Origin of the sequence: Mesorhizobium sp. CC13, from assembly GCF_039907765.1 — a bacterium.
Lineage (GTDB): Bacteria > Pseudomonadota > Alphaproteobacteria > Rhizobiales > Rhizobiaceae > Aminobacter.
Genome location: NZ_JARDJI010000001.1, coordinates 564,426 through 620,178, shown reverse-complemented (window position 1 = coordinate 620,178; position 55,753 = coordinate 564,426). Strand labels below are relative to the sequence as shown.

Below are 55,753 nucleotides of genomic sequence, written 5' to 3'. Positions count from 1 at the left end.
ACGAAGCCATGGGCGTGCCGATGCCCGAGGCGGTGGCCGCCCTCGGTCCAATGCGGATCGTCGTCGGCAAGGTCGTGATGGTCGTGGTCGACGACGTCCGGATCGGACGACGGCCACAGGACCACCGCCGCGGCCGTGGCCACGGCCGCGATCGCCGCCATGGCGACGAAGGTGGCCGACAGGCCGACGGTTACGCCGAGCCAGCCCGCCAGCGGGTAGGTGATCAGCCAGCAGGCGTGCGACAGCGCAAACTGCGCGGCAAACACGGCCGGCCTGTCCTCTGGACGCGACGAGCGCCTCAGCAGCCGGCCCGCCGGCGTCTGGGCGATCGAATAGCCGAGGCCGAGGACGAACCACAGCGGCATCAGCGACGCGAGGCCCTCTACCTGCGTGCCGGCAACAAGGCCGAGCGCCAGCAGGGCTATGCCCGCCAGCATGATCGAGCGATCGTTGATCCGGTCGAGGATCCTCGGCAGCATCAGTGCCGCCAGCATCGACCCGCCGCCATAGGCAGCGAGCGCGATCGCCGTCGACCGCTGCGTCAGGCCGTACTCGCCCTGGACGATGACGACGGTGTTGACGATCACCATCGCGCCGGCGGCGGCGACCGCCATGCTGACCGCCAGCAGGCCGCGCAGCCGAGGGGTGGCGAGATAGATGCGCAGGCCGCGCGTGGTCCGCTCGTAGATGCCGCGCGGGGCGGAAGGCTGCGGGCCGGGCAGCGTCACCGAGACGACCAATGCGGCGGAGGCCAGGAAGCCGACGACGGTACCGGCGAACAGGTCCTGGAAGCCGACCACCGTCAGCAGCGCCGCCGCCAGGATGGGACTGACCAGGCTCTCGAGGTCATAGGCCAGCCGGCTGAGCGACAACGCCCGCGTATAGTCCCGCTCGTCGGGCAGGACGTCGGGAATGGTCGCCTGGAAGGCCGGCGTGAAGCCGGCCGACGCCGACTGCAGCACGAAGATCAGCACATAGACCTGCCACACCTCGGTGACGAAGGGCAGAAGCAACACCACCGCCGCGCGCACCAGGTCGAGGCAGACCAGCATCGAGCGCCTCGGCAGCCGCTCGGCAAAGGCGGCGGCCACCGGTGCCACGCCGACGAAGGCGATCATCTTGATCGCCAGCGCGGTGCCGAGCACCACGCCCGCGTCGGGTCCCGCCAGTTCATAGGCGAGCAGCCCGAGCGCGACCGTGGCAAGGCCGGTGCCGATCAGGGCGATCACCTGGGCCGCGAACAGATGGCGGTAGGTTCGGTTGGAGAGTATCTGAAGCATCGGTCCGGCTCCGGCAGTGTTCGGCGGCCCCGGGGCCAGGACGTGGTTCGGCGCAGGCGCGCGCCCCTCAAGGCCTGCGACGGTGCCGCGCTAGAGGTATTTGGTGATTTCCTTGAACTCGTCGATCGACTGGCGCTGCTCGCGCGGCAGCGGTCCGACGGCCTCCTCCAGGCAATGGTCGAGATGGTCTTGGATCAGCGTGCGCTTGGCCTGGCCGACGGCCTTTTCGACCGCGTGCAGTTGCTGGGCGACATCGAGGCAGGGCCGGCCCGCCTCGATCATGGCGATGATGCCGCGAAGATGGCCCTCGGCCCGCTTCAGTCGCTTGAGCGTGTCGGGGTGGGAAGCGTGGACATGCGCATGTTCCGTCATATGCAATTGCTATCCCCCCGGAGGGGATATTGCAAGTGCGATTGCGACTTGGGCGCGTCGGTGGAGCGGCCTTGCTACGCTACGAGACGTGGCGGCAGTCGCATTCGCCTAAACGTCAGACGACCAGCGTGCCCGCCCCTACCTGTAGCCCGTCGCGTCGGCCGGCTTGCCTGCCGCCTCCACCTCGTCGAGATAGCGCCAGGCGTCGGGCCGCGAGCCGTCGAGGTCGGTGAAGCCGTAGACCTGGGCGAGCCCGCCGCTCGACAGCGACTGGCCGTTCCAGCGCGCCACGTCGGGATCGGCGGCAAGTGCGGCCACCGCCCGGCCGACGAAGCGCGGCGTCTCCGAAATGACGAAGTGCGGCACCTTTGTCGTCGCATCGCGCCAGTTGTCCTCGCCGACGCCGAAGGCCTCCAGCATCATCTCCGAGCGCAGCCAGCCGGGCGTGATCGCCACCGCGGTCGCGCCGTGCGGCGCTAGGTCCTTGGCGTGCGCCCAGGCCATGCGCAGCACCGAGGTCTTGGCGAGGTCGTAGAAGGGCGACAGCCTGTAGTTCCTGGCATTGTAGTCGGCGGTGCCGTCGGTCACTTCGACCAGCAGCCCGCCCTGCCGCTCGATCATCAGCGGCAGGGCGAAATGCGCGGTGATCAGATGCGTGTCGATGCCAAGCCGCAGCAGGCGCAGGCCGTTGTCGAGGTTGTGGTCCCACACCGGCTTGTTCCACTCGAACAGCTTTTCGCCGCCCCAGATGTCGTTGACCAGCACGTCGAGCCTGCCCTCGTCCCTGCGCAGGCGCTCGACCAGCGCGCGCACCTCCTCCGCCACCAGATGGTCTGCGGGTACGGCAACGCCCTTGCCGCCGGCGGCGGTCACCAGTTCCGCCGTCTCCTCGATGGTTTCCGGCCGGTCGTACTCGGAGCCGCGGTCGCGCGTCGTGCGGCCGCTGACATAGACCGTCGCCCCGGCCGCGCCCAGTTCGACGGCGATGCCGCGTCCTGCGCCGCGTGTCGCGCCGGCCACCAGCGCCACCTTTCCCTGAAGCGTCATCGAACTCTCCCGTACGACTTTTTCGGCACAAGGGGGCGGCGCTGCGTCCGCCTCGGGCATTCGCCGCGCCAGATGCACGTTCCTCACAGACCAGTCGGAGCCAGCGCACGCCAGACTGGCTTTTCCCATCGAAGCGATATATAAATGAATATTCGTTTATAAACAAAAGGTCAATATGGCCCGCCCCAGAACCCTCTCCGACCTCGACATCCTCGACGCCGCCAACCGGCTTCTCCACCGGCACGGCCCCGAAGCGCTCACCTTCGAAAGCCTCGGCCGCGCCTGCGGCCTGTCGCCCGCGACGCTGGTGCAGCGCTTCAAGTCGAAGGCCGGCCTCAAGCGGGCCGCCCTGCTCCGCGCCTGGGACGGCCTCGACGAGATGACCGCAGCGCTTGCTGCCTCAGCCCCGCAAACGCCCGACGGCGCCATCGAGCTGCTTGTCGGCCTGTCGCACTATGGCGGCATCGAAACCTATGCCGAGGGGCTGCTGCTGTTGCGCGAGGATCTGCGCGATCCGGTACTGAGGGCGCGCGGCGCATCCTGGAAGACAGCGCTGTGCACGGCGCTCGACGAACGCCTGTCGGGCATCGCGGGCGCACCGGCGGGCCTGGGCCTGCTGATGGCCTCGTTTTGGCAGGGATCGCTGCTGTGGTGGGCGTTCGAGCCCGAGGGCCAGGTCGAGGACTTCGTCGAGGCCGGCCTCAGGCAGTTCGTGGCCGCCTTGGTCACCCGCCCGGCCGAAAGATGACGGCGGCCGCGCAGGCCCCGGCTACGCCCGTTCTTCCCACACCCTGGCGAGCTCGACGATGGTCCTGACCGCCTTTTCCATGTCCTGCCGGCTCACCCACTCGAGCGGCGAGTGGAAGGCGTGGCCGCCGGCGAAGATGTTGGGGCAAGGCAGGCCCATGAACGACAGCCGCGAGCCGTCGGTGCCGCCGCGGATGCTGCCGCGCACCGGCTCCATGCCGGCGCGGCGGATCGCCTCGACCGCGTGTTCGACGATCTCGGGGTGGCGGTCGAGCACCACCTTCATGTTGCGGTACTGCTCTTTCACCACAAAGCCGTAGCTCGAGCCGGGATACCCCTTCAGCACGTCCTTGACGATCGCCTCCAGCATCGCCTCCTTCTCGGCCAGGCCCTCGTCGCGGAAGTCGCGCACGATCAGGCTGATCGTCGCCTTCTCCATCGAGCCGGTCACGCCCGTGGGGTGCACGAAGCCCTGCCGCCCATCGGTCGTCTCGGGCGCTTGGTCCTTCGGCAGCCGGTCGACGATCGCGCCGGCGATCTTGACGGCGTTCTCCATCCGGCCCTTGGCGAAGCCGGGATGCATGGCCACGCCCTGGATGGTGATCTCGACGCCGTCGGCCGAGAACGTCTCGTCCTCGATGGTGCCGGCGGTCTCGCCGTCCATGGTGTAGGCGAATTTCGCGCCGAGCTTGGCGAAGTCGACCTTGTCGACACCGCGGCCGATCTCCTCGTCCGGCGTGAACAGTATCTTGATGGTGCCGTGCCGGATGTCGGGATTGGCGACAAGCACCTGCGCCGCCGCCATGATCTCGGCCACGCCGGCCTTGTCGTCGGCGCCGAGCAGCGTCGTGCCGTCTGTGGTGACGATGTCGTTGCCGATCTGGTTGTTCAGCTCCGGATGCTCGCTGACCTTGATGACGCGCGAAGGGTCGCCCGCAAGCACGATGTCGCCGCCCTCATATTTGCGGATGATCTGCGGCCTCACGCCGGTGCCGGTGAAATCGGGCGCGGTGTCCATGTGCGAGCAGAAGCAGATGACGGGCACTTGCTTGTCGCTGTTGGCGGGGATCGTCGCATAGACGTAGCCGTGCGCGTCGAGATGCGCGTCGGTCAGGCCCATCGCCAGCAGTTCCTCGACCAGCACGCGGCCAAGGTTCTTCTGCTTCTCCGTCGAAGGCTGCGCCGCGGACCTGGGGTCCGACTGGGTGTCGATGACGACATAGCGGAGGAAACGGTCGAGCACGGTGTCGGTCATGGCAAGGTCCAATGCGTCTGTCGGTCCGCCTGCTATAGCCGCGACGCCCGCCGCCGTGAATGCCTTTCGCCGCCGCCGCCGTTGGACCAGGGAGGGGCACACGAGCCTGAAATGGATCGAGGGCCCGGTTGGAAGTTCTTGGGCAGAGGCACACATTCGGTTTCATCGCGCGAAGGTGCCGCGCCCTATTCGGAAGCTGGAACTTGCCGTTCGCAATGCCTGACCCATAACATTCATGTGGAAACCGATCTTCGCAACATCCTCGATGAAACGCTGGTCTTCACCCGCGCGTGGCTCGTCAATGCCGCCACGCCATGGCTTCTGTATCAAATCGCCATCGTGGCAATTCTCTACATCGGAGCGAAGCTCGCTGCGCGACGCCTCGAACCGCTCCTGGAGAACCGGGCGCGGCGGATAAAGGGACATCCCGACCTGTTGCGGGTCATAGTCGCGCTGTTGCGGCGCATCGACTGGATTTTGTTCACGCTCTTCTTGCTTGTAGCGCTCACGATCATGCGGAGCCTCACCTGGCCGAGCCGTACGCATCTGATCTCAATCGCGCTGTCGTTGTCCCTCGTCTGGCTGTTCGCGTCCGTGCTGTCGCGCATCGTCCGCAACCGCCTGGTTGCGCGCTCCCTTGGCTGGTTTGCATGGTTCTTTGCCGCCCTCGTCATCTTGGGCATCAACGATGAAGTCGCGGCTTTCCTGGACAGTCTCGCCTTGCCTCTGGGCGAGAGCCGCCTTTCGGCTCTCACGGTGCTGAAAGCGGCGCTGTTGCTTGCCGCGACCGTTTGGTGTGCGGTCATCGTCGGCAAATATCTCGATGAGCGTGTTCAGAAGTCCGAAGAACTGACACCTTCGATCCGCGTGCTCATCGGCAAGGTCGCAAAAATCGGCCTGGTGTTGGTGGCCGGTGCCATTGCCTTGTCTTCCGTAGGTGTCGACCTGACGGCGCTGACGGTGTTTTCCGGCGCCGTTGGCGTCGGTCTGGGCTTTGGCCTGCAAAGGGTCGTTTCGAATTTCGTCTCCGGGGTGATCATCCTTCTGGACAAGTCAATCAAGCCAGGCGACACGATTTCGCTTGAAGGTACATTCGGATGGACACGCGAGCTGCGGGCGCGATTTGTCTCCGTGGTGACGCGAGACGGCCGCGAGTACCTGATCCCGAACGAGGACTTCATCACCCAGAGGGTCATCAATTGGTCGTTCAGTGACAACCTTGTCCGGCTCGACGTGAATTTCGGCGTCACCTACGACGCGGACCCGCATACGGTCAGCCAACTGGCGATTGAGGCCGCCATGAACGTCCCGCGAGTCGAAGCGGACCGGCGACCGGTATGCTGGCTGACGGATTTCGGCGAATCCTCGCTCAATTTCGTCTTGCGTTTCTGGATCCACGACCCTCAACAGGGCCTGGCCAACGTTCGCGGCAAGGTCCTGCTCGCCTTGTGGGAGACTTTCGCCAAAAACGGAATTGCCATCCCATATCCGCACCGCGAGATCATTCTCAAGCGGGACGGAGGCGACGCTACCAAGCCATCGGCGCAATAGTAGCAACAAAAAGCGGCAACCTGGCTCATCAAACGTCGCGCGAGCGCGGCGTCGGCGCCAATCCATCGCCCGGCGCGAAGCATCACACGAAGCCGCCGCCCCCGCCGGGCTCGCGACTAGTCGGAGCGTTGACCTGCAACATTGCCCCTAGATGGATATTGGTCACCTCTACTGTGGAGCCCTGCTTATTGTGGCCAGCGGAAAACCGGCAATTATCTCTCTGATTGCGCGACTGACCTGCAGTGTATGGCAATGACCCGCTGCCCCGACATTCATCCATGACTAACACATTGACTCATTCAAATGCGTGAACTCAACTTCGGTTTAGATTCGAGGGGGAGTGCGGCGCCGAGACTGGTCGTCGCTTGGAGCTCCGAGAATAATGAGAGCCCCGAATGTACGGACCAACGATACTCGCCCGAACGTTATCTTCGACAACTCGCCGCGATCGCTACGGCAATCATTGGCAATATCATTCGCGCAGTGATCATCATTCGAAAGTCGCCTGCTGGGGCGTAGTGTTCGATCTACTTGCGACGACGCCATTGCTGCGTCGGCACGTCGATGCCGGTGTCGTCTGCTTCGGTATCAATCATGAGATGCGAGACTTCGTTCATGATCGTAAGAAAAATCTCGATCTCGTCCTCTGCACGCCGAGTGGGATCGCAACCGATGAGACGCTGTCGAGTATCACGCGGGGGTACGAAATCGAGTTGACGCAAACGGAACAGGCGGTGCTGAATGATCTTCCGAGGCTCGTTCGGGCGCCAGTGGGTTCCGTGATCATGGCTCTGGAAGCCAAGGCGTGCATGACCGCCCACCAACGTGCGTTGCCGCGCCTCTACGACGAATTGAACTCCTCGCATCTCACCGTGCATGGGGCAAGTGAGCAAGCGATTGCGGTTGGGTTCACGATGGTAAACGTCAGCAGCCGTTACCTTAGTCCCGACCTGAACAAGAAGAACCGGGCGACAGACCCGGAATGGAGCCAGCACAAGCAGCCGCGAGACGCCCAGATCGCCGTCGACAAGATAAAGCAATTGCCCCGCCGTTCGAAGGTTGGGGACGTCGGCTATGATGCTCTCTCCATCGTGGTCGTAGACATGCCCAACGATGGCGCGCCTGTCCGATTGATCAACGACCCGCCAGCACCACAGAGTGGTGAGATCTATCACTATGACACGATGATCGCCCGGTTATCGGGTATCTATGCGACGCGCTTCAAGGATCTTGCATAGTCTGGCGCGGATACGGTCCCGTTCACATTCCCAGATTACGACTACGCGATACCCGTCGCGTCTTAGTTTTACGATTGCTTGAGCGTCTCGACGCCGATTGTCACGAAATTTCGTAGTCCAAAAGCTCGTATTCGACTTGGGTAGAGTCGCCTTCGTGCAACTGGTGTGATGATGCCAGAAGCAACCATTGACGAATATGGCCCAGCGGCGTGCGCGATTGGCGAAGTCGGGGCTACCCGGAAGCTGCTTTACATTCTTACGATATCGAAGGCCCATCTCACGCAACTCGGCAGCGACCAGCATCTCGATCTTAGTGCCCTTCTGCCGCACACCCGCCATGCGCACCGACGTAGCGGCGTCTGGATGCGAAGCCTTCATTCCGCAGCGATGGCGGCTACCACGTCGTTCACGCGTTCCAGCATCTCCATGCGCTCGAGATGATCTCGGAGACGATCCTGGAAGCCGTTTGCGAATCGGAGCGTAGCCCGCTCAGTCCGGGAGATGAACCCACGTGTTGCACGCGCCGACAATGGCTTACCGCGATGCCTGAGGAAGCCCATCAAAGCCGGTCTTGCCTCCCACCGCGGATAGGCGTTGATGGACACTCCATACCGCCGATCTCCATCGAAGCGCGCAGCCTTTGGCCAACGGCCGTTCGCCGGCAACTCTCCGTCTCGACCTGCATCATAAATTCCCGGTTCGGCAAGCCGCTCACCCAACCATCGAGCGACGGGGACCGTAACCGCGTTGCCGATTAGTGACCAGCGAAGCGACGCTCGCCCAACAGTTTCGGCCGGAGACGTCCAATCTTGCGGAAAACCCTGAAATCTCTCCGCGTCGCGGATATCGGGAGTGATGACGTCGCTCGTGGGCAGAAGGATCGCTGGCGGGGATGCAATGCCAATGGTCGAGCCGTTCTTGAGTGTCGGAATGGCGTCCGGTGCCCAGCCCAATCCGCGCACACCCTCGGTCCAATAGAATCCGTGAGCGCGAGCATCTAAGTCGGTCAACGCGAGTCGAGGCTCCGTCTCGTCGACTAGAATGGTCGAAGCAGGATCAACATCCGTCGTAGTTGCGACAAAGAGGACGCGTTCACGCCGCTGAGGCAGGAATGCAAGGCTATTTACGACACGATATGCCCAACGGTAACCGCGCTCTTCGAAAGCCTCGATTAGGATGCGCATGGCGCGTCCTTTCTCCAACTGCAGCATGAAGGAGACATTTTCAAGCACGACCCAAGGAACGCGACGCCGGTCGAGCAGTCGAAAGATTTCACTAACGAGCCCCGATCGTGCACCGTCGATACCAGCCGTGAGCCCAGCTTGGCTGAGATCCTGACACGGGAAGCCACCGACGAGAAGGTCAACGTCGTCAGGTATCGCCTTTAGATCCCGAACGTCGCGCTCACAGGGAACTTCGGGCATTCTCGATGCGAGGACTGCGCGCGCGGGCTCCCAAATTTCGCAAAGGAGGGCCGTCTCATGCCCCGCCGCGGCAAGCCCACGTTCCAATCCTCCGATGCCCGCGAACAATCCCGCAACCTTCACGCCGCCCTCTCAAATTCTCTCACACCGCCCATCACAAGGTCAAAGGCACAACGCCAACTGTTCCCTTTATGTTCTAATTTGTCAATCCGTTTCCAGATGGCACTTGGCCCCTCCTCAGGCACGTACGTCAATGGCGAGAAGCCAATTATCAACGGACAAAGGGGGGACTTTGGAAATTTTGCGAGGCGGGCTTGATCGCCTTGTTCGGCTCGACCACAGCCCGCCCCCAATGGCCTCAAACCTCCACACTCGGCTTGCTGCCAATGCCGAGCTAGCGATTCTTGAAGGACGTGTTACCCATCATCCTCAATCGTCCGCCTGAAAATGGTTAATGCGGGAACTCCAGTCCCATCTCGCGGTAGCGCTCGGGGTCGTCGCCCCAGTTCTCGCGCACCTTGACGAACAGGAACAGGTGCACCTTCTGCTCCAGGATGCCACCGATTTCCATGCGCGCCGCCTGGCCGATGGCGCGGATGGTCTCGCCCTTGTGGCCGAGCACGATCTTCTTCTGGCTGTCGCGCTCGACATAGATGACCTGCTCGATGCGCACCGAACCGTCGGGCTTCTCCTCCCACTTCTCCGTCTCGACATGCGACGAATAGGGCAGTTCCTGGTGCAGGCGCAGGTAGAGCTTCTCGCGGGTGATCTCGGCGGCGAGCTGGCGCATCGGCAGGTCGGAGATCTGGTCCTCGGGATAATACCAGGGCCCTTCCGGCAGGCGCTTCGCCAGGAAGTCGAGCAGGTCCTTGCAGCCCGAGCCGGTCAGCGCCGAGACCATGAAGGTGCGTTCGAATTCGACGCGTTCGTTGGCGCTCGAGGTCAGCTTCAGCAGCACCTCGGGATTGACCCGGTCGACCTTGTTGAGGATCAGCACCTTGGGCTGGCGCACGTCCTTGAGGCGCTCGAGGATGGCGTCGGCATCGCCCTTGATGCCGCGCTCGGCGTCGATCAGCACCAGGATCAGGTCGGCGTCCTTGGCCCCGCCCCAGGCGGTCGTCACCATGGCGGTGTCGAGGCGGCGGCGCGGCCTGAAGATGCCGGGGGTGTCGACGAAGACGATCTGGGCGTTGTCGTGGGTGGCGATGCCGCGCACGATGGCGCGCGTGGTCTGCACCTTGTGGGTGACGATCGACACCTTGGCGCCGACCAGCTGGTTGACCAGCGTCGACTTGCCGGCGTTCGGCGCGCCGATCAGGGCGACGAAGCCCGAGCGCGTGGCTGCCGCTTCGGATGCGGCGGTTTCGGGGGCATCGGTCACGACGCGGTCTCCTCGTTCTTCCACACGCCCTCGCGCAACAGCACGGCGGCGGCGGCATTCTGCTCGGCCTCGCGCTTGGAGCGCCCGGTGCCGGTGGCCGGCGGATAATCCCCCACCCGCACGCTGACGGTGAAGACGGGGTCGTGGTCGGGGCCGGTTCGGCCCTCGATCTGGTAGGCGGGCACCGCGCTTGCGGCCTGGTGGGCCCATTCCTGCAGCTCGGTCTTGGGGTCGCGGCGGGCGGCGTCCACGGCCACGGCGCGCGGTTTCCAGTATTTGTGGATGAAACGCTTGGCGGCGTCGAGCCCGCCGTCGAGATAGATCACCGCGATCAGCGATTCCAGCGCGTCGGCGCGCAGGTTGACGCGCTTGCGCTCGGCGAGGTTGCGCACCTCCGAGCCGGCGCGGATCAGGTCGGCAAGGCCGATCTGGTCGGCGATCTGGGCCAGCGCCTCGGCATTGACCAGGGCGTTGAGCCGCACCGAAAGCTCGCCCTCGGGCGCCTCGGGGAAGTCGGCCAGCAGCATGTCGGCCACCGCCAGCCCCAGCACCCGGTCGCCCAGGAACTCGAAGCGCTCGTAGTCGACGCCGGCGTGGGCGCTGCGGGCGCTGCCATGCGTCAGCGCCCGCAGCAGGCGCTGGGGGTCGCTGAAGGCGTGGCCGGTGCGGAGCTGCAGCGCATCGGCGAGATCGGTGGCGGTGAGCCGCTTGGCAGACATTTCCTATCTGACGAAGTTGAGCAGGCGCGAGCCGCGCATCTCGGTCGGCCACTTCCAGATCTCGAGCGGGCTGGCGCCGCTGGCGATGGAGAAGAAGATGATGTTGGCGCGGCCGACGAGGTTCTCTGCCGGCACGAAGCCGACGGTGAAGCGGCTGTCGGTCGAGTTGTCGCGGTTGTCGCCCATCATGAAGAAATGGCCCTCGGGCACGACGAATTCGCGCGTGTCGTCGCCGATCGAGTTGGGCGTCAGGTCGAGCGTGTCGTAGGAAACGCCGTTGGGCAGCGTCTCGCGGTAGACGTCGACCGGGCGGTCGACCTCGGTGATGTCGGGATTGTCGATCTGGCCGACCTTCTCGCGCGGCACGGCGGTGCCGTTGATGTAGAGCACGCCTTCCTTCATCTGGATGCGGTCGCCGGGCAGGCCGATGACGCGCTTGATGTAGTCGAGCGAGGGGTTCGGCGGGAACTTGAAGACGACGACGTCGCCGCGTTCGGGGTCGGACCCGAAGACGCGGCCCGAGAACAGGTTGGGCGACAGCGGCAGCGAGAAGCGCGAATAGCCGTAGGCCCATTTGGTGACGAACAGATAGTCGCCCTCGAGCAGCGTCGGCCGCATCGAGCCCGACGGGATCGAGAACGGCTGGAACAGGAAGGTGCGGATCACCAGCGCCAGGAGCAGCGCCTGGACGATGACGCTCACGGTCTCGCCCAGCCCGCCGGACTTCTTCTGTTTTTCAGCCACGCTCATGTCGTCCTCGATTGTAGGTCGCGATGGGTATAAGGGCTCGCAGGCCCGGGGGCAATGTCTCTGCCGCCGCCAAGAGCCTAGGAAGATGGCGGTTGTTCGGCGGGCTGCAGCTCGATCACCACAAAGGCCTGCGCCAGCGGAAAATCGTCGGTGATGGTCAGGTGCACCACCACCCGCTTGCCTTGCGGCGTCATCGCCGCCAGCCGCCGCGCCGCGCCGCCGCTCAGCTCCATGGTCGGCCGCCCGCCCGGCTGGTTGACCACGCCCATGTCGCGCCAGAACACGCCTTCGGCGATGCCGCAGCCGAGCGCCTTGGCGCAGGCCTCCTTGGCGGCGAAGCGCTTGGCATAGGAGGCGATGCGCCCGCGCCGGCCTTCCGCCCGCGCCTGCTCGGCCTCGGTGAAGACGCGGCTGATGAAGCGTTCGCCATGGCGCTCGATCGACTTCTCGATCCGCCTGATGTCGACCAGGTCGCTGCCGATGCCGATGATCATGGGTGCCCTCCACCCTGCCCCTTGTGGGGCGGGTCGACGCGCAGCGCCGGGGTGGGGGCCAAAAGGGGTCGGGAGAGGCACGGCGTGGATGCCCCCCTCTCCCCGTTCTTCACGGGGAGAGGGTAAGGGTGAGGGGCAATCTGGCGGCGCCGCCCCTCATCTGCCTGCCGGCATCTTCTCCCCGTGAAGGACGGGGAGAAGGCAGCCGTCCGCGGCGCCGCACACCACTGTGCGACGCCTGCGATCGGCGCAGGCGGCGATGTCAGCCGATCTCCCCCCTTGAGGGGGAGATGGCCTGCAGGGCAGAGGGGGGCGAGCGGGCTCACACCTAGATATTCCGGCTGCCCGGCTTGATCGCCGGGATCGCGGCGAGTTCAGGCGGCAGCTGGTCGGCCGGATAGGCCGGCACCTCGTATTCGGCGAGCGCCACCAGCGGCACGCCGACGTCGGCCTTGCCGGCCGAGCGGTCGATGATGCAGGCAGCTGCCACCACCTCGGCGCCGAGCCCGCGCAGGCATTCGATGGTCTCGCGGATCGACAGGCCCGTGGTGACGATGTCCTCGACGATGACGACGCGCGCGCCCTTCTCGATCTCGAAGCGGCGCAGGCGGAACACCCCCTGCTCGCGCTCGACCCAGATCGCCGGCACCTTGAGATGCCGCGACGTCTCGTAGGCCGGGATCAGCCCGCCGATCGCGGGCCCCACGACGTAGTCGATGTCGCCGCCCACCTCGTCGCGGATCTTTTCGGCCAGCGCCTTGCACAGCGCTTCGGTCTTGTCGGCATGCATGAACACGCGTGCCTTCTGCAGGAAGACGGGGCTGCGCAGGCCCGAGGTCAGGATGAAATGGCCTTCGAGCACGGCACCCGCCGAGCGGAAGATGTCCAGGACTTCGCTTGTCTGCATTTTTTCCTTCCTGTCGTCGTCCAGCGCGCGGCGGCCGTCAGCCGTTGACGCGGCGCGCGTCGCTGACGCTGTTGTTTTCCTTGAGCTGGGAGATCAGCCGGTTGAGGTGCTTGAGATCCCACACTTCGAGATCGAGCAGCATTTCGGTGAAGTCGGGCGCCGTGCGCACCATCGATAGCGAGTGGATGTTGGCGTCGTTGGCCGCCACCACCTGGGCGATGTCGGCGAGCGAGCCCGGCGCGTTGATCGCCGTCACCGAGATGCGGGCGGGGAAGCGCTCCTTCGAGCCCTCGTCGAGGTCCCAGCGCACGTCGATCCAGCGCTCCGGCTGGTCGTCGAAGGCCATCAGCGACGGCGACTGGATCGGATAGATGGTGATGCCCGAGCCCGGCTGCATGATGCCGACGATGCGGTCGCCCGGTACCGCGCCCTCGGGCGCGAACTTGACCGGCAGGTCGCCGCTGACGCCGCGGATCGGCACAGCGGGCCCCCAGCGCTTCGTCTCCTGGCGCTGGCTCGGCGCGCCGCGCCCGGGGATCTGGAACAGCATGCCGGCGGCGTTGCGGATCTTCGACCAGCCCTCCTCGCGCTGCTTGGGCGTCGTCGGCGTGGCGCGCTCCTCCTTGTAGTCGGGGAAGACGGCGCGCACCACGTCGTTCGACGACAGCTCGCCGCGGCCGACCGCCGCCAGCACGTCCTCGATGTCCTTGCGCGCCAGCCGGTGCAGCACCGGCTTGAGGCCGTCCTTGGAGAACTTCTTGCCGGCGCGCTCGAAGGTGCGCTCGAGGATGCGCGTGCCCAGCCCCGAATATTGCTTGCGGATGGCGTTCTTGGTCGCCCGCCGGATCGCGGCGCGCGCCTTGCCGGTCACCACGATCGATTCCCACGCCGCCGGCGGCACCTGCGCCTTGGAGCGGATGATCTCGACCTCGTCACCGTTCTTGAGCTCGGTCATCAGCGGCATCACCCGGCCGTTGACCTTGGCGCCCACGCAGGTGTCGCCGACGTCGGTGTGCACCGCATAGGCGAAGTCGATCGGGGTGGCGCCGCGCGGCAGCGCGATCAGCATGCCCTTGGGCGTGAAGCAGAACACCTGGTCCTGGAACAGCTCGAGCTTGGTGTTCTCGAGGAAGTCCTCGGGGCTGTCGCCCTCGGCCAGTTGCTCGATGGTGCGCCTCAGCCAGGCATAGGCGTTGGTGTCCTTCGAGATCTGGTGGCCGGCACCGTTGAGCTTGGCGACGCTATCCTTGTAGATCGAGTGCGCCGCCACGCCGTATTCGGCGATCTTGTTCATCTCGCGGGTGCGGATCTGCAGCTCGATGCGCTGGCGCGAGGGGCCGACGATGGTGGTGTGGATCGAGCGGTAGTCGTTCTGCTTGGGCGTCGAGATGTAGTCCTTGAAGCGCCCCGGCACCATCGACCACGAGGTATGGATGGCGCCGAGCGCCCGGTAGCAGTCCTCGACGCCGTCGACGACGACGCGAAAGCCGAAGATGTCCGACAGCTGCTCGAAGGACAGCGCCTTGGTCTCCATCTTGCGGAACACCGACCACGGCTTCTTCTGCCGGCTCGTCACACTGGCCTTGATGGCATATTTCTCGAACAGCTCAGACAGCGACTTCTCGATGTCGGCGAGCACGCCCCTGTTGCGCTCGGACAGGTCCTTCAGCCGCTCCGTCACCGTCCGGTAGGCTTCCGGATTGATGTAGCGGAAGGCGAGCTCCTCCAGCTCCTCGCGCATGCCCTGCATGCCCATGCGGCCGGCCAGCGGCGCATAGATGTCCATCGTTTCCTCGGCAATGCGCAGGCGCTTGCTCTCGGGCACGTGGTGCAGGGTGCGCATGTTGTGCAGCCGGTCGGCGAGCTTGACCAGGAGCACGCGCACGTCCTCGGAGATCGCCAGCAGCAGCTTGCGCAGGTTCTCCGCCTGCTCGGCCTTCTTGGACACGAGGTCGAGCTTCTTGAGCTTGGTCAGACCCTCGACCAGCTTGCCGATGTCGGGGCCGAACAGCTCGTCGATCTCGGCGCGCGTGGCGGTGGTGTCCTCGATCGTGTCGTGCAGCAGGGCAACCGCGATCGTCGCCTCGTCGAGATGCATCTCGGTGAGGATCGCCGCGACTTCGAGCGGATGCGAGAAATAGGGATCGCCCGAGGCGCGGCGCTGATGGCCATGCTTCTGCATGGCATAGACATAGGCCTTGTTGAGCAGCGCTTCGTTGACGTCAGGCTTGTAGCGCTGCACGCGCTCGACAAGCTCATACTGACGCATCATGGGCGGCTTCCCGGAACTTGAAATGAATCATGCGCCGCAATGACTTGCGGCGCATGCCATAGATAACCACGAAAATGCCGGGACGAAAGGGCCGGCAGATGCCGGATCGGCTCCGGACGCGGCCTTTTTGGCGAATTCGCCCCGCCGCGGCACCGCGGCGGGCTCGAATTCGCAAGAGATCTCAGTAGTCGTCGCTCTTTTCCGGAGCAACCAGGCTCTCGATGCCGGCGAGCAGGTCTTCTTCCGACATGCGGTCGAAGTTGATGTTCTCCTCGGGCTCGTCGCTGTCGATGGCCGAGGCCGTGGTCTGGTCGGCAGCTTCCGGCGCCTCGGGCTCCGGCTCATCGACCTCGACATGCTTCTGCAGCGAGTGGATCAGGTCTTCCTTGAGATCGTCCGGCGACAGCGTCTCGTCGGCGATTTCGCGCAGCGCCACGACCGGGTTCTTGTCGTTGTCGCGCGGAAGCGTGATCTGCGCGCCCTGCGAGATCTGGCGGGCGCGGTGGCCGGCCAGCAACACCAGCTCGAAGCGGTTGCCGACCTTGTCGATGCAGTCTTCAACGGTTACGCGGGCCATGAAGTGCCCCTTTCATGCATGGATGTGACGGAAAGCTTGACGGCTGCCTTATCGCGAAAGCCCGGATAATTCAAGCATGAAGCCGGCGCGCGTGCATGTCGCTTCCGGGCCGGTCGCGTCCAGCCACAATTTTTTTACCCGCAGGCAACCCTACCCCTCTTGGAATGACGGCGGACGGGCGATATTTCCCGGATTGGGGTAAGACCATTGTTTGGGGAGAACGGACGCTCCCAGGAGCGAATTTGGCATCGGCCTATTTCAACAAGGAATTTTCCTATGTTTGATCCTCGCGAGAAGATCGCACTGTTTATCGACGGAGCAAATCTCTACGCCACCTCCCGCTCCCTCGGCTTCGACATCGACTACCGAAAACTGCTCGCAAGCTTCCAGAAGCACGGCTACCTGCTGCGCGCCTACTACTACACCGCCCTCGTCGAGGATCAGGAATATTCCTCGATCCGTCCGCTCATCGACTGGCTCGACTACAACGGCTTCAAGGTCGTCACCAAGCCCGCCAAGGAGTTCACCGACGCCACCGGCCGGCGCAAGATCAAGGGCAACATGGACATCGAGCTGACGGTCGATGCCCTCGAACTCGCCGACGTCGTCGACCACTACGTCATCTTCTCGGGCGACGGCGATTTCCGCACCCTCGTCGAGGCGCTGCAGCGCCGCGGCCGGAAGGTCAGCGTGGTCTCCACCATGGCCTCGCAGCCGCCGATGATCTCGGACGACCTGCGCCGGCAGGCCGACCATTTCATCGACCTGATGACGCTCAAGGCCGAAATCGGCCGCGAGCCGTCGGAGCGCCCGGCCCGCAAGCCCGATCCGGTCGAGCCCACGCCGGACGACGCCTGACCGATGCTGTCACCCGCTTCAGCCAAGCCGGTCGATCCCGACCGGGATTGCCCGTTCTGCCCGCGCCTGCACGGCTTCATCGCCGGCTGGCGCGAGCGCGAGCCGCACTGGTACAATGCGCCCGTCCGCTCCTTCCTGCCCCCGGAGGGAGAGGACAGCGTCAGGTTCCTCATCGTCGGCCTGGCGCCCGGCCTGCGCGGGGCCAACCGGACGGGACGGCCGTTCACCGGCGACTATGCCGGCGACCTGCTCTACGCCACGCTCAAGCGCTTCGGCATGGCGCGCGGCGAGTTCCTCGCCCGTCCCGACGACAGCCTGGAACTCATCGGCACGGCGATCACCAATGCGGTGCGCTGCGTGCCGCCGGAAAACAAGCCGGTCGGCGCCGAGATCAACACCTGCCGCAGCTTCCTGGTGCCGACGATCCAACGCTTTCCCAACCTGAAGGCCATCCTGACGCTCGGCTCGATCGGCCATCAGTCGACGGTCAGGGCACTCGGCGCGCGTGTCGCGGCCGTCCCGTTCAAGCACGGCGCCCGCACCGACGTCGGCGGCATCGCGGTGTTTTCGAGCTATCACTGCTCGCGCTACAACACCAACACGGGCGTGCTGACGGAAGAGATGTTCGTCAATGTTTTCCGTGATGTAGCGGAATTCCTGCAGAAATAGGCGTTGGCGGCCCGGCCGGGCTTCCCGCAAAAAAGCCCGATCGCGCACGCGGCGACGACCGGGCGAGGCGCAGTGGAATATGGAACGGCTGGCTATCGCGCCAGCCGCATGATCGCGAACGGACCATCATCGTGGCCGCAGGCCGGGCTCACGCATGAAAACCGCGCGCCGGCGACGACGATGCCCCGCTCGGGCAACGGACTGGGTGAGCCGCGAGTTCAGCCGGCCCAGCCCTTGCCCGGAATGAAGCCCCTGCCACCCCTCGTCGACGAAACCGTACCGCTCCTGTTGGCCCCATTGGCCAGCTGCATGGCAGCATCCTTCGGCTTTTCACTGCTGGCCACCGGCTTCGCGGCAGTCTGGACCGTCACCGGGATAGCGGCAAATGCCGCAGGCATCAGCATCGGCGACGCCGCCGCCGCCATCACGATCGTCTTCATCGATTGGTTCCTTTCACCGGCCATTGGCCATTTGCGGCACAGCAAGGCACCACGCCGGTGCCGAACCTCGATTGCGCCACGAGCGTGGTCTGCATGGTGGAATGGACGCACGCCGACGCGGGCATACGGCAAATGCCGTATTCGACGCCCCTTCCGGCAATTCGGCTGCGCTTGGTTAATCGCTGATTTCGGCAGCGCGTGCCAATTCGCGCCAGGATCGACATTGCTTACCGGGAATCCGAGAAGACGAAGCATGGTCCGGATCATAGGGCTTTGCGTCGAGACCCCACCCGAGGCGCTGACAATCCCTCGGAGGCTTCTGCCTCCCGATGCCCAGGTTCCATGCCGCGACCGCTGGTCTTGCGTGGAGATATTTTCCACGGCCGGGAGATTCTTCTCTCTCCGGCGGGCCATCCCTTCTGGGGGCATTCGGCCCTTTCGGCGACCACGCCTGGCCGGCCAATCGCATGTGAAGCGACCCCCACCCCTGACCCCTCCCCACAAGGGGGAGGGAGATTCTGCGGCACCGCCGTCACGCGCCAACCGTTGGCGATCTCGGCCGCAGGGCGGCAAGGAATTCCCCTCCCCCTTGTGGGGAGGGGTTAGGGGTGGGGGTATGAGGCCGGTCAAACCCTCAAATCCCTTGCGGCATGAAAGCCTCGGGTGAGACGCCGGAGCTGCCAATCTCCCCCCTTGCGGGGGAGATGTCCGGCAGGACAGAGGGGGGGTGGGACGGAATGAGACGTAGAAGGCTTGCCTCCCGCGCGCTCCCTCCCTTTGTCAGGAACTCTGTCAGCAATGTGCGTTGAGAAATTCTCCCGTTTTTCCACCCCCCCAAAACCTCGCGTATTCTTGTGCCATCGCCCTTGTCGGGACCTGGTGCGCACCGGGTGTCAGGAAGGGCGGCGGTGACCTCCCGCCACGGCTGCGGTAGCCGTGGCTCCGAGGGCCCGTCGACAGGCCGGCGTCGTCCGGCGCGCGCCGCAAATGGCGGGTGCCGGAGGATGCGGAGAAGCCGCGGGTTCAGGCCACGAAAAGACCGTGGGACGGACCTGTGACCGGCCGACCGAGGGACAGACACCGGGCGGGGCGCGCGGTTCGCGCCACGTATCAAACTATCGGACGGCTCGGCCGCGCGCCCCGCCTCCCGAACCACCTCCCGCAAAGGGAGTGTTCTTTGACAATGGCCAGGCGCGAAAGCGAGCGTGGCAATGGATAGGTATGCGGGACAGAGGGGGGGGGAAGGAATGAGGCGTGGCAGAGGATCAGGGTGGAGCCTCCAGAGGCAGCGCGCGACGCCATCCTCGGGAGGTGCCGAGCGCAGCGGGGCGGAGGAGGTGTCGGAGAGGTGAGAAGAGCCCCCTACCCGCGCTCCTTGAGCAAGCGCCCCTTCTCGCGGTTCCAGTCGCGCTTCTTCTCGGTCTCGCGCTTGTCGTGCAGCTTCTTGCCGCGGGCGACGGCGAGCAGGAGCTTCGCCCGGCCGCGGTCGTTGAAGTAGATCTTGAGCGGCACCAGCGTCATGCCCTCGCGGTCGATCGCCTGGCCGAGCTTGGCCATCTCGCGCTTGCTGAGCAGCAGTTTGCGGCGACGGCGCGGCTCGTGGTTGAAGCGATTGGCCTGCAGGTACTCGGGCAGGTAGGAATTGATCAGCCAGAACTCCCCGCCTTCCAGCGACGCATAGGATTCCTGGATGTTGGCGTGGCCGTCGCGCAGCGACTTGACCTCGGTGCCGGTCAGCACCAGCCCGGTCTCGAGCGTGTCGAGCACCTCATAGTTGAAGCGCGCCTTGCGGTTTTCCGCGGCGATCTTGTTGTTGGGGTCGGATTTCTTGCCCTGGCTCATGTCTCTCACTCGCTCAGGCGAGCCAAATGTTGGTGTTTTCGTGGCCGGCGCGGCAGGATTGCCGCCGCGCGGACAGCGCGAAAGACGCCTTCAGATGACCGCTCGGGCGGGCTCTTTCAAGGGCTTCGCGCAGCTCAGTTGATGAGGCCGGCTAGCTTCATCGCCGCGTCGATCTTCTCGGCGGTCGACTGCTCGATGGTGACCAGCGGCGAGCGCAGCACGTTCTCGATCCGGCCGAGACGCGACAGCGCATATTTCGCGCCCGAAGCTCCCGGCTCGATGAAGATCGCCTTGTGCAGCGGCATCAGGCGGTCCTGCAATTCGAGCGCCTTGGCGTTGTCGCCCGACAGGCTGGCGTTCTGGAACTGGGCGCACAGCCTGGGCGCGACGTTCGAGGTCACCGAAATGGCACCGACGCCGCCATGGGCGTTGAAGCCGAGCGCCGAGGCATCCTCGCCCGACAGCTGGATGAAATCCTTGCCGCAGGTGATGCGCTGCTCGGAGACGCGCTCGACCTTGCCGGTCGCGTCCTTGACGCCGGCGATGTTCTTGAAGTCGTGGGCAAGCCTGCCCATCGTCTCCGGCGTCATGTCGATGATCGAGCGCGGCGGGATGTTGTAGATGATGACCGGCAAGGTCGTCGCCTGGGCAACGGCCGCGAAATGCGTATAGAGCCCGCGCTGCGTCGGCTTGTTGTAATAGGGGGTGACGACCAGCACGGCGTCCGCACCGACGCTTTCGGCGAACTTCACCAGGCCGACGGCCTCTTCGGTGTTGTTCGAACCGGCACCGGCAATCACCGGCACGCGGCCGCGCGCCACCTCGACGCACATCTTCACCACATGGCGGTGCTCGTCATGGGTCAGCGTCGGCGACTCGCCGGTCGTGCCGACCGGAACGAGGCCCGTGGTGCCCTCGGCGATCTGCCATTCGACGAGTTCGCGAAAGGCTTTCTCGTCGAGACGGCCATTCTTTTCGAATGGTGTCACGAGCGCGGTAAGTGAGCCTCTCAGCATGTCGTCCAACTCCAGGGAACGCTACGGTTTCGCGGTCTTTTTGATGTCGCCGGCTTTCTAGCCGAAAGCAGGGCCGCGCACCATAGTCTCGACACCAATTTGCGGCAAGTGGGGCGCATCGGGCATACGGGGCAATTCGAGTGAATGCGCTAACCTTTCGTTTACCGCCTCTTCACCAGCGGCTGTTAGAGTTTCTACTACCCGCTTCCAAGGGCAAAGTGTAAGGACAAGGAATGGCGAAGCTCATTCCGGCCGGCAGGCCGTATCGTGCTGTATTCCTGGGCGCATTTCTTGCGATGTCGACGGCCATTGCGTCGGGATCGAGCCTCGATCAGCAGACGACTTCGGCACTTCCTTTCGCCAGCGTCGGCAAGCCCGACGCGATGCGCGCCGCATTTGGCAACATCGACGGGTTGAAGGGCGGCCTCGACGCGCTGTCGAGCGGCAATCTGGCGCAGGCACGCGCGATACGCGACGGCCTGCCGGAGACGGCCCTCGACCGGCATATCCTGATGTGGGCCATCGCCATCAACGGCGGCGACCAGGTGCCGAGCGGCGAGATCGCCGCGGCGGCACAGGCGCTGCCGGCCTGGCCGGGGCTGGCCAACCTGCGCCGCAACAGCGAGCGCGCCATGGCGCGCGAGAACCCGTCAGCCGACATCGTCGTGTCGGCCTTCGGCGGCAGCGAGCCGCAGACCATCGAAGGGGCGATCCTGCTTGCCCGCGCGCAGGTGCAGCTCGGCGACGGCAAGGCGGCACTCGCCACGCTTCGCCCCTACTGGCGCGCCGAGAAGCTCGACGCGGACAAGGAAGCGACGATCATCAAGGAATTCGGCTCGCTGATCCCGACCGCCGACCATCGCCTCAGGATGGAGCGCATGCTCTACGCCGACCGGGTCGAGTCGGCGCAGCGCGTGGCCGTGCTCGCCGGCGCCAAGCCGCTGGCCGACGCCTGGGGCGCGGTGATCAAGGGAGACAAGAAGGCCGCGGCGCTGCTGGACGCGGTCCCCGCCAAGCAGCGGGCCGCCGGCTACATCTACGCCAAGGCCCGCTATCTGCGTAAGGAGCAGAAATTCACCGAAGCCGCGGCCGTCATGCTGAAGGCGCCGAAGGACCGCGCCGCGCTCATCGACCCGGACGCCTGGTGGATGGAGCGCAGGACGCTGTCGCGCGAACTCCTCGACAAGGGCGACGTCAAGACGGCCTATCGCATCGTCGCCACACGCGGCGCCGAAAGCCCCGTCAATGCCGCGGATGCCGAATTCCAGGCCGGCTGGTATGCGCTGCGCGGCCTCAACGATGCGGCAACGGCGGCACAGCATTTCGCCCGGATCGCCGAGATCGGCAGCAGCCCGATTTCGCTGTCGCGCGCCTATTACTGGCTCGGCCGTGCCGCCGAAGCCGGCGGCCCCGGCAACGCCAAGGACTATTTCGCCCGCGCGGCGGTCTATGGCACGACCTTCTACGGCCAGCTCGCCGCCGAAAGGATCGGCCAGAAGTCGCTTAACGTCGTCTATCCAAAACCGACCGACCAGGACCGGCAAGGGTTCGAGCAGCGCGAGGCGGTGAGCGCCATCCGGCGCCTGGAAAGTGCTGGTTATGCCCGCTATGCCGAGCTGCTCTATCGCGACCTCGCCTCGCAGCTGAACAGCCCGGGCGAGCTGGCATTGCTCGCGGCGATGGCCGAGAAGCAGGAAAACCACTATCTGGCGCTCCGCATCGGCAAGATCGCCGCGCAGCGCGGCATCGACGTGGGCGCGCTGTCGCATCCGATCGGCGTCATTCCCGACACGGCCAACATATCCGGCTCCGGCAAGGCGCTGGCCTATGCGATCGCGCGCCAGGAAAGCGAGTTCAAGGTGTCGGCGGTGTCCGGCGCCGGCGCGCGCGGCCTGCTGCAGCTTCTGCCCGGCACCGCCAAGGACGTGGCCAAGAAGGCCGGCCTGACCTATTCGAAGGACCGCCTGACGACCGACGCCGGCTACAATGCGACGCTGGGTGCCGCCTTCCTCGGCGAGCAGCTCAGCCGCTTCAACGGCTCCTACGTGCTCACCTTCGCCGGCTACAACGCCGGCCCCCGGCGCGCCGCCCAATGGGTCGAGCGCTATGGCGACCCGCGCGGCAAGGACGTAGACACCGTCGTCGACTGGATCGAGCGCATCCCGTTCACGGAAACCCGCACCTATGTCCAGCGCGTGATGGAAAACTATCAGGTCTACAAGATGCGGCTGTCGGGCCGCTACGACATCGAGGGCGACCTGGTCAACGGTCGTTGAGCCGGCCCCGCTGCCGTTTGACCTTGCCTTGAGGCCGCGGTAGCAAGTCCTGGGGCATAGCGCGCGATGCGGGGACGCGAATGGTCAGAGGCCAGGGCTTTTCGGACTTCTTCTATTCGGCGCAGGATGGGCTCAGGCTGCATGCGCGCCTCTACGGCGAGGAAGACAGCGGCAGGCTTCCCGTCGTCTGCCTGCCGGGCCTGACGCGCAACGCCCGCGACTTCCACGATCTCGCGATCAGGCTTTCGTCGAGCCGCGACAAGCCCCGGCGCGTCATCTCTTTCGACTACCGCGGCCGCGGCCAGTCGGACTACGACCGCAACTGGCAGAATTACAGCGTGGCGACCGAGGCCACCGACGTGGTCGACGGGCTGATTGCGCTCGGCATCACCGGCGCGGCCTTCATCGGCACCTCCCGCGGCGGGCTCATCGTCCATATTCTCGCGGCCATGCGCCCTGCCCTGCTCAAGGCTATCGTGCTCAACGACATCGGACCGGTGATCGAGCCGACGGGGCTCGCCCACATCCGCTCATATCTCGAAACCTCTCCCCGTCCGGCAGACTTCGACCAGGCCGTCACCATCCAGCGCGGCATCCACGGCCCTGCCTTTCCGGCCCTGTCGAAGGCCGACTGGCAGCGATTCGTCCGCGCCATCTACCGCGACGACAACGGCAAGCCCGTGCCCGACTTCGACCCGAAGCTTTTGAAGACGGTATCGGCCATGGATCTCGACCGGCCGCTGCCGGATCTCTGGCCGCAATTCGAGGCGATGGCCGCCGTTGCGGTCCTGGCGCTCCGCGGCGCCAATTCGCGGCTCCTGTCGGCGGCAACGCTCGAACAAATGTCCAAACGCCACCCGCGCTGCGAGACGGTCACCGTCCAGGGCCAGGGGCACGCACCGCTGCTCGAGACCGGCGACCTGCCGGAGAGAATCGCGGCGTTCATGGACGCGGCGGAGAGCGGCGGCCGATAGAAGCTGCGAATAGCGATCCAAGTCGGCGAGCCAGACCGGCACTCTTGGCTCTTGGTTGCGTCTCCGCTGGCCTCCACTGCTGTTTGACCCTCAAATGCAAAAAACCCGGCGGTGACCCGCCGGGTTTTCCTCAGATCAGCTGTAGAGCCGATTAGAACGAAGCGTCGAGACGGAGGAAGCCGCCCCAAGCACTGCCATGATCGCCGTCTTCGTAATTGACAGCCAGCTTGGCATTGAGGTTCTCAACGACCTTGTAGTCGACGACCGCACCGGCAGCCCAAGCGTCGTCGTCAGTGAAATTGAGCTCGTCAGCGAAGTACTGAGCGCCGGCACCAATGGCCAGCTTCTCGTTCACTTGGTACTTGGCATAGCCGCCCAGCGACCACGTGAACCCGTCATAGCTTTCGCTGATCGGCGTGTTGACACTGTAGAAGTTCTCACCCGACTCATAGGTGGCAATCGCCGACAACGTCAGAGCGTCAGTTGCCTTGAAGTTGGCAATAGCCTTGAGGGCAAATTCTTCCGCGGTCGCATCATAGGCAGCGAAGAGGTCAACACCGCCCCAGCCCTGCGCGATCGACACCTTGCCAGTGATGTTGGGGACGTAATCTTCGTTGTAGTCCGCTTCTTCGAGACCGGCCGACACAGCGATTCCGTTGCCGGCATCGAAGGTGTAGCGAATCTGATGAACACGAGCGCCACCACCCGAGTCGAATTCACCCGACAGGTCGCCGTCATACAGCGTGTCGGTGAAACCCACCAGCAGGCCACCCAATTCAAAATAGGCGTGGCGGAGCGTGGTCGCCGTAGCGGACCCGGCAACGTTCTTGAACTCGACTTCGATGAAGCGCCTGAAGGTGCCGTATTCGGTCTCCGAACGGGCATCAAAGTTCAGGCGAGCGAGGGCAGTCTTGGCCCAACCGTCAGAGAGATCGTCGTCGGGGAAGTCGTCGCTGCTCACCCAGTCGATCTGATAGCGAACGAGGCCGCCGATCTTGAGGCAGGTCTCGGTGCCGGGGATGTAGTAGAAGCCCGCGCCGTAGACGTCGCAGATACGGACATATTCCATGGGTTCCGGCTCGGCGACGACGACAGCGTCGGCCGCACGGGCGCCGGAGACTGCGAGCAGAGCCGCAGCGGAGCCGAGAAGAAGGCTCTTGATGTTCATTTTCTGACCTCCAGTCAGAATCGCGACCGGAAGCCGAAAATTTGCGCAAAAATCACCATCGGGCCGCCGAGACATCCTGTGCGCGGCGCCACAAGCGATTGAAATATCTAGAGATTGTTGGGCTTCAGAAACGAGGCAGCCTGTCGGCTGGCGGAGAGGATGGGATTCGAACCCACGAGAAGCTTTTGACCTCTACTCCCTTAGCAGGGGAGCGCCTTCGACCACTCGGCCACCTCTCCGTTGCGCCGCTGGATAAAGAAAAGGCGCGGCACAATCAATAAGCCTTTGCGTTTGCCGACACAAAAAGCGGCGACAGGCGGCTGCGGCCATCGAATCGGCAGCCGAATCCGCGCCTGGGGTGACAGGATTTGCTTCACGATTCGTCGCCGACCGAGCTCCCACTCCGCCGATTCCGTGCCGGAACCCGGCCCGCAAAGGGCGCCATTTCTTAATGAGTTCTTTATAGGGGGTATCAAATCGTGTCATTTGTGCAACAACGCCTCCGGATAGAACGCCACAAGCGTCTCCCTCGACACGTTGGCTGTTGAACCGCGCCGGCTCATCGGTAATGTCGGCCTCGAAGAAGCAGCGCGGTGCGCAACTTTTTCAAACGGGGATGGGGCAGGGAACGCTGTCCTTCAGCAAAAAATACCCAGACCCTCTTTTGAAACTTTTGACTGGAGGTCAGAAAATGAACATCAAGAGCCTTCTTCTCGGCTCCGCTGCGGCTCTGCTCGCAGTCTCCGGCGCCCGTGCGGCCGACGCTGTCGTCGTCGCCGAGCCGGAGCCCATGGAATATGTCCGCATCTGCGACGTCTACGGCGCGGGCTTCTACTACATCCCCGGCACCGAGACCTGCCTCAAGATCGGCGGCCTCGTCCGCTACCAGATCGACTGGGCCGACAACGACGACGGCTGGCGCAAGACCGCCCTCGCCCGCCTGAAGTTCGATGCCCGTTCGGAGACCGAATACGGCACCTTCAAGCGCTACATCGAAGTCGAGTTCAAGAACGGTGGCGGCACCGACACTTTCGTCGACGAAGACGGCGTTCTGGTCTATGACGGCTACAGCAACTCGTCGACGGCGACGAAGCTGCGCTACGCCTACTTCGAGCTCGGCGGCCTGATGGTCGGCCGCAACGACACCCTGTTCGACGGCGACCTGTCGGGCGAGTTCGACCTCGGCGGCGGCGACTTCATCAACCAGATCCGCTACACCTTCGACGCCGGCAACGGCATCGCTGTGTCGGTCGGCCTGGAAGAAGAGCGCAACAACTACGACTACGTCCCGCTCGTCACCGGCAAGGTGTCGATCGCTCAGGGCTGGGGTTCGGTTGACCTGTTCGCCGGCTACGACGACTTCTACAGCGAGTTCGCTCTGAAGGGCATCGCCAAGATCAAGGCTACCGACGCCCTGACCGCCGAGCTGATCGCGACCTACGAGTCGGGCCCGACCTTCTTCAGCCTTGCTGACTTCTACGACGGCTACAACTGGTCGGCCGGCGGCTACCTGAAGTACCAGGTCAACGAGAAGCTGGCGATCGGCGCCGGCGGCCAGTACTTCGCTGACCGTCACACCTGGGTTGACGAAACCTCCTACGCCGAGACCGACGCCGACGATTGGGCGATCGGCGCGGTTGTCGACTACACGATCGTCGAGAACCTGAACGCCAAGCTGGCTGTCAACTACAACGACGGCGACAGCTACGACGACGGCGTGTTCAGCGGCTTCCTCCGCCTCGACGCCTCGTTCTAATCGACTGACGTCGTAAGCAATCGGCAGCCCGGGTTTCTCGCGAGACCCGGGCTGTCTTTTTCTACCGGCGGGACACGCCGGGAACCTGACCGAAGGGAGGAGTATACGACGCTGTAAGGCACGGATCGCGACAAGGCGAACATATTCGTGATGTTCCCGCAGGTTTGTCGTCGTCCGCCGTCATCTTGTAGGCCGCCACCCGCTGGAGTACCAATTCCCTCCGGTCACCGGATGTGCCGCCGACACCCATATGAAGAAATCAACTTCACGGAACGATATTATGAGCGGCCACCATTCAGCCGCCCTGATGACCAATTGCAAAGTTACCTACGATTTCGGCACAATCAAAGAAGTAAAGTCATTCAGGGTTTTAGAACTTTTTTCTCAGTATAAAGATATTTTATGGGATGACGGAAAACACAAGTACAACGTCAGCTCCTTCATCGGCGAGATCGACGAGATTCTTCTTGGCGAGCGCTTCAGCGCATTTTCCCAAGAGACACTCGACGGCCTGATAGGTTCCCTGCGCCAACGCGGAAACAGCAACGCGACCATCAACCGGAAGATGGCCGCTTTGAGCAAACTGCTGCGCAAGGCCTACAAGATGGGTGACATCCACAGCCTGCCGGAGTTCCGTCGCCAGAAGGAACGGGCAGGACGAATCCGCTTTCTCGAGATCGAGGAAGAGGACCGGCTCTTCGCGGCCATCAAGGCCAGGAGCGAGGACTGCCACCGGCTTGCCGTGTTCCTGGTCGATACCGGATGCCGCCTCGGCGAGGCGATCGGGCTGATCTGGAACGACATCCAGGACACCCGCGTCAGCTTCTGGATCACCAAGTCGGGCCGCAGCCGCACGATTCCGCTGACCGCACGGGCGAAGGAAGCCACCAGATGGCCGGCCGAGCGCGGTCCGCGCCCCAAGGGGCCGTTCGCGATGCTGACCCAGCCGCAGTTCCGTGCCGTCTGGAACGAGGCCAAGGACGAGGTCGGCCTCGGCAGCGATGCCCAGGTGGTGCCGCATATCCTGCGCCACACCTGCGCCTCGCGGCTGGTGCAGGGCGGCATCGACATCCGCCGCGTGCAGATGTGGCTCGGCCACCAGACGCTGCAGATGACGATGCGCTATGCCCACCTCGCCACCAACGACCTCGACCGCTGCGTGGTGGTGCTGGAGCGCCACTGAACCTGGCGCTGGCCGCGGGGCCAACCGCCGACGGATGCGTGCAACGAGGGCGGCAGCGCAACAAAGCGCTGCACGCCGGACATTTGTGTCGTATAGGCAGGTGAATTCACCCGCCGCCCGCGCGGCCCTTCGACAGACCACGGGTTACCCCATGTCCATGCGCCCGCCGCTCACGCCCGTCATCCAGGCCCTGCCCGTCACCGTTCCGTTCGTCGGACCGGAAGCGCAGGAGCGCGAGCGCGGCAAAGCCTTCCGGGCGCGCATGGGCGCCAACGAAAGCAGCTTCGGCCCCTCCCCCCGCGTCGTCGCGCGCATGGCCGAGGCGGCGGCGGAGATGTGGAAATACTGCGACCCGGACAACCATGAGCTCAAGGTCGCGCTGGCGCGGCATCTGGGCTTAGACGTTTCGAACATCGTCGTCGGCGAAGGCATCGACGGGCTGCTGAACCTCGTCGTGCGCATGTATGCCAGGGAGGGGACGCCGGTCGTCACCTCGCTCGGGGCCTATCCGACCTTCAACTTCCATGTCGCCAGCGTCGGGGCACGGCTGGTGCCGGTGCCGTTCCGCGACGACAAGGAGGACCTGGAGGGCCTGCTCGCCGCGGTGAAGCGCGAGGATGCGCCGATCGTCTACCTGTCCAACCCCGACAATCCGATGGGCAGCTGGTGGGAGACGCCCGATCTGCTTGGCTTCATCGACGCATTGCCAGAAACGACGATGCTCGTCCTCGACGAGGCCTATGGCGAGACGGCGCCGGCCTCGGCCCTGCCGCCGGTCGACGTTTCGCGGGCCAACCTGGTGCGGATGCGGACCTTCTCCAAGGCCTACGGCCTGGCCGGCATACGCTGCGGCTACGCCTTTGGCGACGCCGAGGTGATCGCGAATTTCGAGAAGGTCCGCAACCACTACGGCGTCAGCCGCATGGCCCAGATCGCCGGCGCCGAGGCGCTGGCCGACCAGGCCTACCTGGCCGAGGTGGTGGCCAAGGTCGCCGCCGGGCGCGACCGTATCGCGGCAATCGCGCGCAACAACGGCCTCGAGCCCCTGCCGTCTGCGACCAACTTCGTCACCATCGACTGCGGCCGGGACGCCACCTTCGCGCTTGCGGTGATGCGCTACCTGCTCGGCCGCGACGTGTTCATCCGCAAGCCGATGGCGCCGGTGCTCGACCGCTGCATCCGCGTCAGCGTGGGCCTGGACCACGAGATCGACATCTTCGCCGAAGAGCTGCCGAAGGCGCTCGCAGCTGCCCGAAACAGCTGACCGGACGCAATCCCTGCAACCTCGAATGGCAGGCGCGTATGCGCCCTCGCCCGGGTGCGCGAAGATATATGCGCATATCCTAATTTATCTACCGCGGCGCCGCATCATCAACACAGTTCCTGCCTAGGGCCGGATCTGGGCGGACGGGAACATGGGGGTTCAACAGCAATCGGAACCGACGGGGAGACCCTATGCCTCTGCACAGCGCCAACGAGCAGTATCTGCTCGAGCTCATCAACGCGGAACGCGCCAAGGTAGGCGCCCAGCCTCTGGCATTCGACAACGACCTCAGCGAAGCGGCCGAAAACCACGACAAGTGGATGCTCGCGACCGACATCTTTTCCCATACCGGTTCCGGCGGTTCGTCGCCGACCAGCCGCATGAAGTCGGCCGGCTACGTGCTGACCGGCACATGGGCGACCGGTGAAAACATCGCCTGGGCCACCACCCGCGCCCCCACCGGCTACACCGACGAGGTGAAGCTGCTGCACACCAACCTGATGAACTCGTCTGGCCACAGGGCGAACATCCTCAACCCAACCTTCCGCGAGGTCGGACTGGGCTTCGAGGTCGGCGACTACAAGGGCCGCACCAGCGCCTTCGTGACGGAAGACTTCGCCAAGTCCGGCACCGACCTGTTCCTCACAGGAGTTGCCTTCGACGACAAGGACGGCGACCGCTTCTACGATCCGGGCGAAGGCATGGGCACGATCAGCGTGACCGCGAGGAATTCGCTTGGCCAGACCTTCAAGACCACGACCTCGGCGGCCGGCGGCTATGACCTGGTGCTGAAGCCCGGCACCTACACGGTGACCTTCTCGGGCACCAACATCGCCACCTCGACCAAGACCGTGTCGATCGGCACCAAGAACGTGAAGGTCGACCTGATCGACCCGGTGATGAAGTCGGGCACGCTGGGCGTGAGCGCCTCCGCCGAGAACCCGACGGGCGACGTGGCGACGACGCAGCCGGCGGTTCCGACGACGACTGCCGAAGCCAGCGACGACGGCGCAGGCACCGGAAGCGGCAAGCCCGCCAGCGACTGGCTGGCGGACTTCTTCAAGAACATGGAGAAGGACCCCGGAGCGGACCACTCGGCTCACGCTGCGGCCAAGGCCGGCGGGGCGACGGACGGCCCGGGCAAGCACTCGGTGAGCCTTAACGGCGACCAGTTCGCGTTCGGAGCGAACGTCGCGGCGCATGCCAACGCCGAATGGGCAACCGACGCCGCCGCCGGCAGCCATGCCCAGCAGGCCCTGGACCACGCGATCTCGGTGCTGCAGGCGCATCTGCCTGCCGACACGGTCGCCGATGCCGGTGACGCGGCCCAGGCGGCAGTCGCCAAGATCCTGGCGCAGATGGCGGCCCATTCCGACCACCACCAGGGCGACCTCGTCGCCTGACGCCAACACTTGAGACGCCGGCGGAACCTTTGGCCCGCCGGCCACGCCTTTGATCCGGCAGCGAGGGGAAAAGCCCTGACCCAACCGATCCCGACAGATCCCGTCCGCTCAAGGACCTCGGAACTCGGCGCAGCTCTCGCCTCGTTCCGCAGCACATTCATGGCGGTTGCCGGCTTCAGCGGTCTGATCAACGTGCTGATGCTGTCCGGTTCGCTGTTCATGCTGCAGGTCTATGACCGCGTGCTGCCGAGCCGCAGCGTGCCGACGCTGGTGGCGCTCATCGTCATGGTGGCCGTGCTCTACGTCTTCCAGGGCGTCCTGGAGACGGTGCGCGCCCGGGTGCTGACGCGGATCGGCGCCGGCATCGACGAGATCGTCTCCAGCCGGGTCTTCGACTGCATCGTGCGCCTGCCGTTGCGCATCCGCGACCGCGGCGAAGGCCTGCAGGCGCTGCGCGACCTCGACCAGGTGAGCGGTTTTCTCTCGGGCGGCGGACCGGCTGCTCTCTTCGATCTGCCTTGGATCCCGCTTTATGTAATTATCTGCTTCCTGTTCCATCCCTGGATCGGGGTTGCGGCGCTTGTCGGCGCTTTCCTGCTGGTTGCACTGACGGTCGTTGCCGACCGGCTGGTGCGCGCGCCCACCAGGGCGATGTCGGAATTCAGCACGCGGCGCAGCGCGATAGCCCAGGCAAGCGCCCGCAATGCCGAGGTGCTGACGGCCATGGGCATGGGCGAAAACCTCGCCCGGCGCTGGACAGCGGCAAACAACGACTTCCGCGCGGCACAGGAGCGCGCGAGCGACATCACCGGCGGCTTCGGCGCGGTGTCGCGCGTGCTGCGCATGATGCTGCAGTCGATGGTGCTGGCACTGGGCGCCTACCTGGTCATCTACCAGCAGGCGACGCCCGGCATCATCATCGCCAGTTCCATCCTGACCTCGCGGGCCTTGGCCCCGATCGAAGCGGCGATCGCCCATTGGAAAGGCTTCCTCGCGGCGCGCCAGAGCTGGCAACGCCTCGACGGCATGTTCGCCGCCATGCCCGAGGCCGGGGGCGGCATGGAGCTTCCCGCTCCGAAGTCCGAACTGGCCGTGGAAGGCATTGGCGTCGCCTCGCCCGGCGACAGGCGCATCCTGATCCAGAATGTCGAGTTCTCGCTCACGGCGGGCTCCGGCATGGGGGTGATCGGGCCGAGCGGCTCGGGAAAATCGTCGCTGGCGCGCGCGCTGGTGGGCGTGTGGCCGCTCATGCGCGGCCAGATCCGGCTTGACGGCGCAGCGCTCGAACAGTGGCCGGCAGGCTCGCTCGGACGCCATGTCGGCTACCTGCCGCAGGACGTCGAACTGTTTTCCGGCACGGTGGGCCAGAACATCTCGCGCTTCGAAGAGAATGCCACGCCCGACGCGATCATCGCGGCGGCCCAGGCGGCCGGCGTGCACGAAATGATCCTCAGGCTGCCCGAGGGCTACCGGACCGAGATCGGCGACGCGGGTGCTGCCCTTTCCGCCGGGCAGCGCCAGCGCGTCGCATTGGCGCGGGCGCTCTATCGCGATCCGTTCCTGGTGGTGCTGGACGAGCCGAACTCCAATCTCGACGCCTCGGGCGAGCAGGCCCTGACGCAGGCGATCGGACGGATCAGGGCGCGCGGCGCCATCGTCATCGTTGTCGCGCACCGACCGAGCGCGCTGGCCGCCCTCGACCATCTCTTGGTGCTCGGCGGCGGCCGGCAGCAGGCCTTCGGGCTGAAGAGCGACATTGCCCGGCAGGCGATGCAGCCGCTGCAGGCCGTAACGACCGAACGGACGGGCTCGTGACGACACTTCTGACCAACCAGACGGCGATGGACGGCTTCAAGCGTGCCCGCGAGGTTGCGCTTCAGGCCCAGGCCAAGGTCGTGGCGCTGCTCGACCGCGGTGCCAAGCCGATGGCCGGCGCGAGCCAGCAGCAACAGAAGCTGCGCCATGCCATCAGGCGCAACGTGCGGCTGGGCGCGATCGCCTCGCTGGCGCTCGTCGGCGGGCTCGGCCTGTGGGCGGCGACGAGCTCGCTGTCCGGCGCGGTGGTCGCCGCCGGACACCTTACGGTCGATTCCAACGTCAAGGCCGTCCAGCACCCGCAGGGCGGCGTGGTCGGCGCGCTCAACGTGCACAATGGCAGCGTCGTGGCGGCCGGGGACGTGCTGGTGAGGCTCGACGACACCGTGGCCAAGGCCAATCTGGCCATCGTCGACAACGGGCTCGACGAACTCGCCGCGCAGCGAGCCCGGCTGATGGCCGAGCGGGACGGTTCCGACAGCGTCGCCTACCCGGACGACCTGATGGCCCGCGCGTCCGACCCGGAGGTGACGCGGCTGATCGAAGGCGAGAACCGGCTGTTTGCCCTGCGGCGGCAGGCGCGCGACGGCCAGGTCTCGCAGCTCGGGGAGCGGATCGCCCAGTATCGCCAGGAGATCGCCGGGATCGAGGCGCAGCAGAAGAGCAAGCAGCAGGAGATCGCCCTCATCAAGGTCGAACTCGAAGGCGTCGAGGCGCTGTGGAAGAAGAAGCTGGTGCCCATTTCCCGGCTGGCGGACCGGCAGCGGGCGCAGGCTCAGCTCGACGGCGAAGACGGCGCGCTGACCGCAGCCGCCGCACAGGCACGGGGGCGCATCAGCGAAACCGAGCTCGCCATCATCCAGATCGACCAGGACATGCGCAGCCAGGTGGCGGGCGAATTGCGCGAGATCGACGCCAAGGCAGGCGAGTTGCGCGAACGCCAGGTCGCGGCCCGGCAGTCGCTGAACCAGATCGACATCCGCGCGCCGCAGGCCGGACGGGTGCACCAGCTGGCGGTCCACGCGGTAGGCGGGGTCGTCACGCCCGGCGAGGCGATCATGCAGATCGTGCCAACGGCGGATGCGCTGGTGGTGGAGGCGCGCGTGGCGCCGCAGGACATCGACCAGGTACGCGTCGGCCAACCGGCGACGCTGAGGCTGTCGGCCTTCAACCAGCAGACTACGCCGGAGGTCGAAGGCGAAGTCGACCGGATATCGCCGGACCTGATCGAGGACGCCAAGGCAGGCGTCTCCTATTATGCGGTGCGCGTCGCCCTGTCGGCGAAGAGCCTGGAACAGGCCGGGTCGCCGGAACTCAAGCCGGGCATGCCGGCGGAGGTGTTCCTCAGGACGGCCGACCGGACCGTGCTTTCCTACCTGCTCAAGCCGCTGACCGACCAGGCGAGCCGCGCCTTCAGGGGCGACTGACCGGGGCCCGGCTCGTCCACAGCCCGCCGATACTCGCCACTTGAATTAATTGAACGTTTGTTTTATTAATTGCCGGCATTCTGGAGGGATGGCTGGTGGCGCGCACTGCGGGATCCGACGGCGAAAGAACGGAAGCGGCGATCCGCGACGCAGCAGTCGAGCTTATCGCCCGCTACGGCTTCGAGGCCGTGACCATGCGCCAGCTCGCCGCAGAGGTGGGCGTGCAGGCGGCCGCCCTCTACCGCTATTTCCCGACCAAGGAAGACCTGCTCCGCACATTGATGAAGGAGCACATGGAAGCGCTGCTCGCGGCATGGGAAGCGGCGCGCCCCGCCAATGACGACCCGGTCGCCCGGCTGACCGCCTTCGTCTCCAACCACATCCGCTTCCACGTCGAGCGGCGGCACGCGACCCATGTTTCCAACATGGAGCTGCGCAGCCTTTCGCGCGATAATCTGACCGCGATCCTGAAGCTGCGCGCGGCCTACGAGAAGGAACTGAGGTCCATCCTGCGCGACGGGGCGGAGGCCGGCGTGCTCGAGGTCGACGACACCGGCCTGACCGCCATGGCGATCATCCAGATGATCACCGGCGTGATCGTCTGGTTCCGCCCGGACGAGCGGCTGTCCGTCGACGAAGTGACCGCCACCTATCTGGCAATGACGATGCGCCTGACCGGCGCCAGGACCAAGACGGAGGAAAGGCATGTACGACAAGGCGCTGAACTTCGGGCTCGGTGAGGACATAGACAGCCTGCGCGAGGTGATCCGGCGCTTCGCCCAGGAGCGCATCGCGCCGCTGGCCGCCGAGATCGACCGCTCGAACGAATTCCCCGCCGAGCTCTGGCAGGAACTGGGCGCGCTCGGCCTGCTCGGCATGACGGCCGACCCCGAATATGGCGGCTCCGGCCTGGGCTATGTCGCCCATGTCGTGGCGATGGAGGAAATCTCGCGCGCCTCGGCGTCGGTCGGGCTCTCCTACGGCGCGCATTCAAACCTCTGCGTCAACCAGATCAAGCGCTGGGGCACGCCGGAGCAGAAGGCGAAGTACCTGCCCAGGCTATGCAGCGGCGAGCACGTCGGCGCGCTCGCCATGTCGGAGAGCGGCTCGGGTTCGGACGTGGTGTCGCTGCGGCTCAAGGCCGAAAAGCGCAACGACGCCTATGTGCTCAACGGTTCGAAGATGTGGATCACCAACGGACCGGACGCCGACACGCTGGTGGTCTATGCCAAGACCGATCCGGAGCGGAAGTCGCGCGGCATCACCGCGATGATCGTCGAGAAGACCATGAAGGGCTTCTCGGTCGCCCAGAAGCTCGACAAGCTCGGCATGCGCGGCTCCAACACGGGCGAGCTGGTGTTCGACAATGTCGAGGTGCCGTTCGAGAACGTGCTGCACGAGGAGGGCCGCGGCGTCGAGGTGCTGATGTCGGGCCTCGACTATGAGCGCGTGGTGCTGGCCGGCGGGCCGCTCGGCATCATGGCCGCCTGCATGGACGTTACCGTTCCCTACGTGCACGACCGCAAGCAGTTCGGCCAGCCGATCGGCGAGTTCCAGCTGGTGCAGGGCAAGCTCGCCGACATGTACACGACGATGAATGCCTGCCGCGCCTATGTCTATGCGGTGGCTGCCGCCTGCGATCGGGGCGAGACGACGCGCAAGGACGCCGCCGGCTGCATCCTCTACGCCGCCGAGAAGGCGACACAGACCGCGCTCGACGCCATCCAGCTGCTCGGCGGCAACGGCTACATCAACGACTATCCCACCGGCCGGTTGCTGCGCGACGCCAAGCTCTACGAAATCGGCGCCGGCACGAGCGAGATCCGCCGCTGGCTGATCGGAAGAGAGATAATGGGGGAATAGCCCCGCGCGACAACGCCGCGCAGGGCCAGTTTTCAATGCTCGACCAGGCTTACCCCCCTCGCCTTCGCCCAGCGACCAAGGACCTGCAGCTCGTCCTGCCTGGCCGTCCGGTTGCCGAAGCCGCGCACCTGAACCGCCCGGTTTCGCGGGTTGAGCTCGATCGTCAGCATGCGATCGGCCCTGCCGCCGCCCGTCAGTTGACGCTTGGGAATGTTGGGCGCGGCGCGGTGTGGCAAGACTGCATCAGCGACTTGCCAGCCTCCCGGTTTGCCGCAAAATGGCCAGCATGGCATAGTCTCTTTTCCTGCCACAGATCGAGGTTCATGCCATGACTGCGCCAGAGACGCCCAAGGGGTTCGCCGAAGAACCGCAGAAGGGCTTGGACACGCCGGTCGCGCCCTCTGTGCCCTATGTCAGACTGAAGATCGGCGAAGGTGGCCGTATCGTCATCCCAGCTGAGATGCGCGCTGCCATGCTCGTCAAGCCTGGCGACACGGTAACAGCACGCGTCGTTGACGGAGAGTTCCGCATCGTCTCGCCCGGGGTCGCGCTGAAACGCGTTCAGGCCGAGGCGCTGAGATTCCGACAGAACAACCCGACGACAAGCGTTGTGGACGAATTCATTGCAGAACGCCGCGCCGAAGCAGCCCGGGAGGCGGCCGAAGCCGACGACTGGCGCGAAAGGCATGGCCTGCCCTCGCGTGACGACAAATGAGCGCCTTCGTCGTTGATACTTCGGCGGTTCTCGCCGTGCTCCTCGGAGAGCCCGGACAGAGCGAAGCGCTGCGCCTCATGGAGGGCGCACTTATCAGCAGTGTCAGCGTCGCCGAAATTGTCGCCAAATGCGTCGAACTTCGTTTCTCCGAAACTGTCGCGATCGACTACATCGAGGCCAGCAATTTGACTGTCGTCGATTTCAACCATGAACTCGCGATAGCCTCAGGCTTGCTGCAACGGCGCGCTCCCAAGGGCGTGCTTTCGCTGGGCGACCGCGCCTGCCTGGCGCTCGCCCTGCGCGAAAATGCAACCGCCGTGACCGCAGATCGCATCTGGTCCACGCTGGACCTTGGCTGCCCCATCGAACTCATCCGCTAGGAAGCTCATGCCGACGATCCAATCCCAGCTATCCCCCTCCTCCGAAAGCTTCAAGGCCAATGCGGCGCGGCTGCGCGGGCTGGTGGCCGACATCAGGGAGAAGGCGCAGCATGTCGAGCGCGGCGGCTCGGACGACGCGCGCAAGCGGCATACGTCGCGCGGCAAGCTTTTGCCGCGTGAGCGGCTGGCGCAGCTGCTGGACGCCGGCTCGCCGTTCCTCGAGGTCGGCCAGTTCGCCGCCTTCGGGCTTTATGGCGGCGACATCGCCTCGGCGGGCGTGATCGCCGGCATCGGCCGGGTCGAGGGCACCGAGGTGATGATCGTGGTCAACGATGCCACAGTCAAAGGCGGCACCTATTATCCACTGACTGTGAAGAAGCATCTGCGCGCGCAGGAGATCGCGCTGCAGAACAACCTGCCCTGCATCTACCTTGTCGATTCCGGGGGCGCCAACCTGCCCAACCAGGACGAGGTCTTTCCCGACCGCGACCATTTCGGCCGCATCTTCTTCAACCAGGCCAACATGTCGGCGGCGGGCATTCCGCAGATCGCCTGCGTCATGGGCTCGTGCACGGCGGGCGGCGCCTATGTGCCGGCGATGTCGGACGAGACGGTGATGGTGCGCAACCAGGCGACCATCTTCCTCGCCGGCCCGCCGCTGGTGAAGGCGGCCACAGGCGAGGACGTGAGCGCCGAGGAGCTGGGCGGCGCCGACCTGCACACGCGCATCTCGGGCGTCGCCGACCACTATGCGGTGGACGACGAGCATGCGTTGGCGATCGTCCGGCGCATCGTCAAGAACCTCAATCGCAAGAAGGACGTCGGGCTCGTCCTGAAGAATTCGATTCCGCCTGTTCACGCGCCGGAAGAGGTCTATGGCGTGATCCCCGCCGACATCCGCCAGCCCTATGACGTGCGCGAGGTGATCGCGCGCACGGTCGACGGCTCCGAGTTCGACGAGTTCAAGCAGAACTACGGCACGACGCTGGTGACGGGCTTCGCCCATATCCACGGCATGCCGGTGGGCATCATCGCCAACAACGGCGTGCTGTTTTCGGAAAGCGCGCTGAAGGGCGCGCATTTCATCGAGCTGTGCTGCCAGAGGAAGATCCCGCTGGTGTTCCTGCAGAACATCACCGGCTTCATGGTGGGCGCGAAATACGAAGCCGGCGGCATCGCCAAGGACGGGGCCAAGCTGGTGACGGCGGTGGCAACCGCCCAGGTGCCGAAGGTGACCATCATCATCGGCGGCTCGTTCGGCGCCGGCAACTACGGCATGTGCGGCCGCGCCTATTCGCCCCGCTTCCTGTGGATGTGGCCGAACGCGCGCATCTCGGTGATGGGCGGCGAGCAGGCGGCGACGGTGCTCGCCATGGTCAAGCGCGAGGGCATCGAGCGCAAGGGCGGCACTTGGTCGAAGGAAGAGGAGGCCGAGTTCCGCGCGCCGATCCTGGAAAAATACGAGCGCGAGGGTCATCCGCTCTATTCGTCGGCCAGGCTGTGGGACGACGGCATCATCGACCCGGCGAAGACGCGCGAGGTGCTGGCGCTCAGCCTGTCGGCGGCGCTCAACGCGCCGGTCGGCGACACCAGGTTCGGCGTGTTCAGGATGTGATGGCGCCCGATGCAGGGTTCGCACATGGATGGGTTGACGAGGTTGGCGGGGGCCGTACCCCCACCCCTTACCCCTCCCCACAAGGGGGAGGGGGACGATCTGGCCGCCGCTGCGACCAAAACGGCCGAAGACTGGAGCTGGGCCGTAGTGGAACAAGATTCCCCTCCCCCCTGTGGGGAGGGGTCAGGGGTGGGGCAATTTCACATGCCTTCGCCCGCGCACGCGGTCGAGCGTGGCACCGATTGGCGAAGGATGCAGGAGCCTTGAGCGAGAGCCCGCAACAACAGTCCGGTTCAGCCGGCCTGCGGCTGGTAGCGCAGGATGACGCCGCCCGTCTTGAGCGGCGTGGTCTGCGTGAGCTTCATCGCAAGCTGGCGGCCGGGCTTGAACAGCGGGTTGCCGGCGCCGAGCACGACGGGGGCGAGGCAAAGGCGGTATTCGTCGACGAGGCCATGGGCGAGCAGCGTGTCGAGAAGGTCGGCGCTGCCGAAGACGTAGATGTCCTTGCCGGGCTCACGCTTGAGCCGCTCGACCGCCTCGGGCAGCTCGCCTTGGAGCAGGCGGCTGTTGTTCCAGGTCGCCTGCTTCAGCGTGCGGGAGGCGACGGCCTTTTCGAGGCCGTTCATCATGTCGGCGATCGCGCCGGTCTCCCTGGACCAGTAGCTGGCCATGCCCTCGTAGGTCTTGCGGCCGAACAGCAGCGTGCCGATCTCGGCGCCCTGCTCGAGCGAGAAGGCCTCGAGTTCCTCGCCCCAGACGCTGGTGTGGAATGCGAGGTCCCAGGGGGTCGTGCCCTCGAAGCAGCCGTCGAGGGTCATCAGGTTCCAGGCGACGATCTTGCGCATGTCAGCTCCTCCAATGTGATTGCATACTGCAACTGGTTTTCAGATTACACAACTGGTACGTTTTTGCAACCAGTTTTGAATTACGTGGCTGTTGAGCGTGGCGATACCCCCACCCCTAGCCCCTCCCCACAAGGGGGAGGGGGACCACGTCGGCACTCCTGCCACCCGGTTCGTCGACGGTCGGCGTTGAATGGTCGTGCAAAATCCCCCTCCCCCTTGTGGGGAGGGGTTAGGGGTGGGGGTACACGCCAGGCCCGGCTCATCGATGCACACAAATCCCATCGCGGTGCCCGGCAAAAGGAGGCCGCATGACACAGCGCATCTCCGTCATCGTCGCCGACATAACCACGCTCGACGTGGATGCCATCGTGAATGCGGCCAACCGCTCGCTGCTCGGTGGCGGCGGGGTGGATGGCGCGATCCATCGGGCCGCGGGGCCCGAGCTTCTGGCCGAATGCCGGCTGCTGGGCGGCTGCGAGACAGGCGACGCCAAGATCACCGGAGGATACCGGCTCAAGGCGCGTCATGTGATCCACGCCGTCGGCCCGGTATGGCAGGGCGGCGGCGCGGGCGAGGTCGACCTGCTCGCCTCCTGCTACACCCGCTCGCTTGCCCTTGCCGCCGAGCGCGGTCTGGCGAGCATCGCCTTCCCGTCGATTTCGACCGGCGTCTACGGCTATCCGAAGGACGAGGCGGCAAAGGTCGCGGTGGCGGCCGTCGCCCGACACATGCGGGCCACAGCCATGCCGGGCAGCGTGATCTTCTGCTGTTTCGACGATGCAGCCGCCGCATTCCATCGCGCCGCGCTCGATGCTCTCGGGAGCGACGATGAATAGCGCGCTCCTTTCCATTTTTCACTTCGTTTCGGGGGAATGATGTTCTCGAAAATCCTCATCGCCAACCGCGGCGAGATCGCCTGCCGCGTCATCCGCACCGCCCGCAAGCTGGGCGTGAAGACGGTGGCCGTCTATTCGGACGCGGATGCGCGGTCGCTGCATGTCGCCATGGCCGACGAGGCCGTGCATATCGGCGCCGCGCCGGTGGCCGAGAGTTATCTGCGCGGCGACGTGATCATCGCAGCTGCCAAGGCGACGGGCGCGCAAGCCATCCATCCCGGCTACGGGTTCCTCTCCGAAAACCCCGATTTCGTCGACCAGGTGACGGCGGCGGAACTGGTGTTCATCGGCCCCTCGGCGGCCTCGATCCGCGCCATGGGGCTCAAGGATGCTGCCAAGCGATTGATGGAGAAGGCCGGCGTACCGGTTGTGCCCGGCTATCACGGCGAGGCGCAGGAGATCGTCGTCCTCGCCAGCAAGGCGCGCGAGATCGGCTATCCGGTGCTGATCAAGGCGCGCGCCGGCGGCGGCGGCAAGGGCATGCGCAGGGTCGACCACCCGGACGACTTCGCCGATGCGCTTTCCGGCGCGCGACGCGAAGCCAAGGCCGCCTTCGGCGACGACCGCGTGCTGGTGGAGAAATATGTCGACAAGCCGCGCCATATCGAGGTGCAAGTGTTCGGCGACAATTTCGGCAACGCCGTGCATCTCTTCGAGCGCGACTGCTCGGCGCAGCGCCGCCACCAGAAGGTGATCGAGGAAGCCCCTGCCCCCGGCATGACGCCGGAATTGCGCGCGGCGATGACCGAAGCCGCGGTGAAGGCCGCCAAGACGATCCAGTATTCGGGCGCCGGCACCATAGAGTTCATCGTCGATGCCTCGGACGGGCTCAAGGCCGACCGGTTCTGGTTCATGGAGATGAACACGCGCCTGCAGGTCGAGCATCCGGTGACCGAAATGGTGACCGGGGTCGATCTGGTCGAATGGCAGCTGCGCGTTGCTTCCGGCGAAGAACTGCCGATGGCGCAGGAGGAGATCAGCCTCACCGGCCACGCCTTCGAGGCACGGCTCTATGCGGAAGACCCGGCCAAGGGCTTCCTGCCGGCCATCGGCACGCTGCATCATCTGCGATTTCCAGCCGAGACGGCGCCGCAAACCGCGCTGCGGGTCGAGACAGGCGTGCGCGAAGGCGATGCCATCTCGCCCTATTACGATCCGATGATCGCCAAGATCGTGGCGCATGGACCGGACCGCTCAACCGCGCTCGACGCGCTGGCGGATGCCATCTCGCGCACCGAGGTGGCGGGATCGATCACCAACGCCGCCTTCCTGGGCGCGCTGGCGCGCGATCCGGACTTCGCCGCGGGCGACGTCGACACCGGCCTCATCGGGCGCAAGCAGGAGGCATTGACCGTCGCCACGGCGGCACCGACCAGCCGTGCGGTGGCGCTTGTGGCGCTGGCGGCGACGGGTGCAGACGGACTCGACGGCTCCACCGATCCGTGGTCGCACCTCACGGGCTACGCACATTTCAACCCGATGGCGCGGCGCGTCGCCCTCGCCTACGCCGGAACGACCATCGCCGCGCATGTGACGGCGCGCGCCGACGGGCGCTTCGAAGTGCGGCCGGACGGCGCCGATGCCTTCGTGCTGTCGCCGCAAACCGCCGATGGCGGTTCGACCGTGGCGCTGTGGCCCGGCCATGCCACGGTGTTCGAGAACGGCAAATCCTTCGACTTCGCGCTCAGCGACCCGTTTGCGCGGGCGGCCGAGATCGGCGAGAGCGGCTCGAGCATGCGCGCGCCGATGCCGGGCCTGGTCAAGCTGGTGCGCGCCGGCAAGGGCGACGCGGTGACCAAGGGCCAGCCGCTGCTGGTGCTGGAAGCGATGAAGATGGAACACACCATCACCGCCACGCATGACGGCGTGATCCACGAAATTGCGACGGAGGGCTCCCAGGTGACGGACGGGACCGTTCTGGTGCGGTTCGAGGAGTGACGTGGTGAGGGGAGTAAGGCAGTAGGGGAGTAGGAAAACCCGAACTTATGCCCTACTGCCCTACTGCCTTATTCCCCTACTGCCCTACTCTGCTGCCGGATATCTCGATGGACATCAACAACGAAGCCGTGCCGCACAGGCAGTACGAAGACGTGCTGGCGCTCCTCACCGGCACCATGCTGGTGGCGCTCGGGCTGGTGCTCTACACCCATGCGGGGCTGATCACCGGCAGTTCGGCGGGGCTGGCGCTGCTGATCCAATATGTGACCGGCTACGGCTTCGGCACGGTGTTCTTCGTCATCAACCTGCCCTTCTACTATCTCGCGGTGAAGCGCATGGGCTGGCCGTTCACGCTGCGCACCTTCGCCGCCGTGGCGCTGATCTCGGTGCTGTCGCGGCTGACGCCGCAGTGGATCGGCATCGAAAGCCTCGACCCGCTCTATGCGGCGGTCGCCGGCGGCGGGCTGATGGGCATGGGGCTTCTGGTGCTGTTTCGCCACCGCGCCGGCCTCGGCGGCTTCAACATCGTGGCGCTCTACCTGCAGGACAATCACGGCATTCGCGCCGGCTATTTCCAGCTCGCGGTCGACCTCTCGATCCTCGTCGTGTCGCTGTTCTATCTCGACCTCGACAAGGTGGCGCTTTCGGTTGCCGGCGCCGCAGTGCTCAACCTGATCATCGCCATCAACCATCGCCCCGGCCGCTATGTCGGCATGAGCTGAGCCTCAAGACGAAAGAGCCGCGCTCGATGGCGCGGCTCTTGCCGAAGCGGCCCCGGAAGGGCGTTCAGTTCAGGGTCGGCTGCTTGGTCTTGCGCAGATAGGGCAGCACGCGCTCGAACTCGCCGAAGCGCTTGATGGCATCCTCGTCGGACACCGCGGCCATGACGATGACGTCCTCGCCCTGCTTCCACTGCACCGGCGTCGCGACCTGATGCTTGGCCGTCAGCTGGATCGAATCGAGCGCCCGCAGGATCTCGTCGAAGTTGCGGCCGGTCGACATCGGATAGGTCAGCATCAGCTTGATCTTCTTGTCGGGACCGATGATGAAGACCGAGCGCACGGTGGCGTTGTCGGCCGGCGTCCTGCCTTCGGACGTCTCGCCGGCACCGGCCGGCAGCATGTCGAAGAGCTTGGCGACGGCAAGCGTCGGGTCGCCGATCATCGGATAGTCGACCTTGTTGCCCGACAGCTTCTCGATGTCGGCCTTCCACTTGTGGTGGCTCTCGACCGGGTCGACGGAGATGCCGATCATCTTGGCGTTGCGCTTGGCGAAATCGGCCTTGAGCCCGGCCATGTAGCCGAGTTCGGTGGTGCAGACCGGCGTGAAATCCTTGGGGTGAGAGAACAGGATCGCATAGCCGTCGCCGATCCAGTCGTGGAAAGCGATCGGGCCTTCCGTGGTGTCGGCTCTAAAATCCGGAGCGGAATCATTGATACGAAGACTCATGGTCGGTTTCCTCCCAATCCAAACTCGACGCTTCGAACAACCCACACCCGTGCCCTCGCTGAAACCGGGCGGCAGGTGGTGAAGGACGGCATTGTGCGCCAACGCCATTCAAAAGAAAACAGCGCGGCAGCGCTCCGACCCAGCGACAAAATGACAATGGCCGGGACGGTGCCCGGCCATCGATCAAGGCCGCCCGGCGCGGCTTATTGCGGAATCGGCGCGTACTTGCCGTTGCTCCACTGGTTGATGTCGTAGCTGGCGTTCTTGAGATCGCCCTTCTCGTCGAAGGTGACCTTGCCGACGACTGTGTCGATCGGCTCGCCGTTCTTGAGGGCCGCTGCGACCTTGGCCGGATCGTCGGAGCCGGCACGCTCGATGCCCTGGGCGAAGGCCTGGATGACGGCATAGGAGAACAGCGTGAAGCCTTCCGGCACGAAGCCGCCCGCCTTGATCTTCTCGACCGCTTCCTTGGCCTCCGGCTTGGACTGCGGGTCGGACGGGAAGACGAACATCGTGCCCTCGCCGGCGGGACCGGCGATCTGCCAGAATTCCGGCGAGGCGATGCTGTCGGGCATGATCAGCTGGAACTTGAAGTTCTGCTCGGCCGACTGGCGCAGGATCAGGCCGGCCTCGGGGTGATAGCCGCCGAAATAGACGACGTCGGCCTTGAGCTCCTTGAGCTTGGTGACCAGCGCCGAATAGTCCTTCTCGCCGGCATTGATGCCTTCGTAGAGGATCTCCTTGAGGCCGGCGGCGCCCATGGTCGAGCGCACCGCGTCGGCAACGCCCTGGCCGTAGGCGCTCTTGTCGTGCAGGACGACGACGTTCTTGCCGGCATATTTCTTGGCGATCCACGGGCCGATGAAGGCGCCCTGGGCGTCGTCGCGGGTATAGAGCCGCATGATGGTCGGCCAGCCCTTGGCGGCGGCGTCGTCGGTCAGCACCGGGTTTGACGAGGCCGGCGACATCATCAGCGCGCCGCTTTCGGCATAGACGGCGGAGGCCGGGATGCTCGAGCCCGAGCAGGCATGGCCGTCGATGAAGTTGATGCCATTGGCGACGATGCGGTTGGCGACCGAGACCGCCTGCTTGGGATCGCAGACGTCGTCCTCGACGGAAAGCTTGACCTGGCGGCCCATGACACCGCCCTTCTCGTTGATGTCCTTGACCGCCGCCTCGGCGCCCTTGCGGAACTGGTCGCCGATGTTGGCGAGCTGGCCGGTCATCGGCCCGACCACCGCAAAGGTGATCTCCTGGGCGAACGCCGCGCCGGCGCTGAGCGACAGACCGACGAGCGCCGCCCCGATAGTACGTTTCAGATGCATCTTGTCTCCTCCCTCGAGCCTGCACGAGATGCCATTTCGCGTCTCGCTTGCAATTGGCGCATGCTTTTCACCCGCGCCCGACATTGTCTTGGCGCATGGGCGGGGAGCCATTGTGCCTGTGCCGACTTCGCCTCGCAATCCGTGCGTGTGCCGGGCGCCGAAAGCGAGGAAGCCGCGCCGGCCTTGTTTCGGCCGGTCGCGGCTTTGTCACGGAACGCTTCGCGGGGCATCTTGGTCCCCGTCGCAGCCTTGCCTGCCCTGTCAGCCCGGCGCGCCTCGCCCGTCCTTCAAGCCGTCGCGCTCTTGTTGTTGGGGACCGCCGCCCGCGGCAGCCCCGGCCTTCCCCCGAAGCTCTTTCTCAGTGCGCCGTCATCCATTCGCGCGCTTCGCGCAGGGCTCGTGCGATGTCGGTCTTGGACATCGCCATCGACAGTTCCGAGCGAAGCTCGGCGGCGCGGGCCGATCCCTTGATCGCGGCGATGTTGAACCACTTGTGGGCGGCGACGACGTCGACGTCGCAGTCGCGGCCGGTCGAATACATCATGCCCAGTTCCACAAGGATGTCGGCCTGAGCGGTGCTGCCCATCGCACCGAAGCCGGCCTCAAAGATCTCGAAACGTGCCATTTTCTTGTCCCCTGTCCGTCTCCCGGAGCGGGCAAGCCGGTGTCGTCCGGAGCCGCTCTTTCGATGCTTCCGAGGATGCCGGCGAACCTTGAATCCGCCGTAAAATGGCTTGCTTAACCCGAGGAAAACAAACTTCAAACAAAGGGTAAACCTTGGAATTCATTAAGGATAGGAAGCCTTGCGGCGACTGGGATTTGAGAAAAATGCGCTGAAAATTCGCGTCCCGCCGCGAAAGCCTTTGATAACCACGCCTGAGCTTTGCGCTGGCCGCTGTCGCCCCGCCGGAGACGAAATGCGCCGATGGAAGCGCCAAAAATGCTTCGGTCTTACCCAGCGGCACCGCTTCCGTTTTCGGCGCGCCTGATTTACGCTTACGTTTGCGTAAACGTCAGGCGGGGGAGCCTGTGAGCAAGACACCAACCGGGAGGACTTCAATGTTTGGCAAGATGAGCCTGGCCGTCGCGGCCACCATGATGCTGGCGGGTGCGGCGATGGCCGATCCGATCGAAGGCAACTGGAAGACCGAAGCCGGATCGACCGCGGCGATCGAGACCTGCGGCGGCAGCTTCTGCATCACCCTCAAGGACGGCAAGCATGCCGGCAAGAAGATCGGCACGTTCAAGGCCGACGGCGACAATGCCTATTCGGGCAAGATCACCGATCCGGCCAACGACAAGACCTACTCCGGCAAGGCCACCCTCGCCGGCTCGAACCTCAAGATGAGCGGCTGTGTGCTCGGCGGCCTGATCTGCAAGAGCCAGAACTGGAAGAAGCTGTAAGAGAGCGAGTAGGGAAATAGCGAATAGTGAGTAGTGGGGTATGCGTGTCGGCTCCGGCCGGCGATCCCCTCACTACTCTCTACTCTCTACTCACTATTCGCCATTCCCTACTCGATCCCGTCAAACCCTCGCCCGCTGGCCGAACAGGATCTTCTGCGCTTCCTTGTCGTCGGCGAGATTGCTGCGATGGTCCTCGCCGACGGCGAGGCCGCGGATGACCGCCGGGCGGGCGAGCAGGGTTTCGAACCAGCGCTTGAGGTGGGGGAATTCCTCGAGGTCCTGGCCCTGGTTCCTGTAGGGCTTGACCCAGCCGAGCGAGGCGATGTCGGCGATGGAGTAGTCGCCGGCGAGGAAATCGCGGTCGGCCAGGCGCTTGTCCATCACGCCGTAGAGGCGATTGACCTCGTTGGTGTAGCGGTCGATGCCGTAGGCGATCTTCTCGGGCGCATACTGGCGGAAGTGATGGGCCTGGCCGGCCATAGGGCCGAGGCCGCCGACCTGCCAGAACAGCCACTGGTCGACTTCGGCGCGGCCACGCTCGTCGGCCGGATAGAACCTGCCGAACTTGCGCCCGAGATATTGCAGGATGGCGCCGGACTCGAAGATCGAGATCGGCTCGCGGCCCCATTTGCCGTCTGCGCCCGGACCTTCGGGGTCGACGATGGCCGGCATGCGGTTGTTGGGCGCGATCTCCAGGAATGACGGCTCGAACTGCTCGCCCTTGCCGATGTTGACGTATTTGACCGTGTAGGGGACGCCGAGCTCCTCGAGCATGATGGATATCTTCCAGCCGTTGGGCGTCGGCCAATAGTAGAGGTCGATCGGCAGGGTCTGCGTGGTCATTTCCACGGTCTCCATTGGTGAGCGATGAGCTGGAGATATGCGTGGGAAACGCAAACACAACCCCGCCAGCCTGTCGTTCGCCGTCAATAAATTTGAACCGAAGATGAACGGAGGTCTCAGAGCCCGTTCAGCCGCCGCGCCGCATAGTCCGTGTCATCGAAGGGGATACACCAAATGCTCGCTCGCCGGTTCACCATCGTCTGCCTGCTTTCGGCGCTGTTCGGCATCCTGTTTGCCACGCTGGTCGCGGAGACAAGCCGCCCGGCTCGGTCGTGGGGCATCGGCCAGGTGGTGCCCTGCGTTTTCGAGGAAGGCATGAACTGCAAGCCACCCTTGCGACACTAACAAACGAAGAGATCAACCAGTTCCAACCGAAAAGAACACGAAGATGACCCGCACCGCCCTCCAGATCGCAAAGTTCGCCCGGCTCCTGCCGCGTGCCGTGCTGATCCTGATGGTGCTTGCCGCCCCGGTCCTGGCCGTGCCGCAGCTGCGTGCCGACAACGGCTCGACGATCGAGGCGCCTGCGGCGCGCAAGGGCGGCGTGGGTTTCGTGCTGCTGGTCAGCCTGCAGCGCGGCTGACCCTCGGAGACGCTGCGGCAGCCCCCTCCCAACCGTCACGATTGATCTCTATACTGGGTCATGGAAAAGCGAATCTATCCCGAACCCATCGAATCCATCCTGACGCCGGAGCCGTTTCCCCGGCAGAGCTTCACCGACGCCGCGAAGGCTGTCGAGGCGTTGAAGCGCCTCTATGACCGCAACACCGCATTTCTGCGCGAAGCCTTCGCCTCGCTCGCGCACGGCACGCCGGCAAGGCGCTTCCGCGCCTGCTACCCGGAAATCGGCGTCATCACCTCGTCCTATTCCCAGGTCGATTCCCGCCAGGCCTACGGCCACATGCCGACGCCCGGGAACTTCACCACGACGATCACCCGGCCCGACCTGTTCGAGAGCTACCTGACCGAGCAGCTGAAGCTGATCATGCGCAACCACGGCGTACCGGTCACGGTGTCGGAATCGTCGACGCCGATTCCGCTGCACTTCGCCTTCATCGAGGGAACCCATGTCGACGGCGCCGCGGCGGACCGCATCCAGCGGCCGATCCGCGACCTGTTCGACGTGCCGGACCTCGACGGCACCGACGACCACATCGCCAACGGCACCTTCGAGATCATGCCCGGCGAGGCGCGGCCGCTGGCGCCGTTCACCGCCCAGCGCATCGACTATTCGCTGCACCGGCTGGCGCACTACACGGCGACCACGCCGAACCACTTCCAGAACTTCGTGCTGTTCACCAACTACCAGTTCTACATCGACGAGTTCGTGGTTCTCGCCCGCAGCCTGATGGCCAAGGGCGGCGAAGGCTACACCGAGTTCGTCGAACCGGGCGGCGTGGTGACCAAGGCCGGCGCCACGGAACCCTCCGCCGGCACGCCGCCGGCGCGCCTGCCGCAGATGCCGGCCTACCATCTCAAGAAGCCCGGCCATGGCGGCATCACCATGGTCAATATCGGCGTCGGGCCTTCGAACGCCAAGACGATCACCGACCACATCGCGGTGCTCAGGCCGCATGCCTGGCTGATGCTCGGCCACTGCGCCGGCCTGCGCAACACCCAGGCGCTGGGCGACTACGTGCTGGCCCACGCCTATGTGCGCGAGGACCACGTGCTCGACGACGACCTGCCGGTGTGGGTGCCGATCCCGCCGCTGGCGGAGGTGCAGGTGGCGCTGCAGGAGGCGGTGGCCGAGGTGACCGGGCTCACGGGCTACGACCTCAAGCGGATCATGCGCACCGGCACCGTTGCGACCATCGACAACCGCAACTGGGAACTGCGCGACCAGCGCGGCCCGGTGCAGCGGCTGTCGCAGTCGCGGGCGATCGCGCTCGACATGGAATCGGCCACCATCGCCGCCAACGGCTTCCGCTTCCGCGTGCCCTACGGCACGCTGCTGTGCGTCTCGGACAAGCCGCTGCACGGCGAACTGAAGCTGCCTGGCATGGCGACCGAATTCTACAAGCGGCAGGTTGCCCAGCACCTGACGATCGGCATCCGTGCCATGGAAAAGCTCGCCGAGATGCCGATCGAGCGGCTGCACTCCCGCAAGCTGCGCAGTTTCTCGGAGACGGCGTTCCAGTAGGGCGCCGCACCGACCATCAATGGGCCGCAATTCCGCCGACATGAAGCTGGCATGACGACAATGGCCTTTCGCAAGCTCGGCAAGACCGCCTGTTTCGCGGCGATGATGCTGCTTTCGCTGCCGCTGGTCGCCGGGTTCTTCGGCGCCTGGCATCCGGCGCTCGATTCCTTCGCCCATTTCCGCGCCCATCTCGCGGTGCTGACGATGCTCGCCGCGCTGCCGCTGCTGCTGACGTCGTTCCGCTGGACGGCCGCGGCAGCCCTCGCCTTCGGCACGGCCGCACTCGCCTCCACCTCGTCGACGCTGACCCTGCCCATCATCGGTCCGGTGCAGGCCTCGTTCGAGCCGCGGGCGGAAGGCCGGCCGGTGTATCGCCTGCTGCAGATGAACCTGCGCTACGACAACGCCACGCCTGAACGCGTGCTGTCGCTGGCGGGCCGCATGCAGCCCGACGTCGTCACGCTCGAGGAGGTGTCGGACATGTGGGAGGCGAAGCTCCGGCCGCTCGCCGCCCGCTACCCGTACAGCAAGTTCTGCAGCCATCCGAACGGCGTGTTCGGCGTGGCGATCCTGTCGCGCCGGCCCTTCGCGGCAGGGTCCGAGCCGCAATGCTTCGACGGCGGGGCGCTGGCCGTCGCCAAGGTCGACTTCGGCGGGCGCACGGCCGACGTGGCGGCACTGCACCTCGGCTGGCCCTGGCCGTTCGAACAGTCCCAGCAGATCGACAGACTCGAGGGCCCGCTCGCCGCGCTCGACCAGAATGCGGTGCTCGGCGGCGACCTCAACGCCACGCCCTGGAGTGCGGCGGTTGCGCGCGTCGCCACGGCAGGCGGCCTGACCCGGATGCCGGCCGCCGGCCGCACCTGGCTGGAACTGGCCTTGCCCGAATTCCTGCGCTTCGCCGGCCTCACCATCGACCATGTCATGGCCAAGGGCGACGTTATGGTGCACTCCGTCACGATGGGCGAGTATGCCGGCTCGGACCACCGCCCGCTGCTGGTGGAGTTCTCGTTCCGCGACACCGCGACCCAGCCCGAGGACAGCGAGAGCACGACCGTGTCGGCGGAAGTCGCCGCGACGCCGCGCAGCTGAAGCGGCGGGCATTCTGCGAATGCCGCTCCGTCGCCGTAGGTGCCTTTCCTAGCCGCATTTGTGCGACGCCAGACGATTCCATCTGGCTGCAAGATGCTCCAACTAACGTCCGTCTTCGCGCACCAGCGCCTCGATCAGGCGGTCTACCCGGCCGCCTTCGGCATGCTCCAGCGCATCGAATGCAAGCTGCCGCGCCTCGTAGCCGGCGATGACCCGGTCGACACGGGCCTTGATCTCGCGCCGCGTGGCCATGCAGCCCCGGTCCACGGGCAGCGACAGGCCGCGCACCGCGCGCTCGGCCGCGTCGACCATCTGGCGGGCGAGCCGGGCATGGGTCTCCTCATGCCGGCGGGCACCGGCGAGGAACGTTCGCCAACGGCCTTCCAGCGCCGGCGAAAGCGGATCGGATGCCTCGGGATAGGTGAAGGTTATCGACAGCCTGGCGTCGGCACGGCGCAGGCGGCACATGCCGCCGCGCTCGCCGACGTCGAAGGACCAGGTGACGGTGTATTTGGTCTGCGCGATGGCACGCGTCAAAAAGCCGTGGCGCGGGCCGTTGCGGTCCATCGACCGCAGCAGCTCGGTTCCGGTGTTGCCGGAAACGGCGTAGCTGCGCGAACTGGTGGTCTGCCTGACGCCGGCATCCGCCGGCCCCAGGGTCGTCACGGCCCCGGCCAGGACTGCGATCAAGGCAGATGCAATGCGGGACACGCCGAACTCCGCTGCTCGCGCAAGCTCAGCATATCCCGCCGCTTGTTTCAACGCGGCCGATGGGCCGCGTCGCCGGATCACATGTTGGGGTAGACCGGCCCCTCGCCGCCCTGCGGCGGCACCCAGTTGATGTTCTGGTTGGGGTCCTTGATGTCGCAGGTCTTGCAGTGGACGCAGTTCTGCGCGTTGATGACGAACTTCGCATCGGCATGGCCGGGCTCGCCGGCAATCGCGTTGCCGTCGGCATCGACCCATTCGTACACGCCCGCCGGGCAGTAGCGCGTCGACGGACCGGCATAGACGCCATACTCCGAACGCTTCTGCAGATCGCCGTCCTTGACCTGGAGGTGGACCGGCTGGTTCTCCTCGTGGTTGGTGTTGGACAGGAACACCGACGACAGGCGGTCGAAGGTGAGCACGCCGTCGGGCTTGGGATAGTCGATCTTCTTGTGCTTGGAGGCCGGCTCGAGCGACTGGGCGTCGGTCTTGCCGTGCTTGAGCGTGCCGAAGGGCGAGACGCCGAACAGCGTGTTGAGCCACATGTCGAGGCCGCCGAGGCCGACGCCGAGGATGGTGCCGAAGCGCGACCACAGCGGCTTGACGTTGCGGACCTTCTTCAAATCCTTGCCGATGTCGGTGGCGCGCCAGGCGGCCTCGTAGGAGGCGAGCTCGTCGTTGGCGCGGCCGGCGGCGATGGCCTCCGCGACGTGCTCGGCAGCGAGCATGCCCGAGAGCACGGCGTTGTGCGAACCCTTGATGCGCGGGACGTTGACCAGGCCGGCCGAGCAGCCCATCAGCACGCCGCCGGGGAACGACAGCTTCGGCACCGACTGGTAGCCGCCCTCGGTGATGGCGCGGGCGCCGTAGGACAGGCGCTTGCCGCCTTCGAAGGTGCCGCGGATCGCCGGATGCGTCTTGAAGCGCTGGAACTCCTCAAAGGGCGCGAGATAGGGGTTCTTGTAGTTGAGGTGGACGACGAAGCCGACGGCCACCATGTTGTCCTCGAGGTGGTAGAGGAACGAGCCGCCGCCGGTCTTGAAGTCGAGCGGCCAGCCGAACGAGTGCTGGACGAGGCCCGGCTTGTGCTTCTCGGGCGCAACCTGCCACAGTTCCTTGAGGCCGATGCCGAACTTCTGCGGCTCCTTGCCGGAGCCGAGGTCGTATCTGGCGATCAGCTGCTTGGCGAGCGAGCCGCGCGCGCCCTCGCCGATCAGCACATACTTGCCCATCAGCGCCATGCCGGGGGCGAAGCCGGGGCCGTGGCTGCCGTCGCGCTCGACGCCCATGTCGCCGGTGTAGACGCCGGTGACGGCGCCCTCGTCATTGTAGATGAGGCCGGCGGCGGCGAAGCCGGGATAGATCTCGACGCCGAGCGCCTCGGCCTTGGCGGCCAGCCAGCGGCAGACATTGCCGAGCGAGACGATGTAGTTGCCGTGATTGCTCATCAGCGGCGGCATCAGCAGGTTGGGCAGGCGGAACGAGCCGGCCGGCCCGAGGACGAGGAAATGATCGTCGGTGACCGGCGTCTTGAACGGATGGTCGGGATCCTGGCGCCAGTCGGGCAGCAGGCGGTTGATGCCGATCGGGTCGACCACGGCGCCGGAGAGGATGTGCGCGCCGACCTCGCCGCCCTTTTCGAGCACCACGACGGAGAGATCGGGATTGACCTGCTTGAGCCGGATCGCCGCTGCCAGGCCCGCCGGCCCCGCGCCGACGATGACAACATCGAATTCCATGCTTTCGCGTTCGACTTCGCTCATCTATCCCTCCGCTTTGGCTCGCCCTGTCCCAAGGGCAGAATTGGCTAAGCGCTGCATAGCGCATCGTTTGGAAACGTCAAACCGGACCATTCAGCACATCGGCCATTCGGACGGGTGAAGCCTCACAAACACGGTGATTTATCTTACGTTAACGTAAAGGTCAAAATATTTAACCTTCCGGCGGTGGGCGCCGCCCCTTAGTGTCGATGTGCAGGTGACCGTCATCAGCCAGCCGTCCGTCTTTTTCATGCGCCCTAACGTGCCCAGCAGGACAGGACCGAAGCGCCTCCTCACCAGACGCCACATCCTGGCCGGGGCTGCCCTCCTTATTGCGACATGGCTGAACGGCGAAGGTCGCGCTCAGGAGAGCGAGGGCGATCAGAAGGTCTGGAATGCCGGCGCCTACTCGTTCTCCGACGAACTCGGCGGCTTCCGCATCACCTCAGTGTCCGGCACCGGAACGCGGGAAGACCCGATCGTCATCCAGGAAGAACTCGCCTCCTCGTCGCCGGTGACGCTGACGATCCGCACGATCAGGCCGATCAGGCCCTTCGACAACTCCGGCTTCTACGCCAACGGCATCCTGTTCATGCGCATCGAGGCCCTCAACAACAGCGGCCAGGCCTGGGTCGAGTTCGAGTTCGAACTGCAGGAGATCGAAGGCAAGGCGAGCGTTTTCGGCGACGGGCTGTCCTTCGACCAGCGGCGCACCGACAACGTCAACATCACCTCCGACAGCTTCGCCGAGTACAGCCGCGACTTCGAACCCTACGACCGGCTGCGCTATACCGACGGCAAGGTGGACCCCCGCGAAACGGCCGGCTTCAGCTTCCTGGTGACCGACTATACGCCGCGCTGGCGCTTTTATCTGGTGCAGGACCCGCGCATCCCCTCCTCGTGAACTTGCAAATCGGCGCCGCAGCGTCGAAAGTGGCGCATGGCCTCCATTTCGGGAAATGAACGTCCGGATCTGCGCGATCTGCTCGCCTTCTATGCGGCGGCGGGCGTGGACGACGCGCTTGCGGAGGAGCCGATCGACAGGTTCGCCGAGAGCGCGCAGCGCCAGGCGGCGGCCCCTGCCCCGGAAGTCGCGAGGCGCATGCAGGCCGACACCGGCCGGCCGGAACGGAACATGCCCGAACGGGCAGCACCGCCGCCACGCCCCGCGGCCGCGGCCGCCTTGCCCGACGAGGCGCAGGCGGCGGCCGCGCGCGAACTGGCCGGCAAGGCGGCGACGCTCGACGAGCTGCGGCAGATCATGGAAGGTTTCGAGGGCTGCAACCTCAAGGCCACGGCGAAGAGCATGGTGTTTGCCGACGGCAACCCGGAGGCCGACCTGATGCTGGTGGGCGAGGCGCCGGGCCGCGACGAGGACCTCGAGGGCCTGCCCTTCGTCGGGCGCTCGGGCCAGCTGCTCGACCGCATCCTCGCGGCGATCGGCCTCGACCGGAAATCCGCCTATATCGCCAACGTCATTCCGTGGCGGCCGCCGGGCAACCGCACGCCGACGCCGCACGAGACCGAGATCTGCCGCCCCTTCATCGAGCGGCAGATCGCGCTGGCGAACCCCAAGGTGCTGGTGACGCTCGGCGGGCCGTCGGCGAAGCTGCTCGTCGGGTCGCCCGACGGCATCCTCAGGCTGCGCGGCAACTGGAAGACCCACTCGACCGCCCAGGGCACGGTCATTCCGGTGATGCCGACGCTGCACCCGGCCTATCTGCTCAGAAATCCCGCCCACAAGAAGCTTGCGTGGCGGGACTTCCTGGAGGTCAAGGCGAAGCTGCGCGAGCTCGGCAGCCTCTAGGCCGCAACGACGCCGGCGCGGCGGATGGCGACGAACTGCAGTTCGGCGAAGACGGCCACGACCAGCGCCTGGGCGGCCACGAAGGCGACGCCGAGCGCGTTGGGCGACACCGCGCCGGTAGCGAGCAGGGCAAAGCTGCCGATCACCCAGAGCGCATTGAGGGCGACGATGTCGAAGAGGACGAGCTTCGGCACCGCGGCACGGCGCGCGACCACCACCAGCATGGCGACGAAGGGGACCAGCACCAGGCCGGCCCACAGCAGCAGCGCTTCCGGCAGGTCGAGGAAGGGCGCAAGCAGCGGCGCCCCGACGATCGCCAGCAGGGCCGTGGCGCCTGTTGCGAGCGCGTCGACATAAAGGGCGTTGCGGAGGAAGGGCGTGACGGCGACGGACATGTGATGCTCCCGTGGTTCGGTTTGCGAGGAGGCTTGGCAGATGCGGCCGCCTTCCCTCACCAACCATCCCACCGTCATCGCCGTGTTGCGATTACGCCCGAGGTAATGGAAACGAGAACAGGCTCGCGCTAGGTTGCAGCCATGGACACGAACACCGTAGGCAGTCTCATCCGCGAATGGCGCACCAGGCGGCGCATGAGCCAGCTCGACCTCGCGATGGAGGCGGAGATTTCGCAGAGACACCTGAGCTTCATGGAAAGCGGGCGCTCGCTGCCCTCGCGCGAGATGGTGCTGCATCTGGCCGAGCAGCTTTCCGTGCCGCTGCGCCAGCGCAACCGGATGCTGCTGGCGGCGGGATATGCGCCGAGCTTCGGCGAACGGCCGCTGGACCACCCCTCGCTGGCACCGGCGATGGAAGCGGTGCGCATGGTGCTCAAGGGCCACGAGCCCTATCCGGCGCTCGCCGTCGA

Annotated in this window: 55 protein-coding genes and 1 tRNA gene (2 of these 56 only partly in view); 29 read left to right on the top strand and 27 right to left on the bottom strand. The window is 65.5% G+C overall.

Annotated features, from left to right (window positions below; genetic code table 11):
- The 3 genes from PV773_RS02925 to PV773_RS02915 form a co-directional block, all read right to left on the bottom strand.
- On the bottom strand, positions 1–1,280 hold the 5' portion of the coding sequence (locus PV773_RS02925; RefSeq protein WP_347964876.1) for an MFS transporter. The gene continues 40 nt to the left of window position 1, outside the view; the window shows 1,280 of its 1,320 coding nt (coding positions 1–1,280); its start codon is at positions 1,278–1,280; its stop codon lies beyond the left edge, outside the window.
- Between the two features lie 90 nt (positions 1,281–1,370).
- On the bottom strand, positions 1,371–1,652 hold the full coding sequence (locus PV773_RS02920; RefSeq protein WP_347964875.1) for a metal-sensing transcriptional repressor: 282 nt from the start codon (positions 1,650–1,652) through the stop codon (positions 1,371–1,373).
- A gap of 138 nt (positions 1,653–1,790) precedes the next feature.
- Entirely contained in the window at positions 1,791–2,699 is a 909-nt protein-coding gene (locus PV773_RS02915) for an SDR family oxidoreductase (RefSeq protein WP_347964874.1), read from the bottom strand.
- A gap of 175 nt (positions 2,700–2,874) precedes the next feature.
- Here PV773_RS02915 and PV773_RS02910 point away from each other — a divergent pair, with 175 nt between their 5' ends.
- Positions 2,875–3,447 (top strand): helix-turn-helix domain-containing protein, encoded by a 573-nt coding sequence (locus tag PV773_RS02910; protein WP_347964873.1) that lies wholly within the window; start codon positions 2,875–2,877, stop codon positions 3,445–3,447.
- 21 nt (positions 3,448–3,468) lie between these two features.
- Here the strand turns inward: PV773_RS02910 and pepT are convergent, their stop codons facing one another.
- The gene (gene pepT, locus PV773_RS02905) at positions 3,469–4,701 is read right to left on the bottom strand and encodes a peptidase T (RefSeq protein ID WP_347964872.1); all 1,233 of its coding nucleotides are present in this window, start codon (positions 4,699–4,701) and stop codon (positions 3,469–3,471) included.
- A gap of 258 nt (positions 4,702–4,959) precedes the next feature.
- On the opposite strand from pepT, the gene PV773_RS02900 reads away from it, so the two are divergent.
- Complete coding sequence (locus PV773_RS02900; protein WP_347964931.1) at positions 4,960–6,252, top strand: mechanosensitive ion channel domain-containing protein; 1,293 nt, start codon at positions 4,960–4,962, stop codon at positions 6,250–6,252.
- Between the two features lie 395 nt (positions 6,253–6,647).
- Positions 6,648–7,490 (top strand): hypothetical protein, encoded by an 843-nt coding sequence (locus PV773_RS02895; protein WP_347964871.1) that lies wholly within the window; start codon positions 6,648–6,650, stop codon positions 7,488–7,490.
- Here the strand turns inward: PV773_RS02895 and PV773_RS02890 are convergent.
- From PV773_RS02890 to rpoZ, 9 genes are all read right to left on the bottom strand, one after another.
- Positions 7,449–7,868, bottom strand: a complete 420-nt coding sequence (locus PV773_RS02890; protein WP_347964870.1) for a very short patch repair endonuclease — start codon at positions 7,866–7,868, stop codon at positions 7,449–7,451. The two genes, PV773_RS02895 and PV773_RS02890, sit on opposite strands and share 42 nt — an antisense overlap.
- Positions 7,865–9,037: a DNA (cytosine-5-)-methyltransferase gene (gene dcm, locus PV773_RS02885; protein WP_347964869.1), complete on the bottom strand. Its 1,173-nt coding sequence runs from the start codon at positions 9,035–9,037 to the stop codon at positions 7,865–7,867. Before dcm ends, PV773_RS02890 begins: the two co-directional genes overlap by 4 nt.
- A 328-nt stretch (positions 9,038–9,365) precedes the next feature.
- Positions 9,366–10,295 (bottom strand): GTPase Era, encoded by a 930-nt coding sequence (gene era / locus PV773_RS02880; protein ID WP_347964868.1) that lies wholly within the window; start codon positions 10,293–10,295, stop codon positions 9,366–9,368.
- The gene (gene rnc / locus PV773_RS02875) at positions 10,292–11,014 is read right to left on the bottom strand and encodes a ribonuclease III (RefSeq protein ID WP_347964867.1); all 723 of its coding nucleotides are present in this window, start codon (positions 11,012–11,014) and stop codon (positions 10,292–10,294) included. The genes era and rnc overlap by 4 nt, the downstream gene beginning before the upstream one ends.
- 3 nt (positions 11,015–11,017) lie before the next feature.
- Positions 11,018–11,764: a signal peptidase I gene (gene lepB / locus PV773_RS02870; RefSeq protein ID WP_347964866.1), complete on the bottom strand. Its 747-nt coding sequence runs from the start codon at positions 11,762–11,764 to the stop codon at positions 11,018–11,020.
- 77 nt (positions 11,765–11,841) lie between these two features.
- Positions 11,842–12,258, bottom strand: coding sequence for a holo-ACP synthase (acpS, locus tag PV773_RS02865; RefSeq protein ID WP_347964865.1), 417 nt, complete (start codon positions 12,256–12,258; stop codon positions 11,842–11,844).
- Between the two features lie 328 nt (positions 12,259–12,586).
- On the bottom strand, positions 12,587–13,165 hold the full coding sequence (pyrE, locus tag PV773_RS02860) for an orotate phosphoribosyltransferase (protein WP_347964864.1): 579 nt from the start codon (positions 13,163–13,165) through the stop codon (positions 12,587–12,589).
- Between the two features lie 37 nt (positions 13,166–13,202).
- Positions 13,203–15,437, bottom strand: coding sequence for a bifunctional (p)ppGpp synthetase/guanosine-3',5'-bis(diphosphate) 3'-pyrophosphohydrolase (locus PV773_RS02855; protein ID WP_347964863.1), 2,235 nt, complete (start codon positions 15,435–15,437; stop codon positions 13,203–13,205).
- A 181-nt stretch (positions 15,438–15,618) separates the two neighbouring features.
- Positions 15,619–16,014, bottom strand: coding sequence for a DNA-directed RNA polymerase subunit omega (gene rpoZ / locus PV773_RS02850; RefSeq protein ID WP_347964862.1), 396 nt, complete (start codon positions 16,012–16,014; stop codon positions 15,619–15,621).
- A 276-nt stretch (positions 16,015–16,290) separates the two neighbouring features.
- Here rpoZ and PV773_RS02845 point away from each other — a divergent pair, with 276 nt between their 5' ends.
- Together PV773_RS02845 and PV773_RS02840 are read left to right on the top strand one after the other, a co-directional pair.
- The gene (locus PV773_RS02845) at positions 16,291–16,872 is read left to right on the top strand and encodes an NYN domain-containing protein (protein WP_340035674.1); all 582 of its coding nucleotides are present in this window, start codon (positions 16,291–16,293) and stop codon (positions 16,870–16,872) included.
- 3 nt (positions 16,873–16,875) lie between these two features.
- Positions 16,876–17,541 (top strand): uracil-DNA glycosylase, encoded by a 666-nt coding sequence (locus PV773_RS02840; RefSeq protein ID WP_347964861.1) that lies wholly within the window; start codon positions 16,876–16,878, stop codon positions 17,539–17,541.
- 218 nt (positions 17,542–17,759) lie between these two features.
- On the opposite strand, the gene PV773_RS02835 is transcribed toward PV773_RS02840, so the two are convergent.
- The 3 genes from PV773_RS02835 to dapA all read right to left on the bottom strand — a co-directional run bounded on the left by PV773_RS02835 (position 17,760) and on the right by dapA (position 20,839).
- On the bottom strand, positions 17,760–17,981 hold the full coding sequence (locus PV773_RS02835) for a hypothetical protein (protein ID WP_347964860.1): 222 nt from the start codon (positions 17,979–17,981) through the stop codon (positions 17,760–17,762).
- Between the two features lie 1,362 nt (positions 17,982–19,343).
- Positions 19,344–19,823: an SsrA-binding protein SmpB gene (gene smpB, locus PV773_RS02830; protein WP_347964859.1), complete on the bottom strand. Its 480-nt coding sequence runs from the start codon at positions 19,821–19,823 to the stop codon at positions 19,344–19,346.
- A 134-nt stretch (positions 19,824–19,957) separates the two neighbouring features.
- The gene (gene dapA / locus PV773_RS02825; protein WP_347964858.1) at positions 19,958–20,839 is read right to left on the bottom strand and encodes a 4-hydroxy-tetrahydrodipicolinate synthase; all 882 of its coding nucleotides are present in this window, start codon (positions 20,837–20,839) and stop codon (positions 19,958–19,960) included.
- Positions 20,840–21,072: 233 nt separating this feature from the next.
- Here dapA and PV773_RS02820 point away from each other — a divergent pair, with 233 nt between their 5' ends.
- On the top strand, positions 21,073–23,115 hold the full coding sequence (locus PV773_RS02820; protein ID WP_347964857.1) for a lytic transglycosylase domain-containing protein: 2,043 nt from the start codon (positions 21,073–21,075) through the stop codon (positions 23,113–23,115).
- 80 nt (positions 23,116–23,195) lie between these two features.
- Positions 23,196–24,089: an alpha/beta hydrolase gene (locus tag PV773_RS02815; protein WP_347964856.1), complete on the top strand. Its 894-nt coding sequence runs from the start codon at positions 23,196–23,198 to the stop codon at positions 24,087–24,089.
- A 151-nt stretch (positions 24,090–24,240) separates the two neighbouring features.
- Here the strand turns inward: PV773_RS02815 and PV773_RS02810 are convergent, their stop codons facing one another.
- Together PV773_RS02810 and PV773_RS02805 are read right to left on the bottom strand one after the other, a co-directional pair.
- The gene (locus PV773_RS02810; RefSeq protein WP_347964855.1) at positions 24,241–25,257 is read right to left on the bottom strand and encodes a porin; all 1,017 of its coding nucleotides are present in this window, start codon (positions 25,255–25,257) and stop codon (positions 24,241–24,243) included.
- 148 nt (positions 25,258–25,405) lie between these two features.
- Positions 25,406–25,496 (bottom strand) — tRNA-Ser (locus PV773_RS02805).
- 452 nt (positions 25,497–25,948) lie between these two features.
- Between PV773_RS02805 and PV773_RS02800 the strand changes: the two genes are divergently transcribed.
- From PV773_RS02800 to PV773_RS02765, 8 genes are all read left to right on the top strand, one after another.
- Positions 25,949–27,013 carry a porin gene (locus tag PV773_RS02800; protein WP_347964854.1) on the top strand — a complete coding sequence of 355 codons (1,065 nt, stop codon included), beginning with the start codon at positions 25,949–25,951 and terminating at the stop codon, positions 27,011–27,013.
- A 307-nt stretch (positions 27,014–27,320) separates the two neighbouring features.
- Positions 27,321–28,196: a site-specific integrase gene (locus PV773_RS02795; protein ID WP_347964930.1), complete on the top strand. Its 876-nt coding sequence runs from the start codon at positions 27,321–27,323 to the stop codon at positions 28,194–28,196.
- 151 nt (positions 28,197–28,347) lie between these two features.
- Positions 28,348–29,460 (top strand): pyridoxal phosphate-dependent aminotransferase, encoded by a 1,113-nt coding sequence (locus PV773_RS02790; protein ID WP_347964853.1) that lies wholly within the window; start codon positions 28,348–28,350, stop codon positions 29,458–29,460.
- A gap of 191 nt (positions 29,461–29,651) precedes the next feature.
- Positions 29,652–30,863 (top strand): CAP domain-containing protein, encoded by a 1,212-nt coding sequence (locus tag PV773_RS02785; protein WP_347964852.1) that lies wholly within the window; start codon positions 29,652–29,654, stop codon positions 30,861–30,863.
- A gap of 87 nt (positions 30,864–30,950) precedes the next feature.
- Positions 30,951–32,678, top strand: coding sequence for a type I secretion system permease/ATPase (locus tag PV773_RS02780; RefSeq protein ID WP_347964929.1), 1,728 nt, complete (start codon positions 30,951–30,953; stop codon positions 32,676–32,678).
- A gap of 110 nt (positions 32,679–32,788) precedes the next feature.
- A complete protein-coding gene (locus PV773_RS02775; protein ID WP_347964928.1) occupies positions 32,789–34,105 on the top strand; it encodes an HlyD family type I secretion periplasmic adaptor subunit in 1,317 nt (438 codons plus the stop codon).
- A 95-nt stretch (positions 34,106–34,200) separates the two neighbouring features.
- Positions 34,201–34,845, top strand: coding sequence for a TetR/AcrR family transcriptional regulator (locus PV773_RS02770; RefSeq protein ID WP_347964851.1), 645 nt, complete (start codon positions 34,201–34,203; stop codon positions 34,843–34,845).
- Positions 34,811–35,968 carry an isovaleryl-CoA dehydrogenase gene (locus PV773_RS02765; RefSeq protein ID WP_347964850.1) on the top strand — a complete coding sequence of 386 codons (1,158 nt, stop codon included), beginning with the start codon at positions 34,811–34,813 and terminating at the stop codon, positions 35,966–35,968. Before PV773_RS02770 ends, PV773_RS02765 begins: the two co-directional genes overlap by 35 nt.
- 32 nt (positions 35,969–36,000) lie before the next feature.
- Here PV773_RS02765 and PV773_RS02760 read toward each other — a convergent pair whose 3' ends face one another.
- The gene (locus PV773_RS02760; protein WP_347964849.1) at positions 36,001–36,204 is read right to left on the bottom strand and encodes a hypothetical protein; all 204 of its coding nucleotides are present in this window, start codon (positions 36,202–36,204) and stop codon (positions 36,001–36,003) included.
- 92 nt (positions 36,205–36,296) lie between these two features.
- On the opposite strand from PV773_RS02760, the gene PV773_RS02755 reads away from it, so the two are divergent.
- From PV773_RS02755 to PV773_RS02745, 3 genes are read left to right on the top strand one after another with little or no spacing between them, the layout of a single operon-like run.
- A complete protein-coding gene (locus tag PV773_RS02755) occupies positions 36,297–36,683 on the top strand; it encodes an AbrB/MazE/SpoVT family DNA-binding domain-containing protein (RefSeq protein ID WP_347964848.1) in 387 nt (128 codons plus the stop codon).
- Positions 36,680–37,063, top strand: a complete 384-nt coding sequence (locus PV773_RS02750; RefSeq protein ID WP_347964847.1) for a type II toxin-antitoxin system VapC family toxin — start codon at positions 36,680–36,682, stop codon at positions 37,061–37,063. Before PV773_RS02755 ends, PV773_RS02750 begins: the two co-directional genes overlap by 4 nt.
- Before the next feature lie 7 nt (positions 37,064–37,070).
- Complete coding sequence (locus PV773_RS02745; RefSeq protein WP_347964846.1) at positions 37,071–38,678, top strand: carboxyl transferase domain-containing protein; 1,608 nt, start codon at positions 37,071–37,073, stop codon at positions 38,676–38,678.
- Between the two features lie 293 nt (positions 38,679–38,971).
- On the opposite strand, the gene PV773_RS02740 is transcribed toward PV773_RS02745, so the two are convergent.
- Positions 38,972–39,523 carry a dihydrofolate reductase family protein gene (locus tag PV773_RS02740; RefSeq protein WP_347964845.1) on the bottom strand — a complete coding sequence of 184 codons (552 nt, stop codon included), beginning with the start codon at positions 39,521–39,523 and terminating at the stop codon, positions 38,972–38,974.
- 308 nt (positions 39,524–39,831) lie between these two features.
- On the opposite strand from PV773_RS02740, the gene PV773_RS02735 reads away from it, so the two are divergent.
- The 3 genes from PV773_RS02735 to PV773_RS02725 all read left to right on the top strand — a co-directional run bounded on the left by PV773_RS02735 (position 39,832) and on the right by PV773_RS02725 (position 43,079).
- Complete coding sequence (locus PV773_RS02735) at positions 39,832–40,359, top strand: O-acetyl-ADP-ribose deacetylase (protein WP_347964844.1); 528 nt, start codon at positions 39,832–39,834, stop codon at positions 40,357–40,359.
- A gap of 39 nt (positions 40,360–40,398) precedes the next feature.
- Positions 40,399–42,357, top strand: a complete 1,959-nt coding sequence (locus PV773_RS02730; protein WP_347964927.1) for an acetyl/propionyl/methylcrotonyl-CoA carboxylase subunit alpha — start codon at positions 40,399–40,401, stop codon at positions 42,355–42,357.
- A 107-nt stretch (positions 42,358–42,464) separates the two neighbouring features.
- Positions 42,465–43,079 carry a YitT family protein gene (locus tag PV773_RS02725; RefSeq protein WP_347964843.1) on the top strand — a complete coding sequence of 205 codons (615 nt, stop codon included), beginning with the start codon at positions 42,465–42,467 and terminating at the stop codon, positions 43,077–43,079.
- Positions 43,080–43,143: 64 nt separating this feature from the next.
- On the opposite strand, the gene PV773_RS02720 is transcribed toward PV773_RS02725, so the two are convergent.
- The 3 genes from PV773_RS02720 to PV773_RS02710 all read right to left on the bottom strand — a co-directional run bounded on the left by PV773_RS02720 (position 43,144) and on the right by PV773_RS02710 (position 45,756).
- Positions 43,144–43,806 carry a peroxiredoxin gene (locus PV773_RS02720; protein WP_347964842.1) on the bottom strand — a complete coding sequence of 221 codons (663 nt, stop codon included), beginning with the start codon at positions 43,804–43,806 and terminating at the stop codon, positions 43,144–43,146.
- A gap of 203 nt (positions 43,807–44,009) precedes the next feature.
- Positions 44,010–45,131 (bottom strand): ABC transporter substrate-binding protein, encoded by a 1,122-nt coding sequence (locus PV773_RS02715; RefSeq protein ID WP_347964841.1) that lies wholly within the window; start codon positions 45,129–45,131, stop codon positions 44,010–44,012.
- 358 nt (positions 45,132–45,489) lie between these two features.
- Positions 45,490–45,756, bottom strand: a complete 267-nt coding sequence (locus tag PV773_RS02710; RefSeq protein WP_340035651.1) for a sel1 repeat family protein — start codon at positions 45,754–45,756, stop codon at positions 45,490–45,492.
- 434 nt (positions 45,757–46,190) lie between these two features.
- On the opposite strand from PV773_RS02710, the gene PV773_RS02705 reads away from it, so the two are divergent.
- Positions 46,191–46,535, top strand: coding sequence for a DUF2147 domain-containing protein (locus tag PV773_RS02705; protein WP_340035650.1), 345 nt, complete (start codon positions 46,191–46,193; stop codon positions 46,533–46,535).
- A gap of 120 nt (positions 46,536–46,655) precedes the next feature.
- On the opposite strand, the gene PV773_RS02700 is transcribed toward PV773_RS02705, so the two are convergent.
- Complete coding sequence (locus PV773_RS02700) at positions 46,656–47,378, bottom strand: glutathione binding-like protein (protein WP_347964840.1); 723 nt, start codon at positions 47,376–47,378, stop codon at positions 46,656–46,658.
- Positions 47,379–47,552: 174 nt separating this feature from the next.
- Here PV773_RS02700 and PV773_RS02695 point away from each other — a divergent pair, with 174 nt between their 5' ends.
- From PV773_RS02695 to PV773_RS02680, 4 genes are read left to right on the top strand one after another with little or no spacing between them, the layout of a single operon-like run.
- On the top strand, positions 47,553–47,723 hold the full coding sequence (locus PV773_RS02695; RefSeq protein WP_340035648.1) for a hypothetical protein: 171 nt from the start codon (positions 47,553–47,555) through the stop codon (positions 47,721–47,723).
- A 43-nt stretch (positions 47,724–47,766) separates the two neighbouring features.
- Positions 47,767–47,961 carry a hypothetical protein gene (locus tag PV773_RS02690; RefSeq protein ID WP_347964839.1) on the top strand — a complete coding sequence of 65 codons (195 nt, stop codon included), beginning with the start codon at positions 47,767–47,769 and terminating at the stop codon, positions 47,959–47,961.
- A 60-nt stretch (positions 47,962–48,021) separates the two neighbouring features.
- Positions 48,022–49,521 (top strand): AMP nucleosidase, encoded by a 1,500-nt coding sequence (locus PV773_RS02685; RefSeq protein ID WP_347964838.1) that lies wholly within the window; start codon positions 48,022–48,024, stop codon positions 49,519–49,521.
- Between the two features lie 51 nt (positions 49,522–49,572).
- Positions 49,573–50,613 (top strand): endonuclease/exonuclease/phosphatase family protein, encoded by a 1,041-nt coding sequence (locus PV773_RS02680; protein WP_347964837.1) that lies wholly within the window; start codon positions 49,573–49,575, stop codon positions 50,611–50,613.
- A gap of 102 nt (positions 50,614–50,715) precedes the next feature.
- Here the strand turns inward: PV773_RS02680 and PV773_RS02675 are convergent, their stop codons facing one another.
- A complete protein-coding gene (locus PV773_RS02675; RefSeq protein ID WP_347964836.1) occupies positions 50,716–51,324 on the bottom strand; it encodes a DUF922 domain-containing protein in 609 nt (202 codons plus the stop codon).
- A 77-nt stretch (positions 51,325–51,401) separates the two neighbouring features.
- On the bottom strand, positions 51,402–53,084 hold the full coding sequence (locus PV773_RS02670) for an electron transfer flavoprotein-ubiquinone oxidoreductase (protein ID WP_347964835.1): 1,683 nt from the start codon (positions 53,082–53,084) through the stop codon (positions 51,402–51,404).
- A gap of 259 nt (positions 53,085–53,343) precedes the next feature.
- Between PV773_RS02670 and PV773_RS02665 the strand changes: the two genes are divergently transcribed.
- Together PV773_RS02665 and PV773_RS02660 are read left to right on the top strand one after the other, a co-directional pair.
- Entirely contained in the window at positions 53,344–53,985 is a 642-nt protein-coding gene (locus PV773_RS02665; RefSeq protein ID WP_347964834.1) for a hypothetical protein, read from the top strand.
- 36 nt (positions 53,986–54,021) lie between these two features.
- Positions 54,022–54,888, top strand: a complete 867-nt coding sequence (locus PV773_RS02660; protein WP_347964833.1) for a uracil-DNA glycosylase — start codon at positions 54,022–54,024, stop codon at positions 54,886–54,888.
- Here the strand turns inward: PV773_RS02660 and PV773_RS02655 are convergent.
- Positions 54,885–55,283, bottom strand: coding sequence for a hypothetical protein (locus PV773_RS02655; RefSeq protein WP_347964832.1), 399 nt, complete (start codon positions 55,281–55,283; stop codon positions 54,885–54,887). The two genes, PV773_RS02660 and PV773_RS02655, sit on opposite strands and share 4 nt — an antisense overlap.
- Positions 55,284–55,424: 141 nt before the next feature.
- Between PV773_RS02655 and PV773_RS02650 the strand changes: the two genes are divergently transcribed.
- A protein-coding gene (locus PV773_RS02650) for a helix-turn-helix transcriptional regulator (protein ID WP_347964831.1) crosses the window boundary here: on the top strand, positions 55,425–55,753 show its start. The gene runs 463 nt beyond the window's last position; the window shows 329 of its 792 coding nt (coding positions 1–329); the start codon lies at positions 55,425–55,427; its stop codon lies beyond the right edge, outside the window.

Bases quoted from the DNA above. Each gene is read 5' to 3' on its own strand.
- PV773_RS02800 (WP_347964854.1), top strand. From the start codon at position 25,949: ATGAACATCAAGAGCCTTCTTCTCGGCTCCGCTGCGGCTCTGCTCGCA.
- PV773_RS02790 (WP_347964853.1), top strand. From the start codon at position 28,348: ATGTCCATGCGCCCGCCGCTCACGCCCGTCATCCAGGCCCTGCCCGTC.
- PV773_RS02670 (WP_347964835.1), bottom strand. From the start codon at position 53,084: ATGAGCGAAGTCGAACGCGAAAGCATGGAATTCGATGTTGTCATCGTC.
- PV773_RS02815 (WP_347964856.1), top strand. From the start codon at position 23,196: ATGGTCAGAGGCCAGGGCTTTTCGGACTTCTTCTATTCGGCGCAGGAT.
- PV773_RS02690 (WP_347964839.1), top strand. From the start codon at position 47,767: ATGACCCGCACCGCCCTCCAGATCGCAAAGTTCGCCCGGCTCCTGCCG.
- PV773_RS02840 (WP_347964861.1), top strand. From the start codon at position 16,876: ATGCTGTCACCCGCTTCAGCCAAGCCGGTCGATCCCGACCGGGATTGC.
- PV773_RS02735 (WP_347964844.1), top strand. From the start codon at position 39,832: ATGACACAGCGCATCTCCGTCATCGTCGCCGACATAACCACGCTCGAC.
- pepT (WP_347964872.1), bottom strand. From the start codon at position 4,701: ATGACCGACACCGTGCTCGACCGTTTCCTCCGCTATGTCGTCATCGAC.
- PV773_RS02700 (WP_347964840.1), bottom strand. From the start codon at position 47,378: ATGACCACGCAGACCCTGCCGATCGACCTCTACTATTGGCCGACGCCC.
- PV773_RS02810 (WP_347964855.1), bottom strand. From the start codon at position 25,257: ATGAACATCAAGAGCCTTCTTCTCGGCTCCGCTGCGGCTCTGCTCGCA.
- PV773_RS02655 (WP_347964832.1), bottom strand. From the start codon at position 55,283: ATGTCCGTCGCCGTCACGCCCTTCCTCCGCAACGCCCTTTATGTCGAC.
- smpB (WP_347964859.1), bottom strand. From the start codon at position 19,823: ATGAGCCAGGGCAAGAAATCCGACCCCAACAACAAGATCGCCGCGGAA.
- acpS (WP_347964865.1), bottom strand. From the start codon at position 12,258: ATGATCATCGGCATCGGCAGCGACCTGGTCGACATCAGGCGGATCGAG.
- PV773_RS02895 (WP_347964871.1), top strand. From the start codon at position 6,648: ATGTACGGACCAACGATACTCGCCCGAACGTTATCTTCGACAACTCGC.
- PV773_RS02660 (WP_347964833.1), top strand. From the start codon at position 54,022: ATGGCCTCCATTTCGGGAAATGAACGTCCGGATCTGCGCGATCTGCTC.
- PV773_RS02730 (WP_347964927.1), top strand. From the start codon at position 40,399: ATGTTCTCGAAAATCCTCATCGCCAACCGCGGCGAGATCGCCTGCCGC.
- PV773_RS02785 (WP_347964852.1), top strand. From the start codon at position 29,652: ATGCCTCTGCACAGCGCCAACGAGCAGTATCTGCTCGAGCTCATCAAC.
- PV773_RS02915 (WP_347964874.1), bottom strand. From the start codon at position 2,699: ATGACGCTTCAGGGAAAGGTGGCGCTGGTGGCCGGCGCGACACGCGGC.
- PV773_RS02795 (WP_347964930.1), top strand. From the start codon at position 27,321: ATGACCAATTGCAAAGTTACCTACGATTTCGGCACAATCAAAGAAGTA.
- PV773_RS02680 (WP_347964837.1), top strand. From the start codon at position 49,573: ATGACGACAATGGCCTTTCGCAAGCTCGGCAAGACCGCCTGTTTCGCG.
- PV773_RS02695 (WP_340035648.1), top strand. From the start codon at position 47,553: ATGCTCGCTCGCCGGTTCACCATCGTCTGCCTGCTTTCGGCGCTGTTC.
- PV773_RS02755 (WP_347964848.1), top strand. From the start codon at position 36,297: ATGACTGCGCCAGAGACGCCCAAGGGGTTCGCCGAAGAACCGCAGAAG.
- PV773_RS02890 (WP_347964870.1), bottom strand. From the start codon at position 7,868: ATGAAGGCTTCGCATCCAGACGCCGCTACGTCGGTGCGCATGGCGGGT.
- PV773_RS02845 (WP_340035674.1), top strand. From the start codon at position 16,291: ATGTTTGATCCTCGCGAGAAGATCGCACTGTTTATCGACGGAGCAAAT.
- PV773_RS02765 (WP_347964850.1), top strand. From the start codon at position 34,811: ATGTACGACAAGGCGCTGAACTTCGGGCTCGGTGAGGACATAGACAGC.
- dapA (WP_347964858.1), bottom strand. From the start codon at position 20,839: ATGCTGAGAGGCTCACTTACCGCGCTCGTGACACCATTCGAAAAGAAT.
- PV773_RS02920 (WP_347964875.1), bottom strand. From the start codon at position 1,652: ATGACGGAACATGCGCATGTCCACGCTTCCCACCCCGACACGCTCAAG.
- PV773_RS02745 (WP_347964846.1), top strand. From the start codon at position 37,071: ATGCCGACGATCCAATCCCAGCTATCCCCCTCCTCCGAAAGCTTCAAG.
- rnc (WP_347964867.1), bottom strand. From the start codon at position 11,014: ATGTCTGCCAAGCGGCTCACCGCCACCGATCTCGCCGATGCGCTGCAG.
- PV773_RS02910 (WP_347964873.1), top strand. From the start codon at position 2,875: ATGGCCCGCCCCAGAACCCTCTCCGACCTCGACATCCTCGACGCCGCC.
- PV773_RS02720 (WP_347964842.1), bottom strand. From the start codon at position 43,806: ATGAGTCTTCGTATCAATGATTCCGCTCCGGATTTTAGAGCCGACACC.
- pyrE (WP_347964864.1), bottom strand. From the start codon at position 13,165: ATGCAGACAAGCGAAGTCCTGGACATCTTCCGCTCGGCGGGTGCCGTG.
- rpoZ (WP_347964862.1), bottom strand. From the start codon at position 16,014: ATGGCCCGCGTAACCGTTGAAGACTGCATCGACAAGGTCGGCAACCGC.
- lepB (WP_347964866.1), bottom strand. From the start codon at position 11,764: ATGAGCGTGGCTGAAAAACAGAAGAAGTCCGGCGGGCTGGGCGAGACC.
- PV773_RS02820 (WP_347964857.1), top strand. From the start codon at position 21,073: ATGGCGAAGCTCATTCCGGCCGGCAGGCCGTATCGTGCTGTATTCCTG.
- PV773_RS02750 (WP_347964847.1), top strand. From the start codon at position 36,680: ATGAGCGCCTTCGTCGTTGATACTTCGGCGGTTCTCGCCGTGCTCCTC.
- PV773_RS02835 (WP_347964860.1), bottom strand. From the start codon at position 17,981: ATGAAGACGATCGTGATGGCGGCGGCGGCGTCGCCGATGCTGATGCCT.
- PV773_RS02715 (WP_347964841.1), bottom strand. From the start codon at position 45,131: ATGCATCTGAAACGTACTATCGGGGCGGCGCTCGTCGGTCTGTCGCTC.
- PV773_RS02740 (WP_347964845.1), bottom strand. From the start codon at position 39,523: ATGCGCAAGATCGTCGCCTGGAACCTGATGACCCTCGACGGCTGCTTC.
- PV773_RS02710 (WP_340035651.1), bottom strand. From the start codon at position 45,756: ATGGCACGTTTCGAGATCTTTGAGGCCGGCTTCGGTGCGATGGGCAGC.
- PV773_RS02685 (WP_347964838.1), top strand. From the start codon at position 48,022: ATGGAAAAGCGAATCTATCCCGAACCCATCGAATCCATCCTGACGCCG.
- PV773_RS02775 (WP_347964928.1), top strand. From the start codon at position 32,789: ATGGCCGGCGCGAGCCAGCAGCAACAGAAGCTGCGCCATGCCATCAGG.
- PV773_RS02705 (WP_340035650.1), top strand. From the start codon at position 46,191: ATGTTTGGCAAGATGAGCCTGGCCGTCGCGGCCACCATGATGCTGGCG.
- PV773_RS02725 (WP_347964843.1), top strand. From the start codon at position 42,465: ATGGACATCAACAACGAAGCCGTGCCGCACAGGCAGTACGAAGACGTG.
- PV773_RS02855 (WP_347964863.1), bottom strand. From the start codon at position 15,437: ATGATGCGTCAGTATGAGCTTGTCGAGCGCGTGCAGCGCTACAAGCCT.